Source organism: Citrobacter sp. Cm046 (genome assembly GCF_030333065.1).
GTDB classification, from domain to species: Bacteria; Pseudomonadota; Gammaproteobacteria; order Enterobacterales; family Enterobacteriaceae; genus Citrobacter; species Citrobacter murliniae.
In genome coordinates, this window is the sequence record NZ_JAOWGP010000037.1 from 1 (window position 1) to 57671 (window position 57671).

The following is a 57671-nucleotide window of genomic DNA, read 5'->3' on the forward strand; positions in this document are numbered from 1 at the left end:
CCCATCTGAGCGCCGACATTGCCCCACAGATTGACCCGAGGGTTAATCTGTCCTTCAACACCCACTTTGACTTCGCCAATGTTGCGGGCGCCAGCCTGGTTGATGTGGACATTATCCATGTTCACGTTATAACTGCGCGTATTATGCAACCAGTTGGCTTCAATGAACGGCTCGAAAGTACGGTCTTTGTTGTCATCCATCGCATGATGGCTCTTCAGGTACGTACGAAGGCCCAGACGGGTTTGTACGTTACCGTCGCCACCGCTGCTAACGCGGGTTCCATTGGCTTCACGATGGTTGTCTGCTTTCACACCCATCCAGGTGGCCTGGGCTTGTGGCTGGATAAACCATTCATTAAGCGTCCCTTTGCTGCCAGCAAACTCGCCCAGTTTCTGGGTGTAACCCGTCTCCAGCGAGGCCGTAAAGCCTTTAGACTTGTAGGATTCGCTGGCCAGTTGCTGCCCGTTAACCTGGTTGTTGAACCAGCTGTACTGGAGCCAGCTGTCCACATACAACCCTGCTTTATCCGCATCGCTGGCAAACCAGGTGCCGTAAGCGCCAACGCTGTAACCGTTTATCGAACCTTTTGAACCATAACCCGTGACGGAAGAACGGGTAGAACTGTGGTTATTACCGTAACCCGCCATCAGACCCAGGTGGCCTCTGTTCAGACCATCGGTTGACCACTGCGCAACATCGCCACCCAACTGTGCGACATAACTGTTGCTCTGTGTTTTCAACTGACCACTGCCATCACGCCAGTTATTATGACTACCGACCTGGCGTAGCCACAGACTGGTAACTTTCTTCTCACCAGTCAGAGCATCAACGTACTGCGTTTCCCCCAGACGGTCGTGCAGACGGGTGTTGAATAACGTGTTCGCAGCCGCAATGTTTGCAAGATAGCTACCTGCTTCAGGGCGGTTAACATGTGTTTCATCAGAGGGGTCAACCGGCGGTGTTACAGGATCAACGGGAGGGTCGACAGGGTCCACCGGCGGCTCTACGGGATCAACCGGTGGGATAGTGCTGACTAAATACCAGTCATTACCGTTTTTTATTAAATTATAGTCATAGGCTCCTGCAACAATACGTCCATATTGCGTGAAAACACCATTTGAGTTTCCTTTGACCGTTATTATTTCAATTCCATTTAGTGTCTGGGAGCCGGTACCACCAAGGTTGTTAACAATAACATTAGTATCCCCCTCACTATCACCATTAATCACCAGTTTATCGGTAAGCGAGCTATCATCAGATAGTTTTGAGTTAAAAATGATTACGCCGCCATCACCTTTGTAATTATTGTTAATGGTTAGTATTGTACCGACAGTACTTGCGTTTGAAAGATTAACTACGCCGGAATTTATCAAGGAGTTTAAATCTGAGTCCCCGAAGACTTTCCACTCTGAAGACGAATCAATGTTAAGGCTGTTAACATTATTCATTGAACCATAAATATATGATTTATTGAACAATAAAACATCAATCGCTGTATTTCCTGCTGCGGTTATATTACCTGTAGCTACGCTTCCATTAAAGTCCATATCAACAACAGAATTATCACTGGTAGTGAGTAATATATCATTACCGCTGTCAACTTTAGAATTATATACATGTATATGTGCAGTAGCGTCAGCACCTACCGCTATTGCGGGGCCATTTTCGGTCGCGATAGATGAATTGTTTAGTGTAACCTCATTATCGGCATAGGTACCATCATAACCCTTAGTCAGATAGAGGCCGATAGTGTTATTTTTAGTATTAATAGAACTACCATTTTCAAGTTGAACAATTCCACCTTTTGTGACAATACCATAATTGCCAGAAGAGATGATTTTAGAGTTATCAAATTGGGTATAACCACCAACAAGATAAGCCCCATTTCCTTGGGAAGTTATAGTGCTGTTTTTAACTATTGTTTTGGTATACCGGTGCTCTCTGTAGGAGAAGCATTCACTAATATCCCATGGGCCTGCGAACCATTTCCTGTAACTTCAACATTAATGGTTGTATTATCAATTAAATACAAACCGGCACCTCCGGGATTAAAGACCCCCCATGTATCTTTGACAGATATATTATCATTAATAATCATTTGGGCTTGTGTGGTTGCAGGGCCAAATACAGCACCAGAAACAACCAGGGCAATTAAATTTTTTTTGCTGTTCAATTTTTCCTCACTTCACCATTACTATTGATAAACACTATTCCAATGGGATTAAACACATCACAATTACATAAAACATATTGGAAATAAATTTAATTATTATTTAACCTGACCATTACTGTAGGGCAACCACATGAAATTATTGATAATATTTTAACATGCAGTTAGCATGAAATTTGTATGATAAAATTAAGGTGATTCCGAAAAATATATAGCTAGTCCGCCTCAGTGCCGCTGCCCTGATTCCACTATTGCACAGATTATCTCGAGCTTCGCCCAGCCATTGCGGCAATATTCGCGTAGTACAACTCTATTGCTCCAATAAATAGTCCACGGCAGGGTTTGATGAATAAAATCAGCCCTGGAATACAACCCATTTAACGCAACAAGCACGTCAAATGCCTGAGGCCATCACGGTCTGATTGCTTATACATTTTTTCTTTAGGTTTCAGGTTTTTGAGCTTTGTATCGGTAAGCATTGACGGTATCCAGTATCAATAAATACCGTCATGGGTGATAGGTTATGGCGGTAAAAACTGGGTTTTACCGTAACGGTAATTCGTTTAATACGTCATTTATACCGTCAAAAAAATGAGGTTTCCTGATGCGGTTAACAAAGGTTCACGAGAGGTGCTGGCGCTGTAATCCGCGCCAGCTCTGGTTTTAGATGAGGTTAACGAAGGCTATCAGGAGCATGTATTCAACTAGTGCTTCACAATATACATTGTACGGCTATAGGCCACATCTTCAGGGTTGGTAATGGGATACCCTTTCAACCATGGTTTAATTAAACGCCCGTTGGTGTACTGATAAATAGGCGCAATGGGAGCCTGCTCCATCAGGATTTTTTCTGCGGCGTTATAATCCGCATTACGTGCTTTTTCCGTGTTTTCCATCGTGGCCTGGGTCAACACTTTATCGTATGCAGGATTATTAAACCGGGAAATATTCCCGGAATGAGTCGATGTTAATAACGACAGGAACGTTGATGGTTCATTGTAATCACCTACCCAGGAGGCGCGGATCACATCGAAATTACCGGTATTACGGCTGTCGATATAGGTTTTCCATTCCTGGTTTTGCAACTTCACATCAACACCGAGATTTTTCTTCCACATAGAAGCAACGGCGATGGCGATCTTCTGATGGTTTTCCGAAGTATTGTACAGCAGCGTCAGTTTAAGCGGTTTCTGCGGCCCATAGCCCGCTGCACGTAACAACGTTTTCGCCTGAGCATTCAGCTCTTCCTGACTCATTTGCTCAAATGGAGAAGGCTCAGGTACAAAACCTGCAGTGACATCCGGCGTGAAATGCCAGGCTGGTTTTTCCCCGGTACCCAAGACTTTTTCCGCCATCAGACGGCGATCGATAGTCATACTGAGCGCCAGGCGCACTCGCGAATCTGCCGTCGGCCCTTTCTGCGTATTAAACGCATAATAATAAGTACCGAGCTGAGGTGGGGTGTAAACCTGCCCCGGAATATCCTTCAACAGTTTCTGATACATATTTTTCGGAAAGGATTCCGTAATATCAATATCACCGGCGAGATAACGCTTTGTTGCCGCAGATTCCTGATTAATTGGCAGGAACGTCACTTTTTGCAATACGGTTTTGGCGTTGTCCCAATAGTGTGTATTCGGCACAACCACCAGTTTTTCGTTAACGACACGATTCTGCAATACATAGGCCCCGTTGCCGATCAAATTACCCGGTTTTGTCCACTCTTTGCCGCTTTCAACATTGGCTTTTTGTACCGGGTAAAACGCAAAGTTCGCCGTCAGATTGGCAAACCAGGGCAGTGGTTTATCCAGTTGAACTTTTAATGTCCTGGCATCTACCGCGCTAACTCCCAGTTTATCGGGTGTGGCTTTGCCGTCGATAATCGCCTGTGCATTATTGATACCAGCCAAAGCTGCAAACCATGCAAACGGGGAAAGTGTTTTTGGATCAACCAGTCGCTGCCAGCTATAGACAAAATCCTGTGCCGTTACCAGCGTACCATCGGCCCATTTCGCGTTATCGCGTAGCGTAAATGTCCAGATGCGGTTATCGTTACTCTTCCACTGCGTGGCTACACCGGGAATGATTTCCCCTTTATCATTCTGGTTGACCAACCCTTCAAATAAATCGCGGATAACCTGAATTTCAGGCAGTCCTACAGCTTTCGCCGGATCCAGCGACGCAGGCTCATCCTTTATATGACGCACCAGTTCTTGTTTTTCTGCCAGTACCGTTCCGCTGGGAACATCCGCAGCATGCGATAAAGAAATGCTGCTAACCAACAGCGCACAACAGGTTACTGAAACAGAATGCCTCATAAAATACCCTCAGATCCGGCCATTAAGTGAATGTGTAATTATTTGTATCGCCAGCAGGAAATGCAATTAACTTCCGACAAGAAAGTGATATTACACCTGAAAAGATAAGTGTGTGAAAACGATTTGATTATCCAGACATTTTGCACAACACTGCGAGTAACAATTCATGCTTTCAGAGAAGACTATGACCGTTACCCGTCCTCGTGCCGAGCGCGGCGCATTTCCACCGGGAACCGAACATTACGGACGTTCACTGCTGGGCGCACCGTTAATCTGGTTTCCCGCCCCCGCGGCCGATCGCGAGAGTGGTCTGATTCTGGCGGGAACTCACGGTGATGAAAACTCTTCAGTGGTTACCCTTTCCTGCGCGTTGCGTACGCTTAACCCTTCGCTGCGCCGCCATCATATTGTGCTGGCGGTTAACCCTGACGGTTGCCAGCTTGGATTGCGCGCGAATGCTAATGGTGTGGATCTCAATCGTAATTTTCCGGCGGCAAACTGGAAAGCGGGAGAAACAGTATATCGCTGGAACAGTAGTGCAGAAGAACGCGATGTGGTGTTGTTAACCGGTGAACATCCGGGGTCTGAACCAGAAACTCAGGCACTGTGTCAGCTTATTCACCGCATTCATCCCGCCTGGGTGGTTTCTTTTCACGATCCGCTGGCCTGTATTGAAGATCCCAGACACAGCGAATTAGGCGAGTGGCTGGCGCAGACGTTTGAATTACCCCTGGTCACCAGCGTAGGTTATGAAACGCCCGGCTCTTTCGGCAGCTGGTGCGCCGATCTGAACTTACACTGCATTACCGCTGAGTTTCCGCCCATCTCTTCAGATGAGGCCAGCGAAAAATATCTGCTGGCGATGTCTAATCTGCTGCGTTGGCATCCTAGAGATGGAGCAGCCCGGTCGTAAAATGCAGGGCTGGCTCTGCGTCATCGGCCAGCCAGGTTGGGCCATCCAGATCGGCAAAGCTGACCTGCGGTGTTAGCGGCAATGCGGCATTAATGGCCCGGGAAGTACACAGCATGCATCCCAGCATCAGAGCAAATCCCTGTTCGCGCGCTTCGGCCGCCAGCGCCAGCGCTTCCGTCAGGCCGCCCGTTTTGTCCAGTTTGATGTTCACCATTTCATAACGCCCGTGCAATGCTTTCAGGCTACTGCGGGTGTGACAGCTTTCATCTGCGCAGATGGGCAACGGATGGATAAAATTCTCCAGTGCGGCATCATCCTGAGCAGGTAACGGCTGTTCCAGCATTGCGACGCCTAAATCTGCCAGCAATTGACAACGTGCTGCGAGCCCTTCGGCACGCCAGGATTCGTTGGCATCGACAATCAGCGTGGCGTCTGGAACTGCCGCACGGATAGCGACCATCCGCTCGCTGATTAGGCGGGCATCCAGTTTAACTTTCAGCAATTTCGCGCCATTCTCCCACAGAGCTGCTGCGCTTGCCGCCATCTGCTCTGGGGTACCGATCACCACGGTCTGGGCCGTCGTCACAACTGCATCCAGCTCAGTGCCAATAAATTCAGCCAGAGTTTGTCGCTGTTGCCGGGCACTCAAGTCCCATAAAGCACAGTCAATCGCATTACGCGCAGCCCCTGCAGGCAACAGTTTCTGTAAATCTTCGCGGGTCAGCCCGCTTTCCAGTTGCCGGGCAATACTCATAATTTGTGCCAGTACCGAAGCATCACTTTCGCCATAACGGGGATAAGGCGTACATTCCCCGATGCCTTTTACGCCATTTTCTTCCAGCTCAACCACCACGACGTGTGCTTCTGTTCTGCTGCCTCGGGCAATCACAAAGGGAGTGTGTAGCGGCCAGGCTTCCTCATATACCTTAACTGATCTCATTTATTTTCCTTATGTAATCCCGGAAGCGGATATCCGCAAATAGCGTTTGCCGTGTTAACTGTTGATGGCATAAACTAGCCACGACGTTAACTATATGTAAACAGGAAGATAACCATGTCACAAACCGTTCATTTCCAGGGCAACCCGGTTTCAGTCGCCGGCTCCATTCCTCAGGCTGGTAGCAAAGCTCAGGCTTTTACTCTTGTGGCTAAAGACCTGTCTGACGTTACGCTGGCCCAGTTCGCAGGCAAGCGCAAAGTGCTGAATATTTTCCCAAGCATCGATACCGGCGTTTGCGCGGCATCGGTACGTAAGTTTAACCAACTGGCGACAGAAATCGACAATACCGTCGTGCTGTGCATTTCAGCCGACCTGCCATTTGCCCACTCTCGTTTCTGCGGCGCGGAAGGTCTGAGCAACGTTATCACGCTGTCAACTCTGCGCAATGCTGAATTCCTGAAAAACTATGGTGTTGAAATCTCCGAAGGCCCGTTGAAAGGCCTGGCCGCACGTGCCGTGGTAGTTATTGATGAAAATGACAACATTATTTTCAGCCAACTGGTCAACGAAATTACCAACGAGCCAGACTACACTGCCGCACTGGACGTACTGAAAGCCTAAGTTCTTTTGAAGACACAACGTCTTCGCTGGCATAAAGCCAGTCAGTTGAAAAACTGGCTGGCTTTTTTGTTTATAGCCCCCAGATATTGCCGGAAGCTACAGACAAAAAAATCCGGAAACGAATGAACATTTCCGGATTCTTATACAACCATCTGTTCGGCCAACCGCCTGGCAGTCACCAACGATGATGTTGTTTTTTATATCTGCTGATTATTCAGCATCTGGTTCTTCGGTTTTGTACTTCGCCGCAGTCTCTTTGATAAGAGTCTGCAACTCACCGCGCTGGTACATCTCGATTAAAATGTCGCAACCGCCAACCAGTTCACCATCAACCCACAGCTGCGGGAAGGTTGGCCAGTTTGCGTATTTCGGCAACTCGGCGCGAATATCCGGATTTTGCAGAATATCGACATAAGCAAAGCGTTCACCACAGGCTGACAGCGCCTGCACGGCCTGTGCGGAGAAACCGCAGCTTGGCAGTTTTGGAGAACCTTTCATGTACAGGAGAATCGGGTTTTCAGCGATCTGGCGCTGGATTTTTTCGATAGTGGTGCTCATTATCTTGCTTCCTTAAACTTCTTTTACGGCAGTAGTCTGACATTGTAGCGGGTCAGGCTGGCAACGGAAAATAACATTTTCATTACGCCTTATTATTTTATCCCCTGTCGCTAAAAGTTGCATTCACAATCTCACTTATCCCCTTAAAGGGTGTGGATTTGATTATCTGTTCACCAGTTTTATCTTTATTTGCTGTTTTTTTTTGCGGTCGGTAACGAAACATAGTTTTAAACGAAAAAAGCTATTAAGTTTCCCGTTTCTATAGATTAGAATCATCAAGTTTTGTAAATCACACGCAGGCACGATAGACCTGCCTTACCAGAGGACTGCTCAGTGGCGCGGATAAACCGAATCTCGATCACGCTCTGTGCTTTACTTTTTACCACACTGCCTTTTACGCCCATGGCCCATGCTTCCAAGCAAGCCAGGACGACGCCTACTGTTTCGCACACCATCAAAACGGTAGATAAAAAGAAAAGCTCAACAGCCAGTCAAAAAACAACCAAAACCACTCAGAAGACGGCTAAAAAATCCACCAGCAAAACCAGCAGTAAAACCGCCTCAGTAAAAAAACGCACAACCACTCCAGCAAAATCGACTAAAATAGCAAATCGTCGGGGGAAAGCAGCCACAGCGCAAACCGCCGCCGTCACCTGGACTGAAAAATGCACCCCGCGTAAAGGTCATAAACCGCGCTGTGTGAAAGTGAAGTCGACAACCCCTGTAACGCTTGCTGAGACACATAAAGTTAAAGTGCAAAAAGCGACCAAAACCGCCATGTCCACCCTGATGAACCAAATCGGTAAACCTTACCGTTGGGGTGGCACATCACCAAGGACCGGTTTTGATTGCAGCGGTCTGGTCTATTACGCGTATAAAGATTTGGTGAAGTTTCGCATTCCGCGCACCGCCAATGAAATGTACCACCTGCGGGACGCAGCACCTATCGAACGTGGCGAACTGAAAAACGGCGATCTGGTCTTCTTCCGGACACAGGGCCGGGGTACCGCCGATCACGTCGGTGTCTACGTTGGCAACGGCAAATTTATCCAGTCGCCTCGTAGCGGTCAGGAAATTCAAATCACCTCGCTGAGCGAAGATTACTGGCAGCGCCACTATGTCGGCGCTCGACGCGTAATGACGCCTAAAACAATTCGCTAAAAACTTACCCTACAGCGTGTGCTGTAGGGTAAGTTCTTCTTTTGCATAACCTTTCAATTTGCTACCCTATCCTTACGCACAATGAGGTTATTGTGTGTACTCAATATAAATAATAAGGAGAGAAGCAATGTCGTTTGAATTACCTGCATTACCGTATGCCAAAGATGCTCTGGCACCGCACATTTCTGCTGAAACGCTGGAATACCACTATGGCAAACACCATCAAACCTACGTGACTAATCTGAATAATCTGATTAAAGGCACAGCGTTTGAAGGCAAGTCACTGGAAGAGATCGTACGTAGCTCTGAAGGCGGTGTATTTAATAACGCAGCTCAGGTATGGAACCACACGTTCTACTGGAACTGTCTGGCACCAAACGCTGGTGGCGAACCGACCGGAAAACTGGCCGAAGCCATTACTGCATCCTTTGGCAGCTTCGCAGACTTCAAAGCGCAATTCACCGATGCCGCAATTAAGAACTTCGGTTCCGGCTGGACCTGGCTGGTAAAAGGGACGGATGGCAAACTGGCTATCGTTTCCACCTCTAACGCAGGTACACCACTGACCACCGATGCGACACCTCTGATGACCGTTGACGTCTGGGAACACGCCTACTACATCGACTATCGCAATGCACGTCCTGGCTACCTGGAGCATTTCTGGGCGCTGGTAAACTGGGAGTTTGTTGCGAAAAACTTCGCAGCATAAAAATGACAACGCAGAAGGGATCCCCTTCTGCGTTTTAGTGTCAATTTGCAGTCGGGCACGCTTCCTGAGGCTGTTTTTTCGCTGAGATGAAGACCAGCAGCAAAGCCAGCCCCGCCACAATCGCCCCCATCACCGGCACAAAGCTATAACCTAACCCACCGGATATCACTGCGCCACCAGCCGCAGCCCCGAGGGCATTGCCCAGATTAAATGCCCCAATATTAACCGATGAAGATAATCCTGGCGCTTCGCTGGCAACGCGCATCACGCGCATCTGCAAAGGCGGGACTACCGCAAACGTCGCCGCGCCCCAGACCACCATACTGATAGCCGCTCCCAGCTCATTACGCGCCAGAAATGGAATTGCCAGCATAATGACCATCAGCAGTAATAAAAAGCCTTTCAGCGTGCCGTTGACCGACTTGTCTGCCAGCCGACCACCAAGATAATTACCAATAGAGAAACCAACGCCAATTAACACCAACATCCCGGTGACAAATGCTGGTGTGGCATGGGTAATACTGTGCAGAACGGGTGAGATATAGGTATAAAGCGTAAACATCGCACCTGCTCCCAATACGGTGGTCAGTAGCGCCGAGACAACCTGCGGACGCATCAGCACCGCAAGTTCTTTACGCACTTCAGGACGCTCTCCTGCCCCGCCTTTAGGTAACGAGAAGAACAGACTGATCATCGCAATCACGCCCAGACCCGCAGTTGCCAAGAATGACATTCGCCAGCCGATGGTCTCGCCCAGCCAGGTTGCCGCAGGGACACCGCCAATATTGGCGATCGTTAGGCCCATAAACATGGTAGCAACCGCGCTGGCCTGCTTGTGTTTTGGCACCACGCTCGCCGCCACAACAGAACCAAGGCCAAAAAAAGCGCCGTGATTAAGACTGGTCAAAATACGTGAAAGCATGAGAGTGGTGTAATCCGGTGCAATTGCCGAAAGCACATTACCCAGTGTAAATATCGCCATCAGAAAAATAAGCGCATTACGGCGCGCACGATGAGAAAGCAACAATGTCATCAACGGAGCACCCACCATCACGCCAACCGCATATGCGCTGATTAACATTCCGGCAGCAGGAATCGAGACATCCACACCCCGGGCAATGACGGGTAATAATCCCATAGGAGAAAATTCGGTCGTGCCAATACCGAACGCACCAATCGCCAGTGCCAGTAACGGATAATTTATTTTCATACTTCGACTCCATAACGTCGAGCCGTGGCACGACACGTAATAAGAGCCAAAAGCATGACATTGATCGCAAAAATAATAAAGTTAACAAATTTGCAAAAGACTTTTGCAAATTCGCAAATAATAGAACGGGAAAAACGTGCTGAAGGGATGAGGGAGATTGCTCTCCCTCGGAGTAAATCAATGCAGTGCTGCGGTCAAACCACTTGCTACAATCAGGCCCAGAACAATAATGGTGGTGACTAACGAAAATTTCAGATCGGTGCTCATCAAGTTTTCTCCTTTTTATTCCCACACAAAAAGTGATATTGCGCATTTTTGCATACTTGAACGCAAAAATCTCTCACGATTTATATTGATAAATGCTTTTAACTCTTCCCCTTTTCGTTAAGATCAGACAAAATTCCACGCTTACTTGATTAGCGTACCGGCCATTGACCCCTTCCTGACGTTCCGTGTCGTTTTCCCGGCGTGCCGCAACTCTGACGTTGCGTTAAGGGTGTGTAAAGGCAAACGTTTACCTGGAGTATTCTCAGGAGCTTAGGATATGGTCTGGAGTGAGATGTAATGGCAACAATTAAAGATGTAGCGAAGCGAGCAAACGTTTCCACTACAACCGTATCACATGTAATTAACAAGACGCGCTTTGTCGCGGAAGAAACGCGTAATGCAGTCTGGGCAGCCATTAAAGAGTTGCACTACTCTCCCAGCGCAGTTGCGCGCAGCCTGAAGGTGAATCACACCAAGTCGATCGGCTTGTTGGCGACCAGCAGCGAAGCCGCCTATTTCGCGGAAATTATCGAAGCCGTTGAGAAAAATTGTTTCCAGAAAGGCTACACGCTGATTCTGGGTAACGCATGGAATAGCCTCGAAAAGCAGCAGGCATATCTCTCAATGATGGCGCAAAAGCGCGTCGATGGCTTACTGGTAATGTGTTCTGAGTATCCGGAATCACTGCTTTCCATGCTCGAAGAGTATCGCCATATTCCGATGGTCGTCATGGACTGGGGCGAAGCGAAAGCCGACTTTACCGACACGGTCATTGATAACGCTTTCGAAGGCGGTTATATGGCGGGTCGATATCTGGTAGAACGCGGCCACCGCGAGATTGGCGTGATCCCAGGCCCTATGGAGCGCAACACCGGCGCCGGACGCCTGGCAGGATTTATGAAAGCGATGGAAGAAGCGCTGATTAAAGTACCTGAAAACTGGATCGTACAGGGCGATTTTGAACCAGAATCCGGATATCGCGCCATGCAGCAAATCCTCTCCCAGTCGCATCGTCCGACTGCCGTCTTCTGCGGTGGCGATATCATGGCGATGGGTGCTCTTTGCGCCGCTGACGAGATGGGTTTGCGTGTACCGCAGGATGTGTCGTTGATCGGTTATGACAACGTGCGCAACGCCCGCTTCTTCACGCCAGCGTTGACCACGATTCACCAGCCGAAAGATTCGTTAGGTGAGACTGCCTTCAATATGCTGTTAGACCGTATCGTAAACAAGCGCGAAGAGTCGCAATCTATTGAGGTCCACCCTCGACTGGTGGAGCGTCGCTCCGTTGCCGACGGCCCATTCCGCGATTACCGTCGTTAAACCTGTTATACGGGAGCCTGTTCCGGCTCCCGTAGCCACTCTTTATTCAGCGTTTCGCTATCTCCCAGGTAGTCCAGCAACCAGAGCAGTGCTGGCGACGTATCATTTTGCTGCCAGGTCAGACAACATGCGGCATCAGGAAAAGGGTTTTCCAGCTGCAAAGCAACCCACTTACCGCTATCGATCCACGGTTTAGCAAAATGTGTTGGCACCATGCCCACACATAGCCCAGCCGATAAACAGGTAGCAGAGGATTCCCAGTCCGGTACCACGACACGTTTTTGGTTATCCAGCAGCCATGTGATTCGTTTCGGTAGCGTGCGCGAAGTATCTTCACGAACCAACGACGGCCAGTTGCGCAACGTGTCATCGCTTAATGGCCCGGGAATCGAAGCCAACGGGTGATGGCTCGCCACCACGCAACTCCAGCTCAGCATTCCCATATCACGAAACGTGTAACGTCCCCCCACCGGAATCGCCTGCGTTGCACCGATCGCCAGTTCGACGCGACCATCCGATAGCGCATCCCAGACACCGTTAAACACTTCCTGAAAAACCAGCAGTTCCACATCATCGAAGTGACGATAGAAATCCACAATCATCTGCCGGGTGCGTTCCGGTCGCACAATATTATCGACTGCAATCGCGAGCTGCCCTCGCCAGCCGTTGGCGATTTGCTGACATTGCTGGCGAGTGATCTGCATTTTTTTGATAACAGACCGACCTTCTTTTAAAAACCACGCCCCTGCGGGTGTTAGTTCCACATCCCGATGACGTCGCTCGAAAAGCGGAACTGCAAGCCACTCCTCCAGTTGACGAACGGTGTAGCTTACCGCCGAAGGTACACGGTGCAACTCCTGCGCAGCCGAACTAAAGCTGCCGTTACGCGCAACCGCATCAACGACTTCAAGTGAATATTCCGACCACATAGTCTGCCTACAAAAATTTTGAAATCAGTAAACAAATATTAGCGTTTCACAGCGAGAATTTCACTCACTACACTCTGCGACACTGTTTTACTGCTTAAAAAGAGAAATGATGATGCAACCTGGAAAAGGGTTTTTAGTCTGGCTGGCCGGTCTTAGCGTGCTCGGCTTTCTGGCAACGGATATGTATTTGCCCGCCTTTGCTGCTATTCAGTCCGATCTGCAAACCCCTGCGTCTGCCGTCAGCGCCAGCCTTAGTTTGTTCTTAGCCGGTTTTGCCGTTGCGCAGCTTCTGTGGGGGCCACTCTCCGACCGCTATGGTCGTAAGCCAATTTTATTGCTGGGATTATCCATCTTCGCCCTGGGTAGTCTGGGGATGCTATGGGTTGAAAACGCCACCGGCTTGCTGGTGCTGCGCTTCGTCCAGGCCGTCGGCGTTTGTGCCGCATCAGTAATCTGGCAGGCGCTGGTTACCGATTACTATCCCTCGCAAAAAGTTAACCGTATCTTTGCCACCATTATGCCTCTGGTCGGCTTATCACCTGCCCTCGCGCCCTTATTAGGTAGCTGGATCCTGGTACATTTTTCCTGGCAGGCCATTTTTGCCACCCTGTTTGCGATTACCTTGATCCTGATGTTGCCTGCCCTGCGGTTAAAACCGACAGCAAATGCGCGTGACGATAGTCAGGACGCGTTGACGTTCGCGACGCTACTGCGTTCTAAAACATACCGTGGAAATGTACTGATTTATGCGGCATGTTCTGCGAGCTTTTTCGCATGGCTGACCGGCTCACCGTTTATCCTGAGCGAGATGGGCTATAGCCCGGCAGTAATTGGACTGAGCTATGTTCCACAAACTATCGCCTTCCTGATCGGCGGGTACGGTTGCCGCGCCGCACTGCAAAAATGGCAGGGTAGCCAGTTGCTGCCATGGCTACTGATCCTGTATGCAATCAGCGTTATTGCCACATGGGCAACCGGTTTTATTCACCACGTTGCACTGGCCGAAATCTTGATCCCATTCTGCGTCATGGCGATAGCGAACGGCGCGATCTATCCGATTGTCGTCGCTCAGGCACTACGTCCTTTCCCGCAGGCAACAGGACGCGCAGCGGCGATGCAGAACACGCTACAACTGGGTTTATGCTTCCTGGCAAGCCTTGTGGTGTCGTGGTTAATCAGTACTCCGTTGCTCACAACCACCAGCGTAATGCTGTCAACGGTGTTCCTGGCTGCGCTTGGATATAAAATGCAGTCGCAAAAAGAGAATGATTCCCTGGCGAATGAGGGCTCTCAGATTGCACATGGTGAGTCACATTAATAACCGTCATAAATTAATTAGCTGGCTAACAATTTTCGGTTGAATCACCAAATATTCAGGCCTATACTGATTTCCAGTTGTTAAAATTACGATAATTATTCTGTGTTAACGGGAACAAGGTTGTTCCCGTTTTTCCACGGATGGTCTTTTCGGCAAGGGGTTCTCCCTTCCTCTGTTCTACGTCGGATAATAGATTACGGATTAATTCCGTGAAATTTCTCACAAGACCAAAAAAGCGTCTACGCTGTTTTAAGGTTCTGATCACCGACCAGTGATGGAGAAGCTATGAGTTCATCGTGTATAGAAGACGTCAGCGTACCGGATGATAACTGGTACCGAATCACCAATGAATTACTAAGCCGTGCGGGCATTACGATTAATGGTGCTGCGCCAGCGGATATTCGCGTTAAAAACCCCGTTTTTTTCAAACGTGTCCTGCAGGAAGGGTCGCTGGGTTTAGGTGAAAGCTATATGGATGGTTGGTGGGAATGCGATCGTCTGGATATGTTTTTTACCAAAGTCTTACGCGCAGATCTGGAAAGCCAACTCCCCCGCCATTTCAAAGATACTCTCCGTATCGCAACGGCGCGTCTGTTTAATCTACAGACTAAAAAGCGCGCGTGGGTTGTCGGCAAAGAGCACTACGATCTTGGCAACGATCTCTTTACCCGCATGCTCGACCCCTATATGCAGTATTCCTGCGCCTACTGGAAAGATGCCGACACCCTGGAAGCTGCCCAGAAGGCGAAGCTCAGAATGATTAGCGAGAAACTGCAGTTGAAGCCAGGAATGCGCGTGCTCGATATTGGTTGCGGCTGGGGAGGCCTGTCCCAGTTTATGGCAGCACAATACGGCGTGAGTGTGGTGGGCGTGACGATTTCAGCGGAACAACAGAAACTGGCGCAGGCGCGCTGTGAAGGGTTGGACGTTACTATTTTACTCCAGGACTACCGCGACCTGAACGACCGCTTTGACCGCATTGTCTCCGTCGGTATGTTTGAGCATGTGGGGCCAAAAAACTACAACACCTACTTTGACGTGGTTGATCGCAATTTAAAGCCAGATGGTCTGTTTTTGCTGCACAGTATCGGTTCTAAGAAAACTGACAATAACGTTGACCCATGGATTAACAAATACATCTTCCCGAACGGTTGTTTACCATCGGTACGCCAGATTGCCAACGCCAGCGAGTCACATTTTGTGATGGAGGACTGGCACAATTTTGGTGCGGATTACGATACCACGTTGATGGCCTGGCATGAGCGTTTCATGGAGAGTTGGCCGGAGATTGCCGATAATTATACTGAGCGTTTTAAACGCATGTTCAGTTATTACCTCAACGCCTGTGCCGGTGCGTTTCGCGCACGTGATATTCAGCTTTGGCAGGTGGTTTTCTCTCGCGGTGTGGAACACGGCCTGCGCGTTCCGCGCTAGTTCTTTCGGCCCCCGTTCGCGACGGGGGCTTTTCATCATGACTCAGGCCCCAGCCTCACCGGTGATGTTGCTGATCGCGCCTTCTCGCGCGGCCAGTACGCGCTCAACGGTATCAACAACAGCCTGTGTTTGTGGGTCGATTTCAATGTTTACCCGCGCACCAAGCTTTTTCTTGCCAAGCGTAGTACGCTCCAGCGTTTCCGGGATCAGATGAACGCAGAAGCGCGTCGGCGTCACTTCGCCTACCGTCAGGCTGATGCCATCAATACCGATAAATCCTTTATACAGGATGTATTTCATCAGCGACGTATCCTGGACCTTGAACCATATCTGCCGATTATTCTCGGAGGTCAGAATTTTCGACACCTCCGCGGTGGTCATAATATGACCCGACATCAAATGTCCGCCGATCTCATCGCTGAATTTTGCTGCACGTTCGACGTTTACCAGGTCACCTACCCGCAGATCGCCAAGGTTGGTAATACGTAGTGTTTCTTTCATCAGGTCAAAGCTGATGCGGTTGCCATTAATTTCAGTCACTGTCAGACAGCAACCGTTATGTGCAACCGATGCGCCGGTCTCCAGCGCCTCCAGCATGTATTCAGGTAACTCCACTACATGCGTGCGAAAATTTGGTTTCTCATCAATAGACACCAGTTTTGCGGTGCCCTGCACAATACCCGTAAACATACCTGTAACTCCTGAACTCAATTAAGACATCTCTGCTGAGCACAATAGCAGGTGAAAAAACAGGTTGCCAGCAATGCACCGCCCCCACCTGTTTTTTCACTGGAGAATTATGCATTCCTCGCTACAATAGACTGCAATTTCCTCAGCATTTTCTCCTTGCTGCCATTTAAGGCGGCTTTTTTGTCTCTTAAATAACAACAATAGATACTCAAAATAATTCGAGTTGCAGGGAAGCGGTGAGTAAGGTCCGGGACATAAACCGCTGTGTGACCGGGGCAAACGAACGCAACCAACAAACCTGCAGCCTGGAGTATGAAGAGTAATAAGGTGTAAACGTGCAAAAGTATGTAATAGAAGCGCGTCAGTTATTAGCTCTGGCAATTCCGGTGATTCTTGCGCAAATCGCCCAAACCGCAATGGGATTCGTCGATACCGTCATGGCTGGAGGTTACAGCGCGACGGACATGGCGGCCGTTGCCATCGGGACCTCCATCTGGCTACCGGCCATTTTGTTTGGTCATGGACTGCTGCTGGCATTAACGCCAGTGATTGCGCAGCTCAATGGCTCTGGTCGCCGCGATCGCATTGCCCATCAGATACGCCAGGGATTCTGGCTTGCGGGCAGCGTATCCATTTTGATTATGGTAGTGCTGTGGAACGCGGGATACATTATCCGTTCCATGCATAACATCGATCCAGCGCTGGCAGATAAAGCTGTCGGTTACCTGCGTGCGCTGTTGTGGGGAGCACCGGGGTATCTGTTCTTCCAGGTTGCCCGTAACCAGTGCGAGGGGCTGGCCAAAACCAAACCGGCGATGGTAATGGGGTTTCTCGGCCTGCTGGTGAACATTCCGGTTAACTATGTTTTCATCTATGGACATTTGGGTATGCCGGAACTCGGCGGCGTTGGCTGCGGCGTAGCGACGGCGGCAGTGTACTGGGTGATGTTTATCGCCATGCTCTCTTATGTCAAACATGCACGATCAATGCGAGATATCCGTAATGTGCGTGGCTTCCAGAAACCAGACACCGCAGTAATGAAACGTCTGGTCCAGTTGGGTTTACCCATTGCGCTGGCGTTATTTTTTGAAGTCACACTGTTTGCCGTAGTCGCACTGTTGGTTTCCCCACTGGGAATTGTTGATGTCGCCGGACACCAAATCGCACTGAACTTTAGCTCGTTAATGTTCGTACTGCCGATGTCGCTGGCTGCCGCCGTTACGATCCGCGTCGGTTATCGTCTGGGCCAGGGCTCTACGCTGGATGCGCAAACCGCCGCCAGAACAGGCTTAGGGGTTGGCGTTTGCATGGCGATGATAACCGCAATCTTCACCGTCACATTGCGTGAGCAAATTGCCCTGCTTTACAACAATAACCCTGAAGTCGTGACGCTGGCCGCCCAGTTGATGTTACTGGCCGCCGTATATCAAATCTCAGACTCTATCCAGGTCATCGGCAGCGGCGTCTTACGTGGTTATAAAGATACACGTTCTATTTTCTTTATTACCCTGACGGCATACTGGCTGCTGGGTTTACCGAGTGGATATATTCTTGCGCTGACCGATCTGGTTGTCGATCGCATGGGGCCTGCAGGCTTCTGGATAGGCTTTATTATTGGCCTGACCTCCGCTGCAGTGTTGATGATGCTGCGGATGCGCTATCTGCAACGCCAGCCGTCATCCATTATTTTGCAACGCGCCGCCCGATAACACGCAAATAGCCACCGCCTGGTGGCTATTTTTTTTACCAGTTTCAGAATGGACTGGCATTACGGGCATTGATCAACTTTGCGCTAATGGGATGCACAAAATTCAATTCACTGGCATGTAGCATCAGCCGGGGCGTTCGTTCAGTACCGGGCAACAAGCGACCACCATACAGATCACAACCTAAAATAGGATGCCCCAACTGCTGGCAATGAATGCGCAACTGATGTGTGCGTCCGGTCTCCGGGCTGAGCTGCACCCGCGTCAATGGCAATAACGTCCCTTGCTCCACTTCGTGATAAAAGCGCTCGACAACCCGGTAATGCGAGCGCGCAGGCTTGCCGTTCACAGGGCAAATCGTCATCAGCGGAAACAGTGCTGGATCTTTGGCTATCGCCGCATCGATTACCCCTTCGTCATTATCCAGATGCCCGCAGAGTAAGGCGCTATACATTTTCGTCACCGTTCGCTGGCTGAATTGCTGACAAAGTGCGGCGTTGATAGCTTTATTCCGCGCAATGACCATTAGCCCGGATGTCCCGAAGTCAAGACGGTGGACCAAAGTGCAGCCGGGAAAAATCTGTACCAGCCGGTGATGCACTGAATCGAGATTTTGCGGATTTTTCCCGGAAAGGCTGAGTAACCCGGCGGGTTTGTTGATAAGCACCAGGTGTTCATCCTGATAGAGCGTCTCTATCTCATCATGGCACGGCGGGGCAATAAAGGTATCGAAAATAGTAGACATCAGGCTGCCCGGATGGAGTGTGGGCGCGGATCATAACGAATTTTCAGCCTGCTGGCGAATCCAGGTTAAATTTAATGGTTAGCAAAATATTAATATAGACTTTAACCGGAGACTAAACGCTATGGCTTACTATTCCACGCTGATGCGCAAAATTCAAAAATACACGCCACCCCCTATAAATAAACAATGACTAAACGAGTTTATTATAAACATAAAATCAGTAACTGGTCGGATATGAGTCCATTGCAATAAATAAGAATATGCGACTCCTTTCCCTTACGATGAAATGGTAAAAATGAAAAAGTTAATGACGGCAATGGTTGTCGCTACAGCATTATCAGGTTGCGCACAACAAACCTTTGAAATAAATCATGGAATTTCTGAGAAACCAACTCAAGAAACCAGACAAACCTTTTTTGTTAACGGTATTGGACAGTCGCAAACCATTAATGCAGCGCGGGTTTGTGGCGGTGCTGATAAAGTTATTCGTACCGAAGTACAGGAATCAGGTATGGATGTTTTCTTACGAATCATCACTATTGGTATCTATACCCCTAAAGAAGCCAGAGTCTATTGCTCCAAATGATCCCTGTCAGCAGGCATTCCTGGAATGCCTGCTGCACTTTTGCAGTTCGGTGCCGCTATAGCTTACTCCTTTTGTTAACCCGCGGTTTAATGCCAGATCTTCTGATAACAGAATTACAATGTTGACAAACTATTTTGTTCGTTACTCTCATTCAGTTCATAGTTGAAACATTATGTAATGATTTAGAATTTGAGTATCGCCATTTTATATTTGATGTTGACATTTAGTTCTGTCATTACTTAAGGACCAACTCAGAAGGAGGCTTTCAATGCAAAAATATTTCCATTATCACTCGCAATATTGGGTATTCCTCGCAATTGCACTGGTCATTTACATACTGGCATTTCGTTAATACATATTGTCAATTGATTGCCTGCATTATATAAAAATGAATGCAGTTCAAATCTGTATACAGTTCCCTGGTAAAAAAACCAGAACAAATATGAATACTCTTTAGCGTATGATCTTCGCTTATAAGCTCACATGAAATGACGAAATCATTCTTTTCAGTGCAACGAGACAGACCCATTAGTTCACTCGAGTTAAAGATTTACCGCAACTATCGTGTGGTTCATGGAATACGCATTGCTGTGGCATTTGTTTTGACTTTTTTACTTATAAGAATGATGAAGTTACCCGATCATTCGTGGCCCCTTATTACACTTATCGTCGTTATGGGGCCTGTCAGCTACATGGGCAACGTAATTCCCAGAGCGTTTGAACGCATGGCGGGTACCGTAACAGGAGCGATTCTGGGGATCATCGCACTACACATTGAAGTCTATTCTCTACCCTTAATGTTGTTGTGGTGCGGCTGCGCTGCTTTCTTTTGTGGTTTTTTGGCTATCAGCAAACGTCCATATGCAGCCTTACTGGTAGGGATAACGCTGGCAGTAGTTAGCAGTGCTCCTGCCGGAGATATGCAAACAGCACTATGGCGAAGTACCAATATCATTTTAGGCTGTATTCTGGCGATGCTGTTTACCAGCATACTTCCCCAAAGGGCATTCATTAACTGGCGTATTCAGCTGGCCGATTTTTTATCTGATTATTTAAAAATCAATACTGCGGGCGTCTCGCGTAACGTGCTTTATCCTCCCAGAATGACCAGTCTGCAAACCCGGGCATTGAATAAAGTCGTCAAAATGCGCAATCTGATCACGCCAGTAAATAATGAAACCCGGATACCGATAAAACTGCTTGAAGAAATTCAGTCAATAACCCGTGATATGGTTGCCGCACAAAAATTTCAGCTCAACGCTCACTGGGCCTCACGCAGAAGTCGCTTTTTGATTCTAAACTCCCATGCTCTTTCCGATATGCAGGAAATGACTCAACACACGCTCAGAGCACTGGCTCATGCCCTGCATAAAGGAAACCCCTCACCAATAGCCTCAAACAGTGAACGTCTGAATGAAATCACTCAAGAATTACATGACCTTTTACTTTCTTGTGAAAGTGATGAAGTCATGGAAAGCGCGATTCACGGATACGTCTGGTTAAGTATACAACTCACTGTTCAGCTTGAGACATTGTCTTCTTTAATCAACAGAGCGCTTACAGAGAAATGACTGAATATATCAATAATGATGAATTTAGTTTCTTCACCGGGAAAATGACCGAGAAATAATATAGCTGTTGGCACACGTCCTATCCCCCCACAAATTAGCGGGTATTCGCAGTGAAAGTTGGTAAATTTGCTGAACGGTTCTATAGTCGAGGCTGCTTCTCAGTTACAGGATTCACTAATGCGATTTAACGGACTGACCAAAGGTTTCTTCATTTTCATTCTTGCCCTCGTCACATGGGCGTTCTTCGACGTGCTGTCCCCCTACTTTTCCGCGATTCTGTGGGCCGCAATATTAACCACAATCTTTAACCCGGTGAAAAATAAACTTCGCAGCGCACTGGGGGATCGCAACGGGCTGGCATCGCTGATTACCATCGGTATTATCTGTCTGATTGTCTTTATCCCTCTGATGGTGATCCTGTCATCGCTGGCGATTGAACTGAATGTGGTTTACACCAAGCTGCAACAGAACAATACGCAGTTCCCGGAAGTGGTTAGCTCGATCCTGTCGTACCTTCCGGATTGGGCCAGAACTTTCCTCGCGGAACACAATCTCGATAATGTCACGCAGATCCAGAAAAAACTCTCTGACATTGCGTTACAGGGCGGGCAGTACCTCGCAGGTAGCGCGTTCCTGATCGGTAAGGGGACCTTCGGCTTTGCCATCAGTTTTGGCATTATGCTGTATTTACTGTTTTTCTTGCTGAAGGATGGGCCGTATCTGGTTCGACAGATTCTGGATTCGTTACCACTCTCAGATTTTGCCAAACAGCATCTGTTCGCCAAATTCGTCGGCGTTACGCGGGCGACGGTAAAAGGCACTGCGGTGGTTGCCGTTGTTCAGGGTACGCTGGGGGGCATTGCTTTTGCGATAGTCGACATTGACGGTAGCATTCTGTGGGGCGCGCTGATGGCGTTTCTTTCACTGGTTCCCGCGGTTGGTTCAGCGATTGTCTGGGTACCAGCAGCCATTTTCCTCTTCGCCACACAGCAAATTTGGCAGGGGCTGTTTATCGTCGGATTTTTCGTGATTATTGTCGGTCTGGTGGACAATATCCTGCGCCCGCTACTGGTGGGTAAAGACACTAAAATGCCTGACTACCTGATTCTGATTTCCACACTCGGCGGGATGGAGATCTACGGAATCAACGGTTTTGTTATCGGCCCTCTGATTGCCGCGCTGTTCCTTGCCAGCTGGAACCTGTTCTCCGGTCGTGACCACGAAGGAAATGCCGAAGGAATCGACGAAGCGTTTATGGAAGAAGGAAAAAATCCTCCAGATTTGTAATGGTGTGACGATAACAAAAGGCGGCCAATGGTCGCCTTTTTATTTTCACGCAAAATCATACGTTTCCTATAATTTCAATCATGCTTATTCATTAATCGTCGCAAAAGGAACTCACAGGTGCGAATCGCCACAATAACTAACTGGGCCTATAGCGCGACGGTATGTCTGACCATTGTCTCCGGCGTCGTCATGCTGATGGCGTCCAACGCAGATAATACCGAACGCCAGGCGGTAGAGCAGCGGTATGTATTCGACAAACTGACCGGGGAGGTGGAAACCGACGCCTGGTCGCTGTCTGATTTGGCCCGTTTGTACGCTGTCACTAAAAACCCTGACACCCTGGACACCTATCGCCAGAAGGAAACGTCGCTAAAAGAGATTGAGCACCGGCTGGCGAACCTGAAAGACGCCGGGGCAACGGGCGAAGAATTGGCGCTATTGCATGAAGGGCTACAAATCGTAGATACATTGCAGGAAGAGCAAGCGATGGCGTTTTCCAGCGTGGCGCGCGGAGAAGATCAGCAAGCCATCGCCCTGCTCTTCAGTAAAGCCTATGAACAGGAACTGGAGCGAGCGCAGGATCGGATAGACCATTTTCGGCAGATACTCGACAATCGTGTTCGCGACACGATTCAGGAAGCTACTCAGGCATCCCGCACCCTGCGCACGCTGTCAGAAGTGATGGTTGGACTGACGGCGCTGTTATTTTTGTTTGTCCTCGGATTTATTCTAAAACGCCGCGTGCTACGCCCCGTCGTGCGCCTCAGTGACGTTGTTCACCGACTGGCTTCACAGGATTACGCCGTTGAAACGCCCAATTTCAACCAGATTGATGAGATCGGAGATATGGCGCAGGCAATCCGAATTTTTCGCGAGAACGGTCTGGTGCGACAGCGACTGGAGAAAGAGCGTGATGCAGACTGGGCGATACGCGAATTATTGGCACGTATGACGCAGCGTTTACAAGGTTGCGAGAATTTTGCGGATGTGATCAACGTAGCGGAGCTTTTTGCACCAAACATTGCGCCCGGGATTGCTGGTCGACTCTACATCCTTGATCGGGATCCCTGGCAGATGCGCTGTGTCGCTGAATGGCTTTCACCTGAGGGCAAAGCGGATGCTTTCCACCCGGATGAATGCTGGGCAGTTCGTCGTGGGCAGAGCCATCCACCGGTACACGGTGAGCCGGATATCGCCTGCTACCATCTGCCGGAATCGTGCCAAAATCACTCGCTGTGTGTGCCGCTGATTGCCCAGGGCGAAGCGATTGGTCTGCTCTCATTCCAGAATCTAAGCGAGGAAAGCGCACCTTCCCGAGCCTATCTGGAACTGATGGCGGAGGCACTCGGCCTGGCCTTAGCCAACCAGCGTCTACGCGACGCATTGCTGGAAAAGGCGCTCTATGATCCCCTGACCGGTCTGCGCAACCGTCATCATCTGGAAGATACCCTGCGAACCCAGATGAGCCAGGCTATACGCAATCAGGAGCCACTCAGTTGCCTGATGATCGATATCGATCACTTCAAAAACATAAATGACCGTTTTGGTCACGAAGCGGGTGACGGCGTCATCAAAAGCGTCGCTGCCATTATTCAGCGCGTTGTACACGACAATGGAATGGCCTTTCGCTACGGCGGCGAAGAGTTCCTGGTCCTGCTGACCAGCATGGGTGAAGAGGCCGCGAACCGACTCGCGACGGATATTTACAACGGCGTACGCGAACTGTCACTGCGTTTTGGCGTGTCGGATATTGGCCATGTTGATGTCTCTATCGGCGTTGCCAGTTACCCGCAACACGCGCAAAGCGACAACCTGCTACGTGCCGCAGACGTGGCGCTCTATCGCGCAAAAGAGTTGGGTCGTTCGCGTATTGTGAGCTTTGGTATGCTGGAAGCAGGCTGAAATATTCTCCATCCTGAAATGAGGGTTTAACATGCTGACAGGACTAAACCATCTCACTCTTGCTGTTAGTGATGTAGCAAGAAGTTTTGATTTTTACGTGAACGAGCTTGGTTTTGTCCCTCAGGCCAGGTGGAGTCGCGGGGCCTATCTTTCACTGGGAGAGCTATGGTTATGCCTTTCCGCCGATGTCGTTAAACCTCAGTTGGACTATACCCACTACGCATTCAGCATCCAATCCGATAAATTTGCCAATTTCGTTGAGAAACTGCGGTCATCCGGCATTGTCGAATGGAAGTCGAACAAGAGCGAAGGCCAATCCATTTACTTTCTGGATCCGGATGGACACAAGCTGGAAGTACATATTGGTAGTTTAGAGAGTCGGCTCAACGAGTGCAAAGCACATCCTTATGAAAAAATGGAGTTTTTCTGATGCAACTCGTGCGCCAATCCATCTATGCGTTTGTCCGTTTAAATATCTTTTCCCGGAAAGCTTCCAGGTGATATTTTTGCAAAAAGCCATCAACCTCCTGAGCCCATCGTATCCCCTCACCAAGAACGGCGCGGCTATGCGTTGATGTATAAAAATAACGTGTATCGTAGAGATTTATCAGCGTCTGATTTATTGCTGCAATTCGATGCTCAGGATTATTGAGCTGTTGCTTTTCCAGCGCCCGCATAATTCGTTGCTGGTGAACAGGATCTGAGGGGAACTCTCTTTCATTAAGTTCACTCAACACTAAGAAAGACGGCGCAATTTCCTCTTTAACTGCAGCCTGCAAACGGTAATGACCATCAAGGATCACAAACGCTCCCAGCCCGCCGATATACCAGACCAGCACTGGAGGCAATGTTCCCTCGCGAGATTTTTTACGCCACCATTTAACCCTGCCGGCATCCGGGCTTACGGGATAACGCCCAAGTAGCAGATGGTTTCCCCACCACCAGTCGACCAGTCTGACTTTTTCCGGCTGGACAAGATCGGGAAAATCTTCACCGTAAAGCGTCCAGCGACAGCCAAAATTACCGCTGCTTTCAGGAGAGTCAAAACGCCAGTTTTTAACAGGAAGAGACTGTTGTAATGAGTATGGCGATGAACGTCGGGTCAACGCCATTGGACTGAGTAACCAACGGCGAGGTGACAGTAGTGGCGCTGGCGCATTCATTAATTGACGAGAAAAATAACGACACCATTCACTCGTCCATGCCCTTTTCCCTTTGCTTTTGATCCGTTCAATATCTTCAGACGTTACGCAAGGTAATAACGCCTGCGGGCCTGAATGTTCCGAATTAAACACCACCCAGACACCAGAATGATCTTCCAGCATTGAAGCCCAGAATAATGTCTCTCCAGAGATCTGCAACGCCATCCGACCGTAGCGGCCACTTAGCATATCCATCACCGGCCCGGCTTTATGACTCTTCTTGAGGGTAAACTCCAGGCCAAGCCAGTTATTATCGCGATCACAAAGATCCTGCCACCAATACTCCGTCATGGTCTTCTTCCCTGATAATTATGCGAATTATTTTAAGGCGTTCACCCTGCCGACGAGTTACCGGCGGCTCACCGGGCTGTCGTGCTTTGTATCGCTATCTTCCCGGATCTCAACAGCGCCATCTCTTGCTTGCAGAGCAGTACTACTGCCTGGCGACCTTTTACACGATGGGATGTGAGCGCTCTTTTCACTGTACGGCGAGACGCGCCAGATTCCAGCATCTGATAACACATCAGAGAGAGCGCATGTTTGTTTTTCATCGAGTTAACCTTGTTTAGTGAATCCGTGCAATAGCACCACCAGGGCAATATTTTACTACTATCTGCGCTGGCATTACTAACACCACGGTCAAAACCAGCCCCCGACAGGAATCATTTACCATCCCGTCACCACGTTGTCCCCTCGAGAAATAGAACAAAAAACAACCAAAGCAGATATAATTTAAGTGCGACCATGCGCGTATTCAATCTAAGGAGGTGCGCAATGGACAAAGCAGAAGTGAAGTCATTCGGTATTCCAGACGAAATTCGCGAATTTCCACATGGACGACTGGAGCTTCTCAATATAGGAGGAGCGATCGTCGGCCGTGCAGTACTGGAACCAGGCTGGCGTTGGGCTACATCCGTTCAACCCATCGCAGGTACGAAGAGTTGTGAAGCCCCTCACTTTCAGTATCACGTTGCCGGGGTGCTACGGGTGAAGATGGATGATGGTAGTGAATTCGATTGTCTGCCCGGTAACTTGTCACGCATCCCCCCGGGTCACGATGCCTGGGTGGTTGGGGATGAATCTGTAGTCATCGTTGATTTCCAGGGAATGGTGGACTGGGCCAGGCATAAAGACATCGCCTGTAACGACTCGCCATAATGTAAAAGACACGGAGGAATTTTGTATCACCAGCGGGTGTTGAATGATGCAGCCTGTACTCAGCAATAGCCAGGCACGTTGTTTAACCCCCGGATGGTCCTTTCTGAGCCAGTGAAAGCCGCGGTGTTATAGAGTTGATTATTTTCACCGCAGCACGGTTATTACCGCCATCCGCCATACTCGCAAAATACCGCACATGTTGTTGATACGGGTTGCGAATTTTAGCGATTCATTTTTAGCCAGTACGACTCCTGGCATTTACTGCGAAAAGTTTTCTCCCGCGGTCTGATATCCCGACCCGCCGCATCAACAATCCCCCATTTGATACAGCATTCCGGGCATATGTCTGATAGCGGTTGAACCAACTCATTTTCGCAAATACAACTGATAACGACCCCTGAATCATGATGCCAGGTCATATGGGAGATCTCTACTTCCGCCAAATCATCTCGATTCCAGAGCTCTTCAATGCAAATGACATTTTTCCCATTTTTAATTGCATTTACATAGTCGGCCAGGTTGTCCATCGCTTAATTTTCCAATAGATTGATGAGCGAATGTAAGGTAATCGCTGATTAGTTTTTCTCGCAACTCTGAAACCGTAACAAATTTCTGCACGATCCCCAATACCTCTCATCACTCAATCCCTATAGCTCCCGGAAACCAGGTGCATCACCTGGATATCAGTTTCACTGCAGGGAACGGTCAATTCCCGTCCCCTGCTCCGTCTTTTACCCCTCAGGCATAGCCGAAGAATGGTGCGTAGAAATTTTCCACTCTTTACCATCCCAGGCATAGGTGAAAGTGTAACGCGCTGAAACTGTGGACTTATCCGCGAAGGTAAATGTATAAGTTCCGGTGTCTATCGCCTTATTACAGCCAAGACGAATGGTACGAGTGTCGATTTTCCCGGTCGGTTTCTTCGCAAGAAAATGCTCAAAATAATCAATGCGTTCAGCATCCGTTAAACGGGCTTTATTGGATACTGTAGGTAACAATACCGCATCACTAAGATAGTTTTCAGAAACTGTCTTCGCGTCGCCCGTTTTCAGCGACTCGTTCCACTTATCAAACAGGGCTTCGATTTGAGCTTCATTCACCTTCACACAGTCGGGAGCTGGTGCAGCAAAAACGGGAGCTGTCAGAATAGTAAGTGAAACAGCAAGACCTGGTAATTTATTCATACTAATCATTCCATTAGCGGTTATACGACAATGAAAACGTCATTGATAACCAGGTTGAAAATCAAACTGCATGCCATTCCAGTGGAAATCATCAGCAGACACGGAGAGAGATAGATAACGTTCCCATGAAGGGGAAAGGTATTTAATACAATGAAATATTTAGAGATTTCTGGTTAACATCGCTTGTATAGCGTGGTTTAACTACCTTCATTATTATAGTTCAGCAATTGCACGCTTTCTGAGCGCCCGCGCGTTTGAACATATTCAGCAGGTTCATACACTCCACTGGCTTGAATGAACTACAGGCTCCCTTCGGGATCACACTTTTCAGACCTGGTTATTCACTTACAAAAACCAGGTGTTATCATTCACGCCGTAAATACCTATCAACTCAATCCGAGGCTTTGATGCTGGAGAATGTAATCATCCGATAATCAGCTTCCCGACCTTTTCAGGCCGGACTGATTATCAATGCGCCGAAATTGTATGCGGACACCGCTGTGTGTTTGCACGTTTTGCACATGATGATTAAACAGGTTTTCCAGTATGAATTTATCCCGTCAGGAACAACGTACCTTACACGTTCTCGCCAAAGGTGGGCGTATTGCGCACGTCCGTGATTCGTCAGGCCGCGTTACCTCTGTTGAATGCTACAGTCGCGAAGGACTTTTGCTCGCAGACTGTACGCTCGCCGTCTTCAAAAAACTCAAAACAAAAAAACTGATTAAATCCGTCAATGGTCAGCCCTACCGCATTAATACCACCGGGCTGAACAATGTTCGCGCCCAGTCCGATAACCGTTAAGGAGAGGATGATGGATATCGATAGCATTATTTTTACCGCGGGTCACATACAGCTGTCACCGGATGAAGACAAAATCCCCTGGGACGAACCCGCTTTTAGCCAGCGTATGCTGGAAAATCATTTGTCGCAGGAACATGACTGGGCAAGCCGCAGACTGACCGTAATTGAACAACAGATAGCGTGGATTGCCCGCCAGTTACCTGATGGGGCACGCATTCTTGATCTCGGCTGCGGCCCTGGTTTTTATACCCGCCTGTTAGCGGAGCGCGGTTTTAGCTGCACAGGAGTGGACTTTTCACCGGCATCCATCCAATGGGCATGCCAGCAGGCGCAAATCTCCGGTCTGAATATTGAATACATCCAACAGGATATCCGAACATACAGCCCGGATGATCCGTTCGATTTCATCATGATGACCTTTGGGGAACTGAACGTATTCAGCGCATCAGACACTTGCTCCCTCATCAGCAACTGTGGGCGATGGCTGGTACCAGGTGGCAGGATGCTCATTGAGGCTCATACCTACGATGAAGTTAAACGTCAGGGTATGGCGCCTGCGAACTGGCAGCGTTGTCCACAGGGATTGTTCCTTGCTGTTCCTCATCTGTTGTTGACCGAAAACAGTTGGGATGAAGAGGCACAAATCAGTTCAACACGGTTCTGGGCAATAGAGGCGAATGGTCGAGCTACCCGGTTCGGCAGTCAAATGAAGGCCTGGCATGGTGATGAATATACCAGCCTGCTCGCTAACGCGGGCCTTAGCATAAAACAGTGCCCGGACAGTGCAGAGTGGCCGGTCAGCGAGACGTTTGCTGGCAAGCTATTTGCTCTGCTGGCTGAAAAAGCTAACCCCTGTGAACAAAACCCGCTGAATACGCCATCGATAAAAGGAATTAACTAATGGATATCCCACGTATTTTTACCATTAGCGAAAGTGAACACCGCATTCATAACCCGTTCACACCAGAAAAGTATGCCACGCTGGGCCACATGTTACGTATGAAGCCGGGTACGAGTATTCTCGATCTCGGCAGCGGTTCGGGTGAGATGCTCTGCACCTGGGCGCGCGATTATGGTATTACCGGCGTCGGCATTGACATGAGTCCCCTCTTCACCGCGCAGGCAAAACGACGTGCAGATGAACTCGGCGTCAGCGAACGAGTCCATTTTATTCATAACGACGCGGCCGGTTACGTTGTTGATACAAAATGTGACATAGCGGCCTGCATCGGTGCCACCTGGATTGCAGGTGGCGTCGTCGGGACGATTAAATTGCTGGCAAAGAGCCTCAGGCCTGGAGGAATTATTCTCATCGGGGAACCGTACTGGCGTCATGTCCCAGCCACGGAGGAGATCGCCGAAGCCTGTGGCGTCTCGTCCGTGGCTGATTTTATCCCTCTTCCCGAACTGGTATCGTCTTTTGATGAACAAGGCTATGACGTAGTAGAAATGGTGCTGGCGGACCAGGAGGGTTGGGACAGGTATGAAGCCGCGAAGTGGATGACCATGCGCCGGTGGCTGGAAGAAAACCCAGACGATGACTTTGCGAAAGACGTTCGGGCAGAACTGACGATAGCTCCCATACGCCATGTTAGATGGACGAGAGAGTATTTGGGTTGGGGCGTATTTGCATTAATGCCACGTTAATTTGAAGGAGGACACTGGTATAGCTGAAAAGCTATACCAGTTGACGCAGGCAAGTGAATCGCCCTGGTTTAGCAGACACCTCAGAGTCATTTAAGATGGCGTTGGTATGCTAACCCACAGTCAACACTAACATCTGCTATTTGCTCACTGCGGACCTTCAGCTCAGGTAACTTGTTCGCTTCGTACCAATAGCAGACTTTTAGTAGTTCTAGAAATCTCTCATGCCGAGGCCTAATTTTGGGCGACCACTACACTTGAACATACAGACATTAGGGTGACAATAAAGTACGCTCATTTTGTACCGGATCATCTCAACGAAAGCATACTTTTACCCCTCTTAACAACATGGATTAAATGATGTTATGGAAAATAAATACAAACATGACCTACACGAAATTCTTTGTTTGAAAACGGTTGGTGAAGCTTTCGAAGCTTATCGCGTCGATGATTACGACAAAATGATCATTGAGTGGGCAGAAAGAGAACTACTCTCCGGCAATAGTTCTGAATCATTGTTAATTTTAGCCTCCCTCAATTTAGATAAACATCCTGATTCAGATGAAATTGAGCGCTACCTTCATGCATATATGCTTGAAAAAACATAGTTATACCCAGCATCAGCGCGAGTGCAATTACGTGGCTAAGGATCAAAGCCTGGTTTCTGATGAATGCCGGTACTTCCAAAGAAGTAGAATTACGGCTGCATCAAATCCCAGCGTTTCACTTATCTCCGAGCTCCCGTATCTTTAGCAACATCTGCTGGAAGTTTTACAGCATATACGACGAACTCTATGATGATTGGGGACCTGAATATCCTTCTAAGGCCTCAGCGATGAGCGAAGCAGACATTCTTGAATTTGTAAAATGCCGCGTGAAGCCCTTCTATCGCATTCTCTGCAGTTCCGATTGGGCCTGGGTTCTGGCCCGCGCAGCATATGCAATCTCATGGCAGCAAAATGTCAGGAGCGGACGTCGATAAAATCTATCGGGCATTATGCGGGGATAATCCAACAATTGCTGGGATGGAAGCTTATTTCACGTCCGCAGTATAAATTATTCGAGCTGACTTAATGAGTCTGCTAAAAAGCAGAAGATTGGATCGAGAGAAGAGAATCAAGAGAAGCTACTCGTCCCGCCACACCGACTGAAACTCAATGGGAACTTGCTCTTTATCGAAACCTATAAACCAGTAAATATCACCGCCAGGACCTACCATCGGCACTTCTCCCCATCCCTGATGAAACAGTGCCCGGTGCCAGTCTGGCCTAATGAGACCACGCCGCTTGAGCCGCTCCCCATTGCATGTTGCAGCCCGCATGGAAGGGAAATAAATAAAAAAGCTAAATGGCAGTCCCTCATTTTTCGCACGTCGCAGTTGAATGGATAGCCAGCGCTGATTGCGCTGACGAAGCTTTCTTTTCAAAATGTATCCTTGCGCAAGAGGTTACCTACAGTGTCAGAGCATTAGTGTAAAAATGTATCGCCACGTTTACCAGCGCCTCGTGGGAAACAGCGGGAACTATCGGTATGGCGATGATTGCGTATAATGCGCTGCGATAAACTCTGAAAATTGCCGTGGCTAATGATATGACTCTCAATCGCTGTTGTTATTTCCTACTGATCGTCGCGGCGATCGGAAGCTTTTTTACGTCGTCTCCTTTAGTCATGTGGTTCCTGCTCGCCAACATACTGACGCTGGTAATTTACGGCGTGGACAAAATAGCAGCGCGTAAGGCCTGGCGCAGAGTGCCAGAATCCACTTTGCTGGTGTTTGGCGTTGTAGGTGGGTGGGCTGGCGCGATTATTGGGCAGCAACTCTTCCGCCATAAAACACAAAAACAGCCATTCAAAACATACTTCATCATTAGCGTGATATTGAGTGTCTCAGCAATGGCGGCGGTTTATCAGTTCTATCCGTTTTCACTTTCCTGAGCGTCAGCTATGTGCGCACTATCCGGTCAATTTCCATCACGGACTTTGTCGTTCTGATCATTCACATCTTATAGTTACAGGATGATGTCCGGGAGGGTGGCTATTTTTGGAATCAGATCTATTATCCACCCTGCCCTTAAATTAATTGGATTATAGATTAAGTGTTATACAGTGAAATTCCGTACCTTGCCCATAATGTGACTTTTTGTTAAAGTCAAAAAATCAACGTCAAATACTTTGCGTATTACATGGACGTTATTTATACAAATAATAAGATGATGGAGCTAAAATGAAGTATGTATTTGCCCTTATGTTAACTGTGGGATTATCCAGTTGTACCGCAAGTGATTGGGTTGATGCTGCAGGTGGCATAATGCAAGCTAAAGACCAACACGAAAAAGACACCAGAAGCAATCGCATAAAAGCCGCTAACAAGGCCGCTGGTTACTAATATTTAAACCAATAAAATAAATAATTACCGGCCTAATGGTCACGGTATTTAAGAAATAGCTATACTCGTCATACGTCAAGTTGCAGGTCTGTTGGCTTCCTGCAACTTGAATTATTTAATGTATATATCCATGTTTACCTACCATTTTGCGGTGAATAATGCGGTATTTATTGCGATAAATACTGGGCAGCAAAAAAAAGTGGTGCTATAGTGATTTGAAATTTGACATTATATCTACCTGAGGACGACCTCAGGTACGATCCATCAACCGGGACGGCCCATTCTTCTGTAGGAAGATTTTATGGACCGTTCATGTTTCTGCAGTTCAGTAACTCCATTACTTATATTACACGCCTCAGATGCTTTTGGTTCCTGCTCCCTGCCAGAATACCAGCCATATCAGGCCTGCCCGTCGGGATACCATTCAAATGACCCACTGAGGACATCTGAATGAGCCCGGATATCGCTAATCTCTCCCATCACTGGTCACTGGCGATATTTATAATCGGAGCGATCGGCCTTGGTGCATTACTACTTCTGCTAGCCCGTTTTATGGGCGGACGATCCAGCGGACATAGTAAACATGAACCTTTCGAATCCGGGGTATTGCCAGTAGGCAGTGCCCGTTTGAAACTGTCTGTAAAATTTTATTTGGTCGCACTCCTTTTTATTATTTTTGAAGCTGAAGCGCTGTTCCTGTTTGCTTATGCCATAGCGGTGAGGGAAGCAGGCTGGAGCGGTTTTATTGCGGCAAGCATATTTGTGTTGATCCTCCTCGTCGGGCTCATTTACGAATCACGGATGGGTGTTCTGAATGGCGGTCAGGGGCAGAAAAATAAGCGCCAGAAAGAGGTGTAAGCACTAAAAACCACTATATGCAAAATGAGAATGCAGGGCCGGTAACACGGTACCGGATATTTAGCGTCGGGACGACCCGTCGTGTTCAGTTAAATAAAGGGACGCCCCTTCACAGAACTATAAGGTGTTATTATGCGTAAACTCGTGTGGTTATTAACTTTGGCTGGTTTTCTTTCTGGATTTGTCATCAGCCAACTGCTTGCACAGATATCCGTCTTCCCCACCAGTGTGATGCCGTGGGTAAACGTAACGCTTTCCCTGGGAATGGGTTGTCTGGGATATCTCGCGGGCCATTTCTTCAGGTGGATCGTTTTAAAAACCGATATGAATTAACACATCCTGAAGGTATGTGCATCACGGAGCGGGAACGCAACTCACTTCGTGTATTGATAAATAGCGATGCCGGGCATTCCGGACTCTATGCAGGACGACCTGCCGCTTATTAATCTCAATGGGACGACCCGTATGTAAGGATATTACAATGGCCTGGTTATCTCTGTTTCTGGCAGGTATTTTTGAAGTGGTATGGGCATCAGCAATGAAAGAATCGCACGGGTTTACACGTCTCATACCCAGTGTTGTTACCCTGTTGTTTATGCTCCTCAGTTTTGGTCTCCTGGCCTATTCCATGAAATCCTTGCCTCTGGGAACGGCTTACACTATTTGGGTCGGCATCGGTGCAGTAGGTGCGTTTTTCGTCGGAATTACCCTGTTTGGGGAAGCTGTTAACTTTACTCGTCTGTTCGCTGTCGGGCTCATCATTTCCGGTGTAGTGCTCCTCAAACTCGCCACCAAATAAACCCTGCGCCTGCCGGTCAGACAACAACGCCTTCAGGCAAAGTGATCAAGGCGAATACCGCATACCGGCAGGCCGGGAAGAGATATTTCTCTCACAATCAGATATCTTTAAACCTTTCCACTGAGACAGGTTCCGTTCCATGACATTACAAATACGCCAGGCCACGCTGGCCGATTCGGTGTTGCTCAATGAGATGGGGTTTCGCATCTATCGTGCTCACTTTCAGCATATGTGGGTGTCTGAAGCGGAGATGAACGATTTTTTAGAAAGTGAATACTCTCTGTCCACGCTTGAAAAGAGCCTGAGAGACCGTAGTGTCAGTTGGTATGTGGCCGAAACCGACCGCCCAATTGGTTTTGCGAAATTGACATGGCAAAGCACAATACCTGAGACGGAGCTTTCAGGCGTGCTGCTTAACAAGCTCTACCTTTGTCCTGCTGAGACAAGTAAACGCTACGGTCAGTTAATGTTCGAAAGAATTAAAGAGCTTGCCCGGAGTAAGGGAAAAGATTTTTTATGGCTGGAAGTTCTTGAACAGAACGAACGCGCTCGCAAATTCTACGACAAACAGGGCATGCAGTTTATTAAAGCGATCGTTTTCGAAACAGCTTCGCAGCGGAGCATTCTTAAGATCATGGGAATATCTCTGTAGACTTGTGCCCTATTACCGGTTGGGATGAACGAAAAACACGCTGCAAAATCAACAAAATATAATCAACTTGCTTAATTACTCTGCAATCGCGTGAAAACATGAAGAAAAATAGCATTTCCCTCTTGCCTCATTCGGCCTCTGCCGCTAATATTCGTCCCCGTTGTCACCTACAACATTGCGTTCATAGCTCAGTTGGTTAGAGCACCACCTTGACATGGTGGGGGTCGTTGGTTCGAGTCCAATTGAACGCACCATTCCAAATTTGTGCGTCCGTAGCTCAGTTGGTTAGAGCACCACCTTGACATGGTGGGGGTCGATGGTTCGAGTCCATTCGGACGCACCACTCAGTTATATCCCTGAATTTCCTAATATTCCCAAACCAGAACACATATAAACTTGGTTATACGTTGTCCTGTTTTAAGCACAGGGAAATGTCCCCTACCCTGTATTGCCGGAAAAGATGAGAACGATGAAAGGGCTACAGGATCAGCCCTTCCATTGATTGAATTTTACTTGCTGTCGATGCGTCTTCCGCTGGCGTCAGTAACCTTCTCACCGTCTTCCTTGGTAAAAGCCCCCTTCTGTGGCTGTGGAAGAATATCCAGCACGACCTCCGACGGTCGGCACAGACGCGTTCCCAGCGGTGTCACCACAATTGGACGGTTAATCAGGATCGGATACTGCAACATAAACTCGATGAGCTGTTCATCAGTAAAACGATCTTCAGCAAGCCCCAACACTTCATACGGTTCAACGTTTCTACGCAGCAGTGCCCGTACCGCAATCCCCATCTCTGCAATGAGTTTGACCAGTTCGTCACGCGATGGCGGTGTTTCAAGGTAATGGATAACGGTCGGCTCAGTACCGCTGTTACGGATCATCTCCAGGGTGTTGCGCGACGTACCGCATGCCGGATTGTGATAGATAGTAATATTGCTCATTTCAGTATCTCATTACAAAGTAAAAGAGAGGCGTAACGCCAGTGCAGCCAGCGTGACAAACAGCACAGGCAACGTCATGATAATCCCGGTGCGGAAGTAATATCCCCACGTGATTGTCATATTCTTCTGTGAGAGAACATGCAACCAGAGCAGCGTTGCCAGGCTACCGATCGGTGTAATTTTCGGCCCCAGATCGCAACCAATAACGTTGGCATAAATCATCGCTTCTTTAATCACCCCTGTTGCGGTACTGCCATCAATAGACAGCGCGCCAACAAGCACAGTAGGCATATTGTTCATAATGGAAGACAGAAACGCTGTCAGGAAACCTGTACCCAAGGTAGCTGCCCAGAGCCCTCTGTCCGCCAGCACGTTCAGTAGCCCGGAGAGAGACTCCGTCAGCCCGGCATTACGCAAACCATAGACCACCAGATACATTCCCAGCGAGAAAATGACAATCTGCCAGGGTGCGCCGCGTAACACTTTACCCGTGTTAATGGCATGGCCCCGTTTAGCAACAGCAAACAAGATGGCTGCCCCAACTGCCGCGATTGCGCTAACCGGAATACCAAGCGGCTCAAGAATGAAAAAGCCAATCAGAAGAAGGATCAAAACTATCCAGCCCGTTCTGAATGTTGCCGGGTCCTTAATCGCCTTTGCAGGGACCTCCAGCCTGGCCAGATCGTAAGTGGGTGGAATATCCTTGCGGAAGAACAGATGCAGCATCAGCAGCGTGGCAACAATAGCAGCAATATCCACTGGCACCATGACCGACGCATATTCCGAGAATCCAAGCCCGAAGAAATCTGCCGAAACGATATTTACCAGGTTCGACACAATAAGCGGCAGACTGGCCGTATCAGCAATAAATCCGGCAGCCATAACGAATGCCAGTGTAGTGCTTTTACTGAACCCCAGAGCCAGCAGCATGGCGATAACAATAGGCGTTAAAATAAGCGCCGCGCCATCATTGGCAAACAGCGCTGCGACCGCCGCACCAAGCAGAACGATATACGTAAATAGCAAACGACCACGACCATGGCCCCAACGAGAAACGTGCAGTGCAGCCCATTCGAAAAAACCGGACTCATCGAGCAGCAGGCTGATAATAATAACAGCAATAAACGTCGCTGTTGCGTTCCAGACGATATCCCACACCACCGGAATATCACCGATGTGTACAACGCCAGAAATCAGTGCGAGTACAGCGCCGAATGTGGCGCTCCAGCCGATCCCTAATCCCTTCGGCTGCCAGATAACCAAAACAATGGTCAGGACAAAAATAGCGCCTGCCAGTAACATAAATCCTCCAGACAAGGCGACAGAGTTGCCCTGTAAATACTTTCAATTAACCCACCAGACCTCTGAGTTTTTCGATGCCGCCAGGTTCTGATGCAAGTAATGGAACCAGTGCTATATGCGTAGCATGTTGTTGCTTGACGGCCTCAATCTGCGGTATCTCCTGCCGGGCACGTTGACACAGCAGTGGCGAGCGCGTGTCTGCAACAGAGAGGCTGTTGTTGATAATCCATCCCCAGGGCTGAATCCCCGCCCGTACAAGGTCGGCCTGCAAATTTGCAGCCTCCAGCACCGGAGTCGTTTCAGGCAACGTGACCAGTAGCACTTTGGTTCGCTCCGGGTCCTGAAGCTGCATCATTGGCGTTGTAAAGTGTCCTTTATTCCCCATTTTCCGGGCAATCTCGCGGTGATAAGCCCCTGTAGCGTCCAGAAGTAAAAGCGTATGTCCTGTAGGAGCCGTATCCATGACAACAAACCGCTTTGCTGCTTCGCGGATCACACGGGAAAATGCCTGGAATACCGCAATCTCTTCAGTGCAGGGAGAACGTAAATCTTCTTCCAGCAGTCGCTTCCCGGCGTCATCCAGACTCCTGCCCTTTGTCTCAAGAACATGCTGGCGATAGCGTTCGGTTTCATCGTGCGGGTTGATCCTGCTGACCTGCAGATTATTGATGCTGCCGTTGAGGGTTGTGCTGAGATGTGCGGCAGGATCTGATGTCGTTAGATGCACATCAAATCCCATGTCCGCAAGCCTGACGGCTATAGCAGCCGCCAGAGTTGTTTTACCGACGCCACCTTTCCCCATAAGCATAACCAGACCGTGCTCACTGCGGGCGATATCATTGACCATCTCAGAGAGAGACAAATTCTCAGGCTGGTACTGATTAACCTGTTCAGGTATCGATGCAGCCTCAGCACGCATAGTGAAAAGATTTTTCAGCGCGGATACGCCAACCATGTTCACCGGTTGAAGAAATAAGGTGTCTGTCGGCAGGCCAGATAAACCGGCGGGAAGATTTGCCAGAGTCTGCTGCTCCCGTTGCCATATAGCTGCGGCTAATGTGTCGCCTGCCGCTTCGGTTTCTGGCAATACGCCATTAATGACCAGATACTGGTTATTAAGACCAATCGCGGCGAGTTCCTCATGAGTACGTGAAACTTCACGTAATGTTGAACTTTGCAATCGTGCGACCAGTACCAGCCGGGTACGCTCGGGATCGGACAACGCCTCAACAGCATGAGCATATTGTTCGCGCTGTTTTTCCAGCCCGGCCATTGGCCCCAGGCAGGAAGCACCATCCGGATTACTTTCAATAAAGCTGCTCCAGGCGCCGGGAAGTTGCAGCAGGCGGATAGTATGGCCTGTCGGCGCGGTATCAAAAATAATGTGATCAAAGCGAGTCAGCAGATCCGCATCAGTCAGCAAGCCGGTGAACTCATCAAATGCCGCGATCTCCGTCGTGCATGCCCCCGAGAGCTGCTCACTGATGCTGTTAACAACATCATCAGGCAGAAGCCCTTTAATAGGATCGACGATCCTGGCCCGGTATTGCTGAGCGGCGGCCTGCGGATCGATCTCCAGAGCAGCCAATCCCGGCACAGACTTCACGGGAAGAATGGTGTTGCCGATAGTCTGATCGAATACCTGACCAACATTCGAGGCGGGGTCCGTGCTAACCAGCAAAACTCGCTTGCCCTGCTCAGCCAGACGGATAGCCGTCGCGCAGGAAATGGAGGTTTTACCCACTCCGCCCTTACCAGTAAAAAACAGATAAGGCGGGATATTCTGTAAGAAACGCATACATCCTCCTGACATACTCAACAACAGGAACTCTTACCACCACAGCAGCTTGTCGGTGCTAATCCCACCTTCTCCAGTGGAATGCCAAACCAGCGAGCCAGTTCAGCACGTTTTGGATAACGTCCTGCCATCACCGTTTCTCCATCCAGTAATAGCAATGGAAGTCCTTCAGCACCTGAAACCTCAAGGAATGTTTTTGCTTTCGCGTTCTGTACAAAACTCATGGGTTGTTGCGCGAGGTTGTAGCGCTCAACCTGAATCCCGCGTTGTTTCAGCCATTGCACATCGGCAGAGAAATCGACCAAAACCTGATCGACATCGCTTCCACAAACGCCGGTACTGCAACACATAGCCGGATCAAACACCGTTAACGTTTTCATCTTCAACACCTCACATTCGAAAAAACATATATGTTTAGGCAAATTTTTTAGATACAAACAGCTTTGCCGTTACCAGAGCAATTTGCCGATGCCAGCTTACGGGCGATAGCTTGTACGTCGTCCTGTTGGCTTAACCAGGCCTGCTCGATAACCTGCGCCGCCCACGAAGGAATATGCGGAGATAAGCGGTAATGAACCCACTTCCCCTGCTTGCGATCCAACAGTAATCCACTTTCTCGCAACATCGCCAGATGACGTGAAATCTTAGGCTGCGACTGATCCAATGCCGTACAGAGATCGCACACGCACAACTCCCCCATCTCCCGGAGTAACAGCACGATACCGAGACGGGTCTCGTCAGAAAGGTTTTTGAACAACTGTAGGGATGAAATTTGCGACATAATAACCTCCTGCCATGGGGTAAGTTTCTCTCTGCGTAGATGAAAAGTCAAAAACATATTCTTTTTATCGAATATGTTTTCAATATTCAAAGAGGTCCCTCTCTGAAAATTCATCTTGAAATGAAGCCCCCACCGCTTGTACCAGCAGCGGTGGGGATCCATTAGTGCGAGTAATTTTCAGGTTTGGCTATAAGATGATCCAGCGAATACGTAGAGGTAACATGCGAGTCACTTAACGGAACCTGTGAGGTATCACCGGCATGTCCTGGATTTGCAGGTGCTGCAGCAATTGTCCCATGATGAGTTTCGCCAACTTTCATCAACAGGGTAATGTCGGCGATTTCATGTAACTCATGCGCCAGATCGCTAAGATCCACTTTCCCATGCTCGCCGCTTTCTTTACCGGTAAAGATGCTATGACCTTTTTCATCGGGTTGACCTGCTTCACCATGATGAAAATTGAAAGCAAACGAATCATGATTATCATCAAACAGCTTGCCTAATCCACTTTCGTGCCGTGCTGCATGATGGTTTTTATCCGCAATATGAAACTCCTGCTTTCCATGATGAATGGGGGCGTCGACTATCACATCAACATGCTGTGATTGCCGTGTCACATTGCCATGGTCATCATGCGCCATCACCGAAACAATCACGTCGTTGTGTCCGCTAAGAAGACTGTCGGTCTGAACCGGAATGTCATAGCTCAGATGCCCATGAGTTTCATGCAATCTTGCATCGTATTGTTTACCGTTAATCGTCGCGCTAACGTGATCGCCTTTATGTACATCCCCGTCTATAAAACCCGTAATGTGATTGAACGGGTTGCGTGCTTCATGCCAATCGATACGGTTATCACCCGTCACTTTATTCACAATGATCGTGGCATCAGCATGAGTATCCAACACCACGTTCTGATGCCAGGCCGGTGTGACTTTGTTGCCCGCATCATCTGTTGCCCGCACACTCACCGTGAAATCATTGTCTCCTTCATGCAACCACCCTTTCTTCACTTCAACGTCATAGCCCAGGTGATTGCCGACGGTGACCACTTTAGTTTGAACAGCGTGACCATTAACCAACAGCGTGACAATATCGCCATCCTTTGCATCACCATCAACCACGCCGCTGACAGAAATATGACCAGATTCTGCCGCATTGATGATGTTATCCGACGCGACGGGATCCATGCTGATGGAAGCATCAGCATGCGTATCCAGTGTGACAGTCTGAGTTGTGGTCGAGGTTGCCGTATTACCAGCAGCATCCTTACCGCTAACGGTAACCGTAACGCTATTTTCACCTTCGTTGAGGACATTACTATCAACGGGGATGTCATAGGTCAGTGAACTATGATGCTTGTCAGTATGTTCAACGATAATGCCAGTATAAGTATGACCATTAACGGCGAGCGTTACCGTATCACCAACATGAACATCACCCTGCACACTCCCCGTAATTGCCGTCTTCCCTGACATCAGTTCAGTGAAATTAACTTTGCCATCGCCCGCAATCGTATTAACGTGAATACTGTTTTCCGCATGTTGGTCAATAATCAGTTTATTGGCTTCGCACAGGGTTACCGTATTTCCAACAGCATCAACTCCTGTGACCGTATAGGTAATTTCCGGGTTCTGAAGCAGTTCAGAGGTATTTACCCGTACTTTAAAGGTTAATTCACCGCTCGGACCATGTTCAATTATTGCGTTCAGATCATTGCCGTTAACATGCACAATCACGTTATTACCCGCATGCACATCGCCAGTAACTGTGCCGCTGATCTCCGTCGTCGGTTTTTGGCTGTCATCCAGATTAAGCACATTGTCATCTGAGACTTTGTTGATATGCAGCTCCACATCAGCATGATCATCGATAGCCACCGCTCTGACGGCACGCTGGCTAAAGGAATTTCCTGCATCGTCTGTGCCGGAAACAGTCACTGTAATCGTTGGCGTGTCGGTTGGATGGGCTTTTAATTCAGCCGTCAGCTCTGCTTTTAAATCTGCCGTATCGACTTTCATCGTGTAGCCAGGCTGTCCGTTCATGCCAGGCAGTTCGATGACTTTGCCAACAGTCAGATGACCATTGAGCATGATTTTCACGTCATCACCGATCCGGGCGTCACCACCAACCACACCACTAATTTCAGTCTGCTGGGAACTGAGATCTTTCGCGCTGAGGATATTGTCACCTGAAACGGTATTAATGGTGATAGTTGCCGAGGCAGTCGTATCCACACCTATAGTGCGGTCCGCGAATGCATCAATCGAGTTTTGCGCTGTATCATTCCCGGTCACTTTCGCATCAATACGGTGTTCGGCCAGCAGATCGACAGTCCTGATATCTGCTTTGTAAGTCATATCCGGCGCAATTTTGGCATGATACTTGTGGTTATTAACCGTCAGCGTGACATATTCGCCAGGATTCACATCGCCTGACACGGTACCGGTTATTTGTGTGACAGGACTCTTTGTTTCTGACAGGTTAAGGACGTTGTCATCCGTAACACTATTGATCGTTACCGTCGCCTTAACGTCGGTATCAACGGCAATCGTTTTACCATCCGTTACCGTCATTACGTTGCCATGATCGTCGTTGCCGGTCACGCTGGCGGCAATAACAGGGTCGTGACGTAAGTCGTCAATGCTTATCTCTTTGCTGAATCTCAGTACATGACTGGCATCTTCAAACACCTGCGTCGTAATTTGGTGGCCGTTAACGGTCAATGTTACGTTGCTTCCCGTATGTACATTGTCACCGGTTACGGTACCGCTAACGGTCGTCGTGCCAGACCGGGATTCCACACTATTAATAACATTGTCACCGGCTATATCATCGAGCTTAATTGTGGCGCTGACATCAGTATCAATAATCAGTGGTTTAGACACAGTAACAATCTGGCTGCCATGATCATTATGGGCCGTGACTGTCGCTGTAATATCCGGATGATTAATGAGATTTTGCGTATCAACGCTAATCTCATAACCGTACTCGCCCGGCAAGTTAGGACGTTCAGTAACATAGCCGGTATAGCTGTCTTTTCCGATATGTAAGGTCACCTCATCACCCAGGTTCACATCGCCTGAGACTGTGCCGCGGATAACCGTGTGCGGTGACTGCGAATCCGACTGGTTAATAATGTCGTTACCTGCAACCGGATTTAAGGTGATAACGGCATGTGGTTGGTCGTTATGAGGTAGCGTGGTGGTGTTGCCATTATTAACCGTGCCATTATTGCTGGTCGCTGGCCACGGAACATTAGCATGTATCTGAGCGCTTGCCGTTTCACTATTACCGTAAGGATCGGTGCTGGTTATCTCTACTCTGACATCGGCATTATTATCTAAATCGTGCGCGTTAATATAAACAGGGTTGCCGGTTGCAGCATCAATAAGGCGATCGCCGTTAAATCCAAGATGACCATCAGAATATTTCTGCACCGCCGTTTCATAGGTTTTCCCGTTGGCGAAGATTTTAACCACATCGCCTTCTTTTGCGTCACCACCAACCGTTCCCTCAATGACCCAAAAATCCCGGGAGCCGTTAAGTGTTAATGACCCCACTTTTATTTCCGCATCAGCCCGTGTATCAATATTTATAGTATGATCAGACTCAGCCAGAACGGTATTACCTGCTGCGTCGTAACCCATTACAGAAGCGTGGATCACGGGCTTACTATCACCTGAAATTAAATCTGCAGTACTGACATCAATGCTGTAGTGAAGACCACCACCTTGATCGCTAACGCAGCCAAAATAATGCTGTCCATTTACAATTAACTCAACCCGATCGCCACTATGGACATCGCCACTAACAAGACCAGTGACAGTCGTATATTCCTGATGCGCTTCGGTATTGTTAATGACGTTATCGTCAGTAACAGAGTCAATCGTAATGGTTGCATAAGCACGATCATCCCTTGATACATCGTGTGTCGCCCCGGCTGTTATGGTATTGCCTGCTGCATCGCTGGCATTAACCGTTGCAACAATATGCGGATCAGCAAGCAAATCTGCAGTACTGGCGGCAAAGGAATATCCCAGCTTGTTATCAAGATATGCCTGAGGCTTCACTTCAACATCGTACGTATGACCATTCACCGTAAGATGCACGAATTCTCCCGCGTTAATATTTCCGGTGACCAAACCATTAATGACAGTGGTCGGTGACGATTGATCCAGCTGATTAAGGACATCGTCGCCTGAAATAATATTGATAGTCACCGTAGCATCCGCGTGATCATCAATGCCAACAAGGTGTTCAGCCGCTACCACTGCACTATTTTGCGCTGCATCTGTCACGCCGATACTGGCGTATATTTTATGATCGCCAGAATGAATATCCGTGGTTTCCACCGCGATACGGTAGCCCATCTGGTTATTCCCCAGGTCTTCCACTGTCCCGTGATAAACATGGTTATTCACTGTCAATGTCAGCGGATCACCGACGTGCATTTCGCCGGTTACATTGCCGGTTACCAGGGTAAAGCGGTGATTAAGCTCTTCATCGTTTAGCGTGTTATCTGCTGTCACAGGATCCACCGTAATGGTGGCATCAACATGTGTATCGACAACAATATCCTGCTTAGCTTCAATGAGGGCCGTGTTATTGGCGTTATCAGTGACAGAAATCGAGGTTCTGAGGTGCGGATCACTCATCAAATCGTAGGTGCTGACATCAATACTGTAATGAAGGTTAGCGTCCACCCGACCGGTTAAATCAAGGCCATTAACATGCAGAGTCACCAAATCGCCTTCTTTCGCGTCTCCACTTACCGTCCCGGTAATGGTTGTGAACTCATGTCCCGACTCTGCGGCGTTGATAATATTGTCATGATTAGCGGTCACCGGGTCGATGGTAATCGTCGCCTCCGCATTCAGATCGACCACTAATTCTTTCGATGCCTCCACGAGCTGTCTGTTACCAGCCGCATCCTGACCCGTAATATGCACTGTTATCGTATGATGTGGATCGGCAAGCATGTCTCTTGTCAGCACATCGACATTGTAACCCAGCGCCCCATTCTGATGTGCAAGCGACGCCACAACCGTCTCATAGTTTCGCCCGTTCACCGTGACGACAACTTTGTCGCCCGCATGGACATCTTCCCCACTCACAGTTCCGGATACTTTAGTGAAATGCTCTCTCGACTCTGAATGGTTGATGATGTCATCACCCGTCACTGGATCAACAGTGATACTCACATCCGCGTGGTTATCAATATGGACAATGTGTTCGGTGGTCTGGATGACTTCGTTTTGCACGTGATCAAACGAAGTTACCGTCGCGGTAACTTTAACGCCCGAATCGATATGTCCGCGATTATCGCTGAACGCGTAGGAATCAACCGCAATACTGTAGCCCAGTTGATGGTCAGGTAACTCCACGACATGCCCGGAATAGTGATATCCGTTAATCTTGAGCACGACATCATCACCCACCTTCGCATCGCCCCCCACAATGCCAGTGAGAGTTTGTTTGGGTGTCTCCAGTTCACTGTAGTTAAGTACGTTGTCATTCGTCACTGCACCAATGGAAATTGTGGCGTGGGCCTGTCTGTCAAGAGTGACCTGGTGATGCTCGACTGAACTCGCCATGTTTCCTGCATCATCATTACCCGTTACCGTCACCTGCACATCATTTTTACCTTCACGGAGGTAATGTGTTGGCACCGCAACCTCATAACGCAGATGTCCGTTATCGACCACCACTACGCCATTAACAGTATGGCCGTTGACGCTCACAACAACAGGATCGCCCGCATGTACATCGCCACTGACTTTGCCACTGATAATCATCGGCATACGGGACTCGCTGGCATTCACGATGTTATCCCCATCCACTGTATCAATGTTCAGCGCGTTGTAGGCATGGCTATCCAGAATGATAGTTTTATGCTCAACGGCAATAGCCGTGTTCCCGGCGTTATCGACGCCAGTAACCATCACCTGCACATCGTTTTTGCCTTCAACAAGCGCGCTATGCGGCACGGTGACATGATAGCCGAGATGGCCATTTACCTCTGAAACTAAGCCTGTATAACTGTTGCCATTTACGCTGATCACGACAGGATCGCCTGCTTGTGCATCACCACGAACAGTGCCGCTAATTTCCGCAGACTCATGGGCGTTGACGGTATCATCTCCCGCCACGATACCGATCGTCACCTCATTATGCGCATGACGATCAACGGTAATGACCCTATGCTCATAAGCAACCGCTTCGTTTCCCAGGTGGTCATGACTGGTCAACATGACCTTCACATTATTCTTGCCTTCGTGCAGCACACTGGTCGGTACAGGCACGCTGTAATACAGATGACCGGCAACACCCGCCACTTCACCAGCATAATCCCGGCCATTCACAGTAATAACGACCGGATCGCCTGCCTGAGCGTCACCACCGACATTGCCACTGATCAAGGTTGGCAGACGAGATTCATTCATATTAATGATGTTATCGCCCGCAACCGTGCCAATATGCACCTCGTTAGACGCGAAGTTATCAATATGAACCGTATGTTCGGTAATGACGGTGACTTCATTGTGAGCGGCGTCATGAGAGGTGACCGAGGCGGTGAATTTAATATCTCCGTCAATCATGGCGTGATTATCACCAAATACCGCAGGATCCACAGAGATTTTATATCCCAGCGTTCCATCACCGAGATCGACAACGTTATCGATGAATTTATGCCCGTTAATATCCAGAGTCACGACATCGCCGCGACGAGCATCCCCACCGACTGTTCCGCTAATTATCTGCTTTTGCGCGTTCATTTCTGCGTGGCTTAGTGTGTTATCTTTCGTCACGCGATCAACGCTGACGGAAGCATCCGCATGGGTGTCCAGCACGACGTTTTGATGCGCCAGCGCAATCGCTTCGTTGCCCACCTTGTCATGACTGATCACGTTGACCAGGACGTCGTTGTCACCTTCCTGAAGGAGACCCGACGAAATCGCGACTTTATAATGCAGTTGCCCGTGGCCATCTTCAACGACCCGACCGGCAAAGCTCTGCCCCTGTACCTGCACCACAATCCGATCACCCGCTCTGGCATCCTTCCCGCTCACTACGCCAGTAATAAAGGTGTCATGCTGTGATTCCGCCGCGTTCACTACGTTATCGCCCGAGACCGTTCTGATAACCACAGCATTTTCGGCATGGTTATCAAGATGGACCGTGTGCTCTGTCGTCTGAGTGACAACGTTACCGGCTTTATCATGGGCGGTGACGCTGACAGTGAACCTCAAATCGGCATTTACTTCACCGCCGTTATTACCCAATGCGCCGGCATCCACCGGGATGCGGTAACCCAGCGAACCGTCGTTCAGGACGATAACGTCTCCGGTGAAATGCTGCCCACGGATATCAATATCAACTCGATCTCCCGGACGAGCATCCCCGCCTACGCTGCCATGAACCCATTGCTTCGCATCCAGCTCATCGTGGTTCAGTACATTATCTTTTGTCACTGCATCCACGCTTATCGTGGCATCGGCATGGGTGTCCAGCACCACATTATGGTGCGCTACTGCGATCGCTTCGTTGCCTGCTTTATCGTGACTGGTCACCGTAACCAGGACGTCGTTGTCACCGTCCAGAAGTACGCCCGGCGTTACTGCGATTTTATACTGTAACTGGCCTCCAGCATGGGCAAACGCTTCGCCCACGAAGTCCTTTTCGTTTACATGCACCACAACCCTGTCGCCCGCTCTGGCATCCTTCCCGCTCACTACACCGGTAACATAAGTGTCATGCTGCGATTCCGCCGCATTCACTACGTTATCGCCCGAGACCGTTCTGATATCCACAGCGTTAAAGGCGTAAGTATCCAGCGTCACATTTTTGTGCTCGACAGCTATCGCTTCGTTGCCCGCCATATCATGGCTCACCACCATGACCTGCACGTTATTGTGGCCCTCACCCAGCGCATGGCCTGGTAAAGGGACGGCATAACGTAGATGACCGTTGTCATCCACCACCTTGCCGTAAAACGTCATTCCGTTAACCGTGACTATCACACGGTCCCCTGACTGCGCATCACCAGCGACATCTCCGCTAATGACTGTCGGCATACGATTTTCGATGGCATTTACTGTGTTGTCGCCAGCCACGGTACCGATGGTCAGAAAATTATCAGCCTGCGTATCAAGCGTGATTGTCTTGTACGCTACTGAAATCGACGAGTTGCCAGATGAATCAACGCCGGAAACCATCACCTCTACATCATTACGACCTTCGTTTAACGTACCGTTCGGTACAGCGACGTTGTAACGCAGTGTACCGTTTTCATCACTCACCGTACCGTAAAACGGCAATCCGTTAACACTGACCACCACAGGGTCTCCGGCCTGAGAATCTCCGGTCACAACACCACTGATAAACGTTGGCATACGGTTTTCCATCGCGTTTACCACATCATCGCCAGCAACGGTGTTAATACTTAGTTCGTTGTGGGCAAACCTGTCGAGGGTGACAATTTTGTGCTCAGTAGCAATAGCTTCATTACCAGCAGCATCATGACTGATAACCTGGACATGGACATCGTTTTCACCTTCGCGAAGCCGGTTTGTCGGGACAACAACCTCGTAACGCAACTGACCGTTGTCACTGACGACGACCCCATGGGTATCATGCCCCCCAACAGTCACCGTCACCTGATCCCCCGCTTTGGCATCGCCACCGACGAAACCAGTAATCATAACGGGCATGCGGGCTTCATTTGAATTGACGATGTTATCGTCAGCAACAGTACCAATCGTGACGGTGTTATGAATATCCAGATCGATATCAACATGATGGCGGGTTGAGGCTTGCGATGTATTACCTGCAGCATCCGTCGACGTCACAGTGGCTTGAACATGGGGATCGGAGAGCAATCCCTGAGTGGAGACGTTGATTTGATAACCCAGCTTACCATTACCCAAATCGATAACAGTGTTGGTATAGGTCTGCCCGTCTACCAATAAAATGACTTTATCGCCAATCTTTGCATCACCCGCAACAATACCGTGAATTAGCGTCTGCCGATTATGGGACTCCGCGATATTGATAACGTTATCTGGCGTAACACTGTCTATGGTGATGCTGTCATGCAAAGCGATGGTGTCAATAACTGCGACAGAGGTAACTTGCGCAGTACGGCCCGAAACGTCTGTAGCCGTTGCCTCTACGGTAATACGCCCTTCAACCATTTGGCTTAAATCAGGCCGTGCAGCCCAGTGACCGTCAGTCACAGCTACATCGATGATTAATGTGTTTTTCTGGCTATCAGTGAAAATGAGCGTGACATGATTTTGGTTGCTGGTACCGCTAACGCTGGCATGATTTATTTCATTTTTACTTACGTAGCCATCGTTACCCGCAAAATCATCAATGTGAACCACGGGAGGAAGAACATGGAGGGCACCAGCTGAATCGCTTGCTGCGACGCCGCTATCAGGTAATCTACGCTCCCATTCAGGCTCACCGATCCCCCGCGTTTTGAAACCAGCCGTCGGGTTCACTATCTGCCCGGTAAGCTCCAGTTGCAACAGAGTATGTCCACCGCCGCCACCTTCAATCTGTACTGTAGGTTCATTACCGGCGGCAGGCGCTTCAAATGATTTAGTCGGGTCTTCACCTGATGCAATCGCATTCTGTAACGATGCAACATCCTGATTGTTATGATCATCGGAGTTTACGGTGTGCAGGCCATTCTCGCCCCATTGACTGTTTCGTCCAAGATCCAGGATTCGGCCATCAGACAGCGCTACGCTAACCGCACCGTTGCTGCCGGTAATAACCTCTTCACCGCTGTAAATTCTGTCACCTTCTTTCAGGAGGCGCTGCGAGCCATCCGCTTCCATGACATAAACCTGGCCAACTATCGTTTTAATCACACCGAGTAAATTACTCACAGCTTTCTCTCCTGGAGAACATCATTATTTTTATAAAAAATAAATATATTAAATAGCCACACCCTAAATAACTTGAATTGCAGGAAGGCAGCCAACACCTAAGCGGTTTAAGTATGATGGGTATATACAAAAAATCATTCAAGTTGCATCAAGGCGGCTAGTGAGTGAATCCCGATGAGCTCACTCTGGTAAGTGGTTCGGGCGAACGAACGTAGCCAACGCCGAGGCAGCTTGAAGGATGCCGTGCATAAAAATATTATACTTACCTGTGAAACAGATAGGGAGCGCGACAAATGTCCATTAATGGGCATTTGATTAATTGAAAGTTAAATTATAAACAAGTCAACATTAAAACATGCGCCGCAAAAAAAACGACAATACTACAACAAATCAACCCCTGTAGGTTCTCCTGTAGTGACCGTTATATCTCCATGCTGGACTTATTTGTCATATAATCCAGAACTGTTTTAATTACCTGTTGTTCAAAATGCTCTGCATGCAGATATCTTTTTTCTTTATAATTTTTACTTGTATCCCGATCGGGTTGATGTAAAAAGCATTCTGGAGGCGTACACGAGATAATTGAGTTAATTATTTCAACTGGCTGCGGATATTCAAAAAACAGCGAGCCGGAGCAATAATTATGGGTGAGTTGCCACTCGGACAATTCGTTCAGGAAACAATCCGACTCTGGTTTTGGTATTGCGCTGGCTTTATCGTGACCTAAAACAATAAAAGCAAGATTGTACAACCCATGTGCATATGGCCAGAACATTTTATTGAGCTTAGTGACACCAAACTCCCTTACTTGTGGAACACTTTTACAATATAGATCGAGTAGTGTTCCCGCTTCGGCAACGTTTCCATCAAGAAGTGCAATCAGGTATCGAATAGCCAGGAGATCGTGAGTGGCCTGCTTAGTCGCAAGTACCCTTTTTGCGCCTTCCCTTGCATCTGTTTCAAAGTCAGTACGTTTGTACCATAAAGCCATAACTAAATTGGTAATCGCTATTGTAACAGGATGACCATTGTCACTCAGACCACACTTTTCAGGTAAAAGAAGTGACACACGATAAAACATGCCGGCGGCAAGAATATCCAGGGTCGTCCATATATTGATGCAGTGATCGCATCCGGAATCCACACCCAACGTCACGTGCCTGACCATGGCAGACTGACGCAGGGCTGAATGTAGAAGTTCCATGTCCTTTGACTGTATCGCGGTTTTGTACCCCAATAACTCTGGCTTACCTTTCATGCGAAGCATAAAAAGCCATGAACTTACCTGCTCATGAAGGGAATAACCTTCGTGGCACTCATCATGAATAGCCAGGCACTCAGCTAAATAGTCATTCATGCTCATCCAGACAAGGGCATTTTTTACAGCCTCTTTTTCGTATTCTCGCTGGTATGCACGTTGATATTTAGGGGAAATAATAGCCATAAAAAACCTGCAAATTAGTAGCGTTAGCACTACTTTACGATAAAAAAGAGAAGCGATTATGATGAGTTATCACGTCGAAATCAGTCGCTTCCTTGCCCTTTACACAGCCTACGAAAACGGTATTTATCACCCATCACTATCGGCGTTCCGCATATTTGCTACGTTTGTGTTGATACAGTAATTCGTCCGCTTTCAACATTGCAACTTCAAGCGTATCGCCTGGCTGCATCTGGTGCGCTCCCCAGGAGAACGCCACCAGTTTATCGCGATCAATAGTGAGCAATTGTTCCTGCACGCGATCGATAACATCACGCGACTTATTCAGTGAATAATCGATAAGAATCAGGCAGAACTCATCTCCCCCCAGCCGTATGCCATAATCACTTTTACGAATAGTATTTCCCAGCGCCAAACCCAGTGCCTGTATCGCTTTATCGCCCATATGGTGGCCAAGCGTATCATTTATTTTTTTGAGTCCATCGCTGTCAATCGCGATGATCGTGACAGGGATGTTGCGATCAACGAGCGCGCGTATTTTTTGCTCAAGTTCAGGCGTAATAACTTTTCTGTTATACAGGCCAGTCATCACATCCGTCACGTTATCCCGCGAAAGCGATTCCTGTCTGATTAACTGCTTATGCGCATATCGACATAATGTCCAGGTCCCCAGAACATACAAAATAAATAACCACAGATTAGCGATGATGACGTAGATAGCATCCAGTTTGACATGGAGGGTGTAATACTGGGTGATTTTGTCCTGGTAACTGATCAAACCAAAAGATTTGAGATCCGGGTTATGAAAAATAATATTCGCACCGGTTGCATTATCCGTAACATACAGAGACAGAAATTTCCATAGCAACGGCCGGTCAACTGTTTCGAATGAAACGATAAGATCGTTAATATTGATATCTGTAATCAGAATGCCTTTCACTTTATCTCCCAGGAACACTGGAGTAAGCATGCTGATAATATTATTTTGAGTATAACCATCCTGGTAAATATGAGACACAATGCTTTCCCCTCGTATCAGGTCATCCAGAGCGTTCTCATCGATGGTAATAGTATGTGCGCTGCGCGCGATATTAATGCTGCGACCATTATTAACTAACCAGTTACTAAAGGTATAGTCACGGGTATTAACCAGTTTATTGATGTAAATATAGTTATGTGAAAGATCAATGTAGTATCTGATATTCCTGAAGGCATAGCCGGTATAGTTTGAAAAACTGTACTTTTGTGAGACCGTACTCCCTGGACTTTGAATTATGGACATCGCGCCAATATCACGCCCCCACTCTGTACACGTTTTATTCTGAGTCTGTAAGGTCCCTTCAAGGTTTTTCATAGTTTTAGACATAAGGTTAAACCCGTAGATGTTGCCCTCGTTTTCTACATGTCGACAGATCTCTGCCAGTTCACTATCGGTAAGGTTATCGGAGGATGTTCTGGAATAGAATTCCCGCGAAAGCCGACTGGCGATATTCTGATTAATTGACTCTTCATGGAATAGTGCCGATTTGCCATTTTCAGCGACATATCCCATATAATTCTGTAAATTTCGCGCTTCATGCACGGCCAGCGCGATGAACACTAAGGTGGTACAAACCACAGTCAAGATAATCGCACTAATATATTTTTGTCTCGACAAAATGGCTAACTCCTTGTTGTACCTCCAAGAAATAAGCTCAAGTATAGCATCAATCCATCCCTCGTGGCCTGCGGATAGGTACAACACAGCGTGGCGCTGTCAATCCGGCACGATGGCCGCGTGATACATAACTCAAACGATAAGAAATAGAGTAGAAATGTCGATGGGGTTATGGATATTTTTTATTCTGTCTACCATGCTTTGCCTACTCGTCAGTTAAGCGAACCACTCATCCCCAGAGATTACGTCTTTTGGCCGAGGACACGACAATGCGCAGCATACTGCTTCCTCTAACACTCGCAGCGTGTCTTTTTGTTTTCGGCGTTTCTGTCCTGAATATTCAGCTCTGGTATTCATCCAGGGCCGATAGCCTTGCTGGCGCTAAATATGCAGAAAACAACATAAACAATATACTCGATGAGGCTACTCTGGCGACCAAAACGGCTAAGGACATCGTCGTGAAGGGTTGCGATCTGGAAGAACAATATCAGCTCGGCACAGAAGCTGCTCTGAAGCCTCACCTGCGGACCATTCTTATCATCAAAAATGGGGCAGTATGGTGTTCATCGCTGCCGGGTAATCGCGTGTTACTGACCCACATTCCCGTTGTGCCTGAAACAAACTTACTGCTGGCACCCGCCAAAAACACCGTCAACGGCCTGCCGGTACTGCTCTACCAGACACTTTTTGCAACGAGCCGTATTCTGGTCACCATCAGCGATCAGCATATTCGCGGAGCGCTAAATGTTCCGTTGAAGAGGGTTGCGTATTCACTACTCGTGGGAAATAACACCATCGGCCTGTCGGGAGATGTGGCAACAATAGACGCAAATACGCCACTAACCGGGCGAATTGACTCGGCTAAATATCATTACAGTATAATTTACAATCAACCGCCGCTGTTCAGCTTAGCCAGACTGGTCACTAAAGGTTCAGGCATACTGATATTCATCCTGCTGATATCCGGTATCGCGGCTTACGCACTGGAAAAATATTTGAACAAGAATGCGACGCCTGAAGAGACGTTACGCAAGGCAATCAGCAACGGAGAGATCGTACCTTTTTATCAACCGATCGTTAACGGCAAAACGTTGACGCTGCGCGGTGTTGAAGTACTAGCCAGATGGAAACACCCGAGAGCCGGATATATCTCCCCGGCGTCATTCATTCCAGTTGCCGAAAAATCCGGTCTGATAATTCCCCTGACTCAAAGTCTGATGACACAGGTCGTGACGCAGATGAATGTCATTGCCAGTAAGTTGCCCGAGGGATTTCATGTCGGGATTAACTTTAGTGCATCCCATATCACCTCCCCCACATTTGTTGAGGAGTGTCTGAAATACAGGGACAGTTTCAGACGAAATGATTTACATCTGGTTATTGAAGTAACCGAACGTGAACCCTTACATGTGGATGAACACCTCGTTCAGCGACTTAATGTCCTGCACGAAAATGGTTTCGTAATTGCCCTGGATGATTTCGGCACCGGCTATTCAGGACTTTCTTATCTTCATGATCTGCATATTGATTATATTAAAATTGACCAGAGTTTCGTTGGTAGAGTAAATGCCGATCCGGATTCAACCCGCATTTTGGATTGTGTGCTGGATCTGGCTCGCAAACTGTCGTTAAGCATTGTCGCCGAAGGGGTCGAAACGAAAGAGCAACTCGACTACCTGAACCAAAATAACATTACCTTCCTGCAGGGCTACTATTTCTACAAACCGGTAACCTTCACCGGACTGGTCAAAATTCTGCTGTCAAAAGCCAGAGCTAAGGTGATTGTCGAGTAAACGTATAACCGATTAACTGTAATTCTATGTCACTGATTCAACACAGGCATAGCAAACAGCATTATTCGAAAGGTTTAAATAAAAACAGGCGGAGAATGATGAAAAAGATAGCAATCGTTGGTGCGGGACCTACTGGTATTTATACGTTATTCGCGCTGCTTAAGCATCAAACACCGCTGTCAATTACCCTCTATGAACAAGCCAAAGAAGCCGGGGTTGGTATGCCCTACAGCGACGAAGAAAATTCAAGGATGATGCTGGCAAATATCGCCAGCATTGAAATTCCCCCCATTATCTCGCCCTATATCGACTGGTTACGCCAGCAAAGTGAAGCACATTTAGCGCGTTATGGCGTTGAACATGGCTCACTGCACGTCCGCCAGTTTCTGCCGCGCATTCTTCTTGGTGAATATTTCCGTGACCAGTTTTTACAACTTGTCAGCCTGGCGGAAAGACAGGGGTTTAATATCAAAGTGAATGAATCCTGCCTGGTAAACGACATCCAGGCAACAGCGGAGGGCATTGTTGTTTGCACTGAGCAGGCTGCACCTGAACTATTTGACCTCGCCGTCATAGCAACGGGGCACGTTTGGCCTGATGAGGAGGCGCTAACTCGCACCTTTTTTCCCAGCCCGTGGACCGGTCTGATGGATGCATTAATCCCGGCATGCCAGATAGGGATAATGGGCACGTCTTTGAGCGCTCTTGATGCGGCAATGGCTGTCGTGGCGCAGCATGGCAGATTTGTGTCCGATAACGGGCAGCATATTCGCTTCGAAAAAGATGACAAAAGTCGGGATCTGCACATTGTACTCATGTCCCGCTCCGGCATTTTACCGGAAGCCGATTTTTACTGCCCTATCCCCTATGAACCGCTGTGTTTTGTTACCGGGGAAGCACTGGAAAAACAGATAGTCGACGGCTCAGAAGGCCTGCTCGACCGGGTCTTTGCGCTGATAGTAAAAGAAATTGAACATACTGACCCTGTATGGAGCCAACAGATCGCTCTGTCATCGCTTAATGCGGACAGTTTTACGCAGGCCTGGTTTGCCGCACGCAAAAAACACGACCCTTTTCAGTGGGCCGAAACTAACCTTGAAGAAGTTGAGCGTAATAAGCGTGACCGACGAACTGTCGCCTGGCGCTACACTATTCTTCGCTTGCATGAGGCCGTGCAGGAGATTGTTCCCTCACTCAATGAGAAGGACAGAAAACGCTTCAACAACGGACTTGCGCGCGTCTTTATCGATAATTATGCCGCCATCCCCTCACAGTCAATTCGCAGATTACTGGCACTGCGTGAAGCCGGGATAGTGAGTATTCTCGCCCTCGGCCCGGATTACCAGTTGGAGCAGCAAGGTACAGCAACCGTAATCTCCGCTAACGATAAGGCGTATAAATTTGACGTGTTTATCGACGCCAGAGGACAAAAACCACTAAAAACAAAAGATCTGCCATTTCCGACGTTACGAAAACAGCTTCAGTCCACAGGCGAGGAATTACCAGATGTCGGTGAAGACTACACCTTGCAGGCACCGGATATTGTTCGTGGTCGTATTGCACTTGCCGCCATTCCCTGGCTGATGCACGATCAACCGTTCGTACAAGGTCTTACTGCCTGCGCGGAAATAGGCGACTGTATTGCGAAAGCTATTGTGCAACCGGCAGTCCGTTTTCGTCGACGTTTGCCGTTCTATGAGACATGACTAAAACACACTGCTATTACCATCAAAAGAAGCATTATCGCGAGGTGGTAAGCAGGTATAGTTGTCTCCACCATCTTCTTTATCGCAGAGATCTGATCTTATGTCCGCTTCTGTTCCCCTCTTTGCTGCTGGCAGTTTACGGCCGGCATTAACCCCGCTGATAAGCCATTTCACCCGCCTGAGCGGAATAGATTTCACGGTTGAATATGGCCCGGCAGGTTTATTGCGGGAGCGAATTGAGGCCGGTGAACCGTGCGCACTTTTTGCTTCGGCAAATCGAGCACATCCCCAACAGTTACTGTCCAGTCGTAAAGCCGTATCCGTACAGACGTTTAGCCGTAATCAACTGAGTCTTACCACCGCTCGTCCCGGCGAATGGCTGGATTTGCTGCGTGACCCCACCCTGCGTATCGGTACATCAACCCCCGGATGCGATCCCTGTGGCGATTATACCTGGGCCTTTTTCGAGAAGCTGGATTTGCTTGAAGCGGGTCTTGGGCAACAACTGCGCGAACGCGCCACTGCGCTGGTTGGAGGTCGCGACAGTCTCAACGTGCCAAAAGGCGAACTGGCCAGCGCATGGGTTATTCGTCAGGGATTTGCCGATCTGTTCATTGGTTACGCGCACTATGCGAAAACGCTGTGTGGGCAGCCCGATGTCCGTTGTCGCAATCCCGCCAGAACACAACGTTCAGTGCGAATATCAGCTTGCCATTCTCGACGCGTCTAAGGAGGTCATGGCGTTGGTTGAATTTATTCTCACCAGCGGCGGTCAGGAATTTTTAACCGCCGCCGGATTTTTACCCCTCAGCGATGGATCGCAAACAGGGGCGCAATAAACGGCGTCGGATGATTTTCCAGGCTTAATTTTCGCAGCGGCAATCCATAAGCCCTGTACAGATTATCTTCCGTCACAACGCTGTCTGTAGGACCGGCAAGCCATTTCCCCTGCGGTAACAGCAACAGCGTATGGGTTGCTATTTGCAGTGCATGCAGCGGATCGTGAGTGGAAAAGAGAATACAGCATCCTTGTCGATGGGCCAGATCGCTGATGAGTTGCAACACTACCTGCTGATTGGCTAAATCCAGTGCGGAACAGGGTTCATCAAGCAACAACGTCTGGCAATCGGTTACCAGTGCCCTCGCGATCATCACCAGCTGTTGCTGCCCACCGGAGAGCGAGCTAAACGAACACGCAGCAAGATGCGCAATGTTTAACTGTTCCAGCGCCTCAGCCGCCCGTTGCTTGTCCTGATGACGGGGTTGGGCAAACAGCTTCACATGTTGTGCTCGCCCCATAAGCAC

47 protein-coding genes, 2 tRNA genes and 2 pseudogenes (1 of these 51 running past the window's edge) are annotated in these 57671 nt (G+C 48.6%); 27 read left to right on the forward strand and 24 right to left on the reverse strand.

Going from position 1 to position 57671, the window contains the following annotated elements:
* From OGX98_RS08745 to mppA, 3 genes are all read right to left on the reverse strand, one after another.
* The coding region (locus OGX98_RS08745; protein ID WP_353622277.1) for an autotransporter outer membrane beta-barrel domain-containing protein at nt 1-1547 on the reverse strand (1547 nt) is incomplete at its 3' end.
* 368 nt (nt 1548-1915) lie between these two features.
* Nucleotides 1916-2173 carry a hypothetical protein gene (locus OGX98_RS08750; protein ID WP_286595126.1) on the reverse strand — a complete coding sequence of 86 codons (258 nt, stop codon included), beginning with the start codon at nt 2171-2173 and terminating at the stop codon, nt 1916-1918.
* Nucleotides 2174-2874: 701 nt separating this feature from the next.
* Complete coding sequence (gene mppA / locus OGX98_RS08755; protein ID WP_286595127.1) at nt 2875-4488, reverse strand: murein tripeptide ABC transporter substrate-binding protein MppA; 1614 nt, start codon at nt 4486-4488, stop codon at nt 2875-2877.
* Nucleotides 4489-4672: 184 nt separating this feature from the next.
* Between mppA and mpaA the strand changes: the two genes are divergently transcribed.
* Nucleotides 4673-5401, forward strand: a complete 729-nt coding sequence (mpaA, locus tag OGX98_RS08760) for a murein tripeptide amidase MpaA (protein WP_045442451.1) — start codon at nt 4673-4675, stop codon at nt 5399-5401.
* Here mpaA and ycjG read toward each other — a convergent pair.
* Nucleotides 5376-6341 (reverse strand): L-Ala-D/L-Glu epimerase, encoded by a 966-nt coding sequence (gene ycjG, locus OGX98_RS08765; RefSeq protein ID WP_045442448.1) that lies wholly within the window; start codon nt 6339-6341, stop codon nt 5376-5378. The genes mpaA and ycjG overlap by 26 nt on opposite strands.
* A 114-nt stretch (nt 6342-6455) precedes the next feature.
* Here ycjG and tpx point away from each other — a divergent pair, with 114 nt between their 5' ends.
* Nucleotides 6456-6962: a thiol peroxidase gene (tpx, locus tag OGX98_RS08770; RefSeq protein WP_045442444.1), complete on the forward strand. Its 507-nt coding sequence runs from the start codon at nt 6456-6458 to the stop codon at nt 6960-6962.
* Between the two features lie 210 nt (nt 6963-7172).
* Here the strand turns inward: tpx and grxD are convergent, their stop codons facing one another.
* Nucleotides 7173-7520 (reverse strand): monothiol glutaredoxin 4, encoded by a 348-nt coding sequence (gene grxD / locus OGX98_RS08775; protein WP_045442441.1) that lies wholly within the window; start codon nt 7518-7520, stop codon nt 7173-7175.
* A 333-nt stretch (nt 7521-7853) separates the two neighbouring features.
* Between grxD and OGX98_RS08780 the strand changes: the two genes are divergently transcribed.
* Together OGX98_RS08780 and sodB are read left to right on the forward strand one after the other, a co-directional pair.
* Nucleotides 7854-8681, forward strand: a complete 828-nt coding sequence (locus OGX98_RS08780) for a C40 family peptidase (RefSeq protein ID WP_286595128.1) — start codon at nt 7854-7856, stop codon at nt 8679-8681.
* Between the two features lie 127 nt (nt 8682-8808).
* Entirely contained in the window at nt 8809-9390 is a 582-nt protein-coding gene (gene sodB, locus OGX98_RS08785; protein WP_005127188.1) for a superoxide dismutase [Fe], read from the forward strand.
* Nucleotides 9391-9430: 40 nt separating this feature from the next.
* On the opposite strand, the gene OGX98_RS08790 is transcribed toward sodB, so the two are convergent.
* Nucleotides 9431-10600 carry an MFS transporter gene (locus tag OGX98_RS08790; RefSeq protein ID WP_200011777.1) on the reverse strand — a complete coding sequence of 390 codons (1170 nt, stop codon included), beginning with the start codon at nt 10598-10600 and terminating at the stop codon, nt 9431-9433.
* Nucleotides 10601-10777: 177 nt separating this feature from the next.
* Complete coding sequence (cydH, locus tag OGX98_RS08795; RefSeq protein WP_072036634.1) at nt 10778-10867, reverse strand: cytochrome bd-I accessory subunit CydH; 90 nt, start codon at nt 10865-10867, stop codon at nt 10778-10780.
* A 297-nt stretch (nt 10868-11164) separates the two neighbouring features.
* Between cydH and purR the strand changes: the two genes are divergently transcribed.
* Nucleotides 11165-12190: an HTH-type transcriptional repressor PurR gene (gene purR / locus OGX98_RS08800; protein WP_003832757.1), complete on the forward strand. Its 1026-nt coding sequence runs from the start codon at nt 11165-11167 to the stop codon at nt 12188-12190.
* 5 nt (nt 12191-12195) lie between these two features.
* On the opposite strand, the gene punR is transcribed toward purR, so the two are convergent.
* Nucleotides 12196-13119: a DNA-binding transcriptional activator PunR gene (gene punR, locus OGX98_RS08805; RefSeq protein ID WP_045442431.1), complete on the reverse strand. Its 924-nt coding sequence runs from the start codon at nt 13117-13119 to the stop codon at nt 12196-12198.
* A 112-nt stretch (nt 13120-13231) separates the two neighbouring features.
* Here punR and punC point away from each other — a divergent pair, with 112 nt between their 5' ends.
* Both punC and cfa read left to right on the forward strand, forming a co-directional pair.
* A complete protein-coding gene (gene punC, locus OGX98_RS08810) occupies nt 13232-14437 on the forward strand; it encodes a purine nucleoside transporter PunC (protein ID WP_048221526.1) in 1206 nt (401 codons plus the stop codon).
* Nucleotides 14438-14722: 285 nt separating this feature from the next.
* Nucleotides 14723-15871, forward strand: a complete 1149-nt coding sequence (gene cfa / locus OGX98_RS08815) for a cyclopropane fatty acyl phospholipid synthase (protein ID WP_286595130.1) — start codon at nt 14723-14725, stop codon at nt 15869-15871.
* A gap of 42 nt (nt 15872-15913) precedes the next feature.
* On the opposite strand, the gene OGX98_RS08820 is transcribed toward cfa, so the two are convergent.
* Nucleotides 15914-16561, reverse strand: coding sequence for a riboflavin synthase subunit alpha (locus OGX98_RS08820; RefSeq protein WP_200011775.1), 648 nt, complete (start codon nt 16559-16561; stop codon nt 15914-15916).
* 335 nt (nt 16562-16896) lie between these two features.
* Between OGX98_RS08820 and mdtK the strand changes: the two genes are divergently transcribed.
* Nucleotides 16897-18270, forward strand: coding sequence for an MdtK family multidrug efflux MATE transporter (mdtK, locus tag OGX98_RS08825; protein WP_045442423.1), 1374 nt, complete (start codon nt 16897-16899; stop codon nt 18268-18270).
* Between the two features lie 43 nt (nt 18271-18313).
* Here the strand turns inward: mdtK and OGX98_RS08830 are convergent, their stop codons facing one another.
* On the reverse strand, nt 18314-19012 hold the full coding sequence (locus tag OGX98_RS08830; protein WP_045442422.1) for an RluA family pseudouridine synthase: 699 nt from the start codon (nt 19010-19012) through the stop codon (nt 18314-18316).
* 295 nt (nt 19013-19307) lie between these two features.
* On the opposite strand from OGX98_RS08830, the gene OGX98_RS08835 reads away from it, so the two are divergent.
* From OGX98_RS08835 to fos, 5 genes are all read left to right on the forward strand, one after another.
* Complete coding sequence (locus tag OGX98_RS08835; protein WP_048221530.1) at nt 19308-19598, forward strand: Bor family protein; 291 nt, start codon at nt 19308-19310, stop codon at nt 19596-19598.
* Nucleotides 19599-20086: 488 nt separating this feature from the next.
* Nucleotides 20087-21169 carry an FUSC family protein gene (locus OGX98_RS08840; protein ID WP_286595131.1) on the forward strand — a complete coding sequence of 361 codons (1083 nt, stop codon included), beginning with the start codon at nt 20087-20089 and terminating at the stop codon, nt 21167-21169.
* 177 nt (nt 21170-21346) lie between these two features.
* Nucleotides 21347-22456: an AI-2E family transporter gene (locus OGX98_RS08845; RefSeq protein ID WP_045442417.1), complete on the forward strand. Its 1110-nt coding sequence runs from the start codon at nt 21347-21349 to the stop codon at nt 22454-22456.
* A gap of 117 nt (nt 22457-22573) precedes the next feature.
* A complete protein-coding gene (locus tag OGX98_RS08850; protein ID WP_045442414.1) occupies nt 22574-24358 on the forward strand; it encodes a diguanylate cyclase in 1785 nt (594 codons plus the stop codon).
* A gap of 31 nt (nt 24359-24389) precedes the next feature.
* The gene (fos, locus tag OGX98_RS08855; protein ID WP_200011765.1) at nt 24390-24788 is read left to right on the forward strand and encodes a fosfomycin resistance glutathione transferase; all 399 of its coding nucleotides are present in this window, start codon (nt 24390-24392) and stop codon (nt 24786-24788) included.
* A gap of 22 nt (nt 24789-24810) precedes the next feature.
* Here fos and OGX98_RS08860 read toward each other — a convergent pair whose 3' ends face one another.
* Nucleotides 24811-25851 (reverse strand): hypothetical protein, encoded by a 1041-nt coding sequence (locus OGX98_RS08860; RefSeq protein ID WP_286595132.1) that lies wholly within the window; start codon nt 25849-25851, stop codon nt 24811-24813.
* A gap of 68 nt (nt 25852-25919) precedes the next feature.
* Nucleotides 25920-26111 carry a hypothetical protein gene (locus OGX98_RS08865; protein ID WP_045442408.1) on the reverse strand — a complete coding sequence of 64 codons (192 nt, stop codon included), beginning with the start codon at nt 26109-26111 and terminating at the stop codon, nt 25920-25922.
* Nucleotides 26112-26334: 223 nt separating this feature from the next.
* On the opposite strand from OGX98_RS08865, the gene OGX98_RS08870 reads away from it, so the two are divergent.
* Nucleotides 26335-26718, forward strand: a complete 384-nt coding sequence (locus OGX98_RS08870) for a cupin domain-containing protein (protein WP_048221534.1) — start codon at nt 26335-26337, stop codon at nt 26716-26718.
* 221 nt (nt 26719-26939) lie between these two features.
* On the opposite strand, the gene OGX98_RS08875 is transcribed toward OGX98_RS08870, so the two are convergent.
* A complete protein-coding gene (locus OGX98_RS08875; protein WP_045442396.1) occupies nt 26940-27245 on the reverse strand; it encodes a hypothetical protein in 306 nt (101 codons plus the stop codon).
* A 204-nt stretch (nt 27246-27449) separates the two neighbouring features.
* Nucleotides 27450-27902: an SgcJ/EcaC family oxidoreductase gene (locus OGX98_RS08880; protein ID WP_045442394.1), complete on the reverse strand. Its 453-nt coding sequence runs from the start codon at nt 27900-27902 to the stop codon at nt 27450-27452.
* 546 nt (nt 27903-28448) lie between these two features.
* Here OGX98_RS08880 and OGX98_RS08885 point away from each other — a divergent pair.
* The 3 genes and pseudogenes from OGX98_RS08885 to OGX98_RS08895 all read left to right on the forward strand — a co-directional run bounded on the left by OGX98_RS08885 (nt 28449) and on the right by OGX98_RS08895 (nt 30958).
* On the forward strand, nt 28449-28706 hold the full coding sequence (locus tag OGX98_RS08885) for a YjhX family toxin (protein WP_045442392.1): 258 nt from the start codon (nt 28449-28451) through the stop codon (nt 28704-28706).
* A gap of 7 nt (nt 28707-28713) precedes the next feature.
* Nucleotides 28714-30353: pseudogene (locus tag OGX98_RS08890) on the forward strand (class I SAM-dependent methyltransferase).
* Between the two features lie 362 nt (nt 30354-30715).
* Nucleotides 30716-30958 carry a hypothetical protein gene (locus OGX98_RS08895; RefSeq protein ID WP_286595133.1) on the forward strand — a complete coding sequence of 81 codons (243 nt, stop codon included), beginning with the start codon at nt 30716-30718 and terminating at the stop codon, nt 30956-30958.
* A gap of 518 nt (nt 30959-31476) precedes the next feature.
* Here the strand turns inward: OGX98_RS08895 and OGX98_RS08900 are convergent.
* A complete protein-coding gene (locus OGX98_RS08900) occupies nt 31477-31776 on the reverse strand; it encodes a hypothetical protein (RefSeq protein WP_286595134.1) in 300 nt (99 codons plus the stop codon).
* Nucleotides 31777-31940: 164 nt separating this feature from the next.
* On the opposite strand from OGX98_RS08900, the gene OGX98_RS08905 reads away from it, so the two are divergent.
* From OGX98_RS08905 to OGX98_RS08935, 7 genes are all read left to right on the forward strand, one after another.
* Nucleotides 31941-32285, forward strand: a complete 345-nt coding sequence (locus OGX98_RS08905; RefSeq protein ID WP_045449584.1) for a DUF1294 domain-containing protein — start codon at nt 31941-31943, stop codon at nt 32283-32285.
* Nucleotides 32286-33186: 901 nt separating this feature from the next.
* Nucleotides 33187-33594, forward strand: coding sequence for an NADH-quinone oxidoreductase subunit A (gene ndhC / locus OGX98_RS08910; protein WP_048221539.1), 408 nt, complete (start codon nt 33187-33189; stop codon nt 33592-33594).
* Nucleotides 33595-33726: 132 nt separating this feature from the next.
* Nucleotides 33727-33927 (forward strand): hypothetical protein, encoded by a 201-nt coding sequence (locus OGX98_RS08915; protein ID WP_048221540.1) that lies wholly within the window; start codon nt 33727-33729, stop codon nt 33925-33927.
* 148 nt (nt 33928-34075) lie between these two features.
* Entirely contained in the window at nt 34076-34393 is a 318-nt protein-coding gene (gene sugE, locus OGX98_RS08920; RefSeq protein ID WP_286595135.1) for a quaternary ammonium compound efflux SMR transporter SugE, read from the forward strand.
* A gap of 139 nt (nt 34394-34532) precedes the next feature.
* Nucleotides 34533-35045 carry a GNAT family N-acetyltransferase gene (locus OGX98_RS08925; RefSeq protein WP_286595137.1) on the forward strand — a complete coding sequence of 171 codons (513 nt, stop codon included), beginning with the start codon at nt 34533-34535 and terminating at the stop codon, nt 35043-35045.
* 177 nt (nt 35046-35222) lie between these two features.
* Nucleotides 35223-35299 (forward strand) — tRNA-Val (locus OGX98_RS08930).
* 12 nt (nt 35300-35311) lie between these two features.
* A tRNA-Val gene (locus OGX98_RS08935) sits at nt 35312-35388 on the forward strand.
* A 166-nt stretch (nt 35389-35554) separates the two neighbouring features.
* Here the strand turns inward: OGX98_RS08935 and arsC are convergent.
* The 8 genes from arsC to dgcJ all read right to left on the reverse strand — a co-directional run bounded on the left by arsC (nt 35555) and on the right by dgcJ (nt 52867).
* Entirely contained in the window at nt 35555-35986 is a 432-nt protein-coding gene (gene arsC / locus OGX98_RS08940) for a glutaredoxin-dependent arsenate reductase (RefSeq protein WP_045442371.1), read from the reverse strand.
* 12 nt (nt 35987-35998) lie between these two features.
* Nucleotides 35999-37288: an arsenic transporter gene (locus OGX98_RS08945; RefSeq protein ID WP_225760869.1), complete on the reverse strand. Its 1290-nt coding sequence runs from the start codon at nt 37286-37288 to the stop codon at nt 35999-36001.
* Between the two features lie 46 nt (nt 37289-37334).
* Nucleotides 37335-39086 (reverse strand): arsenical pump-driving ATPase, encoded by a 1752-nt coding sequence (gene arsA, locus OGX98_RS08950; RefSeq protein ID WP_286595138.1) that lies wholly within the window; start codon nt 39084-39086, stop codon nt 37335-37337.
* A 17-nt stretch (nt 39087-39103) separates the two neighbouring features.
* Nucleotides 39104-39466, reverse strand: coding sequence for an arsenite efflux transporter metallochaperone ArsD (gene arsD, locus OGX98_RS08955; RefSeq protein ID WP_045442366.1), 363 nt, complete (start codon nt 39464-39466; stop codon nt 39104-39106).
* 47 nt (nt 39467-39513) lie between these two features.
* Nucleotides 39514-39867, reverse strand: a complete 354-nt coding sequence (gene arsR, locus OGX98_RS08960) for an As(III)-sensing metalloregulatory transcriptional repressor ArsR (RefSeq protein WP_045449582.1) — start codon at nt 39865-39867, stop codon at nt 39514-39516.
* A 161-nt stretch (nt 39868-40028) separates the two neighbouring features.
* Nucleotides 40029-49769, reverse strand: a complete 9741-nt coding sequence (locus OGX98_RS08965; RefSeq protein ID WP_286595139.1) for a retention module-containing protein — start codon at nt 49767-49769, stop codon at nt 40029-40031.
* Between the two features lie 421 nt (nt 49770-50190).
* Complete coding sequence (locus OGX98_RS08970; RefSeq protein WP_286595140.1) at nt 50191-51213, reverse strand: hypothetical protein; 1023 nt, start codon at nt 51211-51213, stop codon at nt 50191-50193.
* Nucleotides 51214-51349: 136 nt separating this feature from the next.
* On the reverse strand, nt 51350-52867 hold the full coding sequence (gene dgcJ, locus OGX98_RS08975) for a diguanylate cyclase DgcJ (RefSeq protein WP_286595141.1): 1518 nt from the start codon (nt 52865-52867) through the stop codon (nt 51350-51352).
* Between the two features lie 269 nt (nt 52868-53136).
* On the opposite strand from dgcJ, the gene pdeG reads away from it, so the two are divergent.
* From pdeG to OGX98_RS08990, 3 genes and pseudogenes are all read left to right on the forward strand, one after another.
* Nucleotides 53137-54660: a cyclic di-3',5'-guanosine monophosphate phosphodiesterase PdeG gene (pdeG, locus tag OGX98_RS08980; RefSeq protein WP_045442358.1), complete on the forward strand. Its 1524-nt coding sequence runs from the start codon at nt 53137-53139 to the stop codon at nt 54658-54660.
* A 98-nt stretch (nt 54661-54758) separates the two neighbouring features.
* On the forward strand, nt 54759-56366 hold the full coding sequence (locus OGX98_RS08985) for an FAD-NAD(P)-binding protein (protein WP_286595258.1): 1608 nt from the start codon (nt 54759-54761) through the stop codon (nt 56364-56366).
* Between the two features lie 100 nt (nt 56367-56466).
* Nucleotides 56467-57205: pseudogene (locus OGX98_RS08990) on the forward strand (substrate-binding domain-containing protein).
* On the opposite strand, the gene OGX98_RS08995 reads toward OGX98_RS08990, so the two are convergent.
* Nucleotides 57174-57671 carry the 3' portion of an ABC transporter ATP-binding protein gene (locus OGX98_RS08995; RefSeq protein ID WP_286595142.1) on the reverse strand. The gene runs 255 nt beyond the window's last position, so the window shows 498 of its 753 coding nt (coding positions 256-753); its start codon lies beyond the right edge, outside the window; it ends in the stop codon at nt 57174-57176. The pseudogene OGX98_RS08990 and the gene OGX98_RS08995 sit on opposite strands and share 32 nt — an antisense overlap.

Excerpts from the sequence above, each read along its gene's own strand:
- mppA (WP_286595127.1), bottom strand. The coding sequence starts at position 4,488 with ATGAGGCATTCTGTTTCAGTAACCTGTTGTGCGCTGTTGGTTAGCAGC.
- mpaA (WP_045442451.1), top strand. The coding sequence starts at position 4,673 with ATGACCGTTACCCGTCCTCGTGCCGAGCGCGGCGCATTTCCACCGGGA.
- ycjG (WP_045442448.1), bottom strand. The coding sequence starts at position 6,341 with ATGAGATCAGTTAAGGTATATGAGGAAGCCTGGCCGCTACACACTCCC.
- tpx (WP_045442444.1), top strand. The coding sequence starts at position 6,456 with ATGTCACAAACCGTTCATTTCCAGGGCAACCCGGTTTCAGTCGCCGGC.
- grxD (WP_045442441.1), bottom strand. The coding sequence starts at position 7,520 with ATGAGCACCACTATCGAAAAAATCCAGCGCCAGATCGCTGAAAACCCG.
- sodB (WP_005127188.1), top strand. The coding sequence starts at position 8,809 with ATGTCGTTTGAATTACCTGCATTACCGTATGCCAAAGATGCTCTGGCA.
- OGX98_RS08790 (WP_200011777.1), bottom strand. The coding sequence starts at position 10,600 with ATGAAAATAAATTATCCGTTACTGGCACTGGCGATTGGTGCGTTCGGT.
- cydH (WP_072036634.1), bottom strand. The coding sequence starts at position 10,867 with ATGAGCACCGATCTGAAATTTTCGTTAGTCACCACCATTATTGTTCTG.
- purR (WP_003832757.1), top strand. The coding sequence starts at position 11,165 with ATGGCAACAATTAAAGATGTAGCGAAGCGAGCAAACGTTTCCACTACA.
- punR (WP_045442431.1), bottom strand. The coding sequence starts at position 13,119 with ATGTGGTCGGAATATTCACTTGAAGTCGTTGATGCGGTTGCGCGTAAC.
- punC (WP_048221526.1), top strand. The coding sequence starts at position 13,232 with ATGCAACCTGGAAAAGGGTTTTTAGTCTGGCTGGCCGGTCTTAGCGTG.
- cfa (WP_286595130.1), top strand. The coding sequence starts at position 14,723 with ATGAGTTCATCGTGTATAGAAGACGTCAGCGTACCGGATGATAACTGG.
- OGX98_RS08820 (WP_200011775.1), bottom strand. The coding sequence starts at position 16,561 with ATGTTTACGGGTATTGTGCAGGGCACCGCAAAACTGGTGTCTATTGAT.
- OGX98_RS08830 (WP_045442422.1), bottom strand. The coding sequence starts at position 19,012 with ATGTCTACTATTTTCGATACCTTTATTGCCCCGCCGTGCCATGATGAG.
- OGX98_RS08835 (WP_048221530.1), top strand. The coding sequence starts at position 19,308 with ATGAAAAAGTTAATGACGGCAATGGTTGTCGCTACAGCATTATCAGGT.
- OGX98_RS08840 (WP_286595131.1), top strand. The coding sequence starts at position 20,087 with ATGACGAAATCATTCTTTTCAGTGCAACGAGACAGACCCATTAGTTCA.
- OGX98_RS08845 (WP_045442417.1), top strand. The coding sequence starts at position 21,347 with ATGCGATTTAACGGACTGACCAAAGGTTTCTTCATTTTCATTCTTGCC.
- fos (WP_200011765.1), top strand. The coding sequence starts at position 24,390 with ATGCTGACAGGACTAAACCATCTCACTCTTGCTGTTAGTGATGTAGCA.
- OGX98_RS08860 (WP_286595132.1), bottom strand. The coding sequence starts at position 25,851 with ATGACGGAGTATTGGTGGCAGGATCTTTGTGATCGCGATAATAACTGG.
- OGX98_RS08865 (WP_045442408.1), bottom strand. The coding sequence starts at position 26,111 with ATGAAAAACAAACATGCGCTCTCTCTGATGTGTTATCAGATGCTGGAA.
- OGX98_RS08870 (WP_048221534.1), top strand. The coding sequence starts at position 26,335 with ATGGACAAAGCAGAAGTGAAGTCATTCGGTATTCCAGACGAAATTCGC.
- OGX98_RS08875 (WP_045442396.1), bottom strand. The coding sequence starts at position 27,245 with ATGGACAACCTGGCCGACTATGTAAATGCAATTAAAAATGGGAAAAAT.
- OGX98_RS08880 (WP_045442394.1), bottom strand. The coding sequence starts at position 27,902 with ATGAATAAATTACCAGGTCTTGCTGTTTCACTTACTATTCTGACAGCT.
- OGX98_RS08885 (WP_045442392.1), top strand. The coding sequence starts at position 28,449 with ATGAATTTATCCCGTCAGGAACAACGTACCTTACACGTTCTCGCCAAA.
- OGX98_RS08895 (WP_286595133.1), top strand. The coding sequence starts at position 30,716 with ATGGAAAATAAATACAAACATGACCTACACGAAATTCTTTGTTTGAAA.
- OGX98_RS08905 (WP_045449584.1), top strand. The coding sequence starts at position 31,941 with ATGACTCTCAATCGCTGTTGTTATTTCCTACTGATCGTCGCGGCGATC.
- ndhC (WP_048221539.1), top strand. The coding sequence starts at position 33,187 with ATGAGCCCGGATATCGCTAATCTCTCCCATCACTGGTCACTGGCGATA.
- OGX98_RS08915 (WP_048221540.1), top strand. The coding sequence starts at position 33,727 with ATGCGTAAACTCGTGTGGTTATTAACTTTGGCTGGTTTTCTTTCTGGA.
- sugE (WP_286595135.1), top strand. The coding sequence starts at position 34,076 with ATGGCCTGGTTATCTCTGTTTCTGGCAGGTATTTTTGAAGTGGTATGG.
- OGX98_RS08925 (WP_286595137.1), top strand. The coding sequence starts at position 34,533 with ATGACATTACAAATACGCCAGGCCACGCTGGCCGATTCGGTGTTGCTC.
- arsC (WP_045442371.1), bottom strand. The coding sequence starts at position 35,986 with ATGAGCAATATTACTATCTATCACAATCCGGCATGCGGTACGTCGCGC.
- OGX98_RS08945 (WP_225760869.1), bottom strand. The coding sequence starts at position 37,288 with ATGTTACTGGCAGGCGCTATTTTTGTCCTGACCATTGTTTTGGTTATC.
- arsA (WP_286595138.1), bottom strand. The coding sequence starts at position 39,086 with ATGCGTTTCTTACAGAATATCCCGCCTTATCTGTTTTTTACTGGTAAG.
- arsD (WP_045442366.1), bottom strand. The coding sequence starts at position 39,466 with ATGAAAACGTTAACGGTGTTTGATCCGGCTATGTGTTGCAGTACCGGC.
- arsR (WP_045449582.1), bottom strand. The coding sequence starts at position 39,867 with ATGTCGCAAATTTCATCCCTACAGTTGTTCAAAAACCTTTCTGACGAG.
- OGX98_RS08970 (WP_286595140.1), bottom strand. The coding sequence starts at position 51,213 with ATGGCTATTATTTCCCCTAAATATCAACGTGCATACCAGCGAGAATAC.
- pdeG (WP_045442358.1), top strand. The coding sequence starts at position 53,137 with ATGCGCAGCATACTGCTTCCTCTAACACTCGCAGCGTGTCTTTTTGTT.
- OGX98_RS08985 (WP_286595258.1), top strand. The coding sequence starts at position 54,759 with ATGAAAAAGATAGCAATCGTTGGTGCGGGACCTACTGGTATTTATACG.